This window comes from Calditerrivibrio sp., assembly GCA_026415135.1.
Taxonomy (GTDB): Bacteria; Chrysiogenota; Deferribacteres; order Deferribacterales; family Calditerrivibrionaceae; genus Calditerrivibrio.
In genome coordinates this window covers 1-57,671 of the sequence record JAOAHS010000028.1, presented here as the reverse complement: position 1 = coordinate 57,671, position 57,671 = coordinate 1, and the positions used below count along the sequence as shown (strand labels likewise).

60 protein-coding genes (1 of these 60 running past the window's edge) are annotated in these 57,671 nt (G+C 37.3%); 57 read left to right on the top strand and 3 right to left on the bottom strand.

Going from position 1 to position 57,671, the window contains the following annotated elements; translation table 11 throughout:
* From cysS to N3C60_05190, 19 genes are all read left to right on the top strand, one after another.
* On the top strand, positions 1-979 hold the 3' portion of the coding sequence (gene cysS / locus N3C60_05280) for a cysteine--tRNA ligase (protein ID MCX8084317.1). 455 nt of this gene lie to the left of the window's left edge; 979 of the gene's 1,434 nt are visible here — the last part of the coding sequence; the start codon falls outside the window, past its left edge; it ends in the stop codon at positions 977-979.
* A gap of 3 nt (positions 980-982) precedes the next feature.
* A complete protein-coding gene (locus N3C60_05275) occupies positions 983-1,954 on the top strand; it encodes a GDP-mannose 4,6-dehydratase (protein ID MCX8084316.1) in 972 nt (323 codons plus the stop codon).
* 3 nt (positions 1,955-1,957) lie between these two features.
* Positions 1,958-3,334 (top strand): bifunctional UDP-N-acetylglucosamine diphosphorylase/glucosamine-1-phosphate N-acetyltransferase GlmU, encoded by a 1,377-nt coding sequence (gene glmU / locus N3C60_05270; GenBank protein ID MCX8084315.1) that lies wholly within the window; start codon positions 1,958-1,960, stop codon positions 3,332-3,334.
* Positions 3,335-3,337: 3 nt separating this feature from the next.
* Entirely contained in the window at positions 3,338-5,161 is a 1,824-nt protein-coding gene (gene glmS / locus N3C60_05265) for a glutamine--fructose-6-phosphate transaminase (isomerizing) (GenBank protein MCX8084314.1), read from the top strand.
* 15 nt (positions 5,162-5,176) lie between these two features.
* Positions 5,177-5,485, top strand: a complete 309-nt coding sequence (locus N3C60_05260; protein ID MCX8084313.1) for a succinate dehydrogenase assembly factor 2 — start codon at positions 5,177-5,179, stop codon at positions 5,483-5,485.
* A 99-nt stretch (positions 5,486-5,584) separates the two neighbouring features.
* Positions 5,585-6,913 carry a UDP-glucose/GDP-mannose dehydrogenase family protein gene (locus N3C60_05255; GenBank protein MCX8084312.1) on the top strand — a complete coding sequence of 443 codons (1,329 nt, stop codon included), beginning with the start codon at positions 5,585-5,587 and terminating at the stop codon, positions 6,911-6,913.
* Positions 6,906-8,708, top strand: coding sequence for a translation elongation factor 4 (lepA, locus tag N3C60_05250; protein MCX8084311.1), 1,803 nt, complete (start codon positions 6,906-6,908; stop codon positions 8,706-8,708). Before N3C60_05255 ends, lepA begins: the two co-directional genes overlap by 8 nt.
* A 19-nt stretch (positions 8,709-8,727) precedes the next feature.
* The gene (gene lepB / locus N3C60_05245; protein MCX8084310.1) at positions 8,728-9,339 is read left to right on the top strand and encodes a signal peptidase I; all 612 of its coding nucleotides are present in this window, start codon (positions 8,728-8,730) and stop codon (positions 9,337-9,339) included.
* Between the two features lie 17 nt (positions 9,340-9,356).
* Positions 9,357-9,701: a hypothetical protein gene (locus N3C60_05240; protein MCX8084309.1), complete on the top strand. Its 345-nt coding sequence runs from the start codon at positions 9,357-9,359 to the stop codon at positions 9,699-9,701.
* 5 nt (positions 9,702-9,706) lie between these two features.
* Complete coding sequence (gene pyrH, locus N3C60_05235) at positions 9,707-10,420, top strand: UMP kinase (protein ID MCX8084308.1); 714 nt, start codon at positions 9,707-9,709, stop codon at positions 10,418-10,420.
* Positions 10,421-10,422: 2 nt separating this feature from the next.
* Positions 10,423-10,977, top strand: a complete 555-nt coding sequence (gene frr, locus N3C60_05230; protein MCX8084307.1) for a ribosome recycling factor — start codon at positions 10,423-10,425, stop codon at positions 10,975-10,977.
* Complete coding sequence (locus N3C60_05225) at positions 10,977-11,708, top strand: isoprenyl transferase (GenBank protein MCX8084306.1); 732 nt, start codon at positions 10,977-10,979, stop codon at positions 11,706-11,708. The genes frr and N3C60_05225 overlap by 1 nt, the downstream gene beginning before the upstream one ends.
* Positions 11,686-12,498 carry a phosphatidate cytidylyltransferase gene (locus tag N3C60_05220; protein ID MCX8084305.1) on the top strand — a complete coding sequence of 271 codons (813 nt, stop codon included), beginning with the start codon at positions 11,686-11,688 and terminating at the stop codon, positions 12,496-12,498. The genes N3C60_05225 and N3C60_05220 overlap by 23 nt, the downstream gene beginning before the upstream one ends.
* A complete protein-coding gene (gene dxr, locus N3C60_05215; GenBank protein ID MCX8084304.1) occupies positions 12,495-13,634 on the top strand; it encodes a 1-deoxy-D-xylulose-5-phosphate reductoisomerase in 1,140 nt (379 codons plus the stop codon). Before N3C60_05220 ends, dxr begins: the two co-directional genes overlap by 4 nt.
* Positions 13,635-13,646: 12 nt before the next feature.
* Entirely contained in the window at positions 13,647-14,705 is a 1,059-nt protein-coding gene (gene rseP / locus N3C60_05210) for an RIP metalloprotease RseP (protein MCX8084303.1), read from the top strand.
* 1 nt (position 14,706) lies between these two features.
* A complete protein-coding gene (gene hypA / locus N3C60_05205; GenBank protein ID MCX8084302.1) occupies positions 14,707-15,048 on the top strand; it encodes a hydrogenase maturation nickel metallochaperone HypA in 342 nt (113 codons plus the stop codon).
* Between the two features lie 22 nt (positions 15,049-15,070).
* The gene (gene hypB, locus N3C60_05200) at positions 15,071-15,742 is read left to right on the top strand and encodes a hydrogenase nickel incorporation protein HypB (GenBank protein ID MCX8084301.1); all 672 of its coding nucleotides are present in this window, start codon (positions 15,071-15,073) and stop codon (positions 15,740-15,742) included.
* A complete protein-coding gene (locus N3C60_05195) occupies positions 15,697-16,290 on the top strand; it encodes a ribonuclease HII (protein ID MCX8084300.1) in 594 nt (197 codons plus the stop codon). The genes hypB and N3C60_05195 overlap by 46 nt, the downstream gene beginning before the upstream one ends.
* Positions 16,287-16,628 carry a YraN family protein gene (locus tag N3C60_05190; protein MCX8084299.1) on the top strand — a complete coding sequence of 114 codons (342 nt, stop codon included), beginning with the start codon at positions 16,287-16,289 and terminating at the stop codon, positions 16,626-16,628. The genes N3C60_05195 and N3C60_05190 overlap by 4 nt, the downstream gene beginning before the upstream one ends.
* 44 nt (positions 16,629-16,672) lie before the next feature.
* Here the strand turns inward: N3C60_05190 and N3C60_05185 are convergent, their stop codons facing one another.
* Complete coding sequence (locus N3C60_05185; GenBank protein MCX8084298.1) at positions 16,673-19,120, bottom strand: methyl-accepting chemotaxis protein; 2,448 nt, start codon at positions 19,118-19,120, stop codon at positions 16,673-16,675.
* 166 nt (positions 19,121-19,286) lie between these two features.
* Here N3C60_05185 and guaB point away from each other — a divergent pair, with 166 nt between their 5' ends.
* The 20 genes from guaB (at position 19,287) to N3C60_05085 (ending at position 38,970) form a co-directional block, all read left to right on the top strand.
* On the top strand, positions 19,287-20,753 hold the full coding sequence (guaB, locus tag N3C60_05180; GenBank protein ID MCX8084297.1) for an IMP dehydrogenase: 1,467 nt from the start codon (positions 19,287-19,289) through the stop codon (positions 20,751-20,753).
* Positions 20,754-20,763: 10 nt separating this feature from the next.
* Positions 20,764-22,314, top strand: a complete 1,551-nt coding sequence (gene guaA / locus N3C60_05175; GenBank protein MCX8084296.1) for a glutamine-hydrolyzing GMP synthase — start codon at positions 20,764-20,766, stop codon at positions 22,312-22,314.
* 9 nt (positions 22,315-22,323) lie between these two features.
* Positions 22,324-23,553: a lipoprotein-releasing ABC transporter permease subunit gene (locus N3C60_05170; protein ID MCX8084295.1), complete on the top strand. Its 1,230-nt coding sequence runs from the start codon at positions 22,324-22,326 to the stop codon at positions 23,551-23,553.
* Positions 23,553-24,206 carry an ABC transporter ATP-binding protein gene (locus N3C60_05165; GenBank protein ID MCX8084294.1) on the top strand — a complete coding sequence of 218 codons (654 nt, stop codon included), beginning with the start codon at positions 23,553-23,555 and terminating at the stop codon, positions 24,204-24,206. The genes N3C60_05170 and N3C60_05165 overlap by 1 nt, the downstream gene beginning before the upstream one ends.
* Positions 24,203-24,808, top strand: a complete 606-nt coding sequence (locus tag N3C60_05160) for a trimeric intracellular cation channel family protein (protein ID MCX8084293.1) — start codon at positions 24,203-24,205, stop codon at positions 24,806-24,808. The genes N3C60_05165 and N3C60_05160 overlap by 4 nt, the downstream gene beginning before the upstream one ends.
* Positions 24,809-24,821: 13 nt before the next feature.
* Positions 24,822-25,604, top strand: a complete 783-nt coding sequence (locus N3C60_05155) for an S-methyl-5'-thioinosine phosphorylase (protein ID MCX8084292.1) — start codon at positions 24,822-24,824, stop codon at positions 25,602-25,604.
* The gene (murB, locus tag N3C60_05150; protein ID MCX8084291.1) at positions 25,588-26,454 is read left to right on the top strand and encodes a UDP-N-acetylmuramate dehydrogenase; all 867 of its coding nucleotides are present in this window, start codon (positions 25,588-25,590) and stop codon (positions 26,452-26,454) included. The genes N3C60_05155 and murB overlap by 17 nt, the downstream gene beginning before the upstream one ends.
* A complete protein-coding gene (locus N3C60_05145) occupies positions 26,444-27,061 on the top strand; it encodes a sugar transferase (GenBank protein MCX8084290.1) in 618 nt (205 codons plus the stop codon). The genes murB and N3C60_05145 overlap by 11 nt, the downstream gene beginning before the upstream one ends.
* A 44-nt stretch (positions 27,062-27,105) precedes the next feature.
* The gene (locus tag N3C60_05140; GenBank protein ID MCX8084289.1) at positions 27,106-29,043 is read left to right on the top strand and encodes a hypothetical protein; all 1,938 of its coding nucleotides are present in this window, start codon (positions 27,106-27,108) and stop codon (positions 29,041-29,043) included.
* Between the two features lie 11 nt (positions 29,044-29,054).
* Positions 29,055-31,067 carry a dolichyl-diphosphooligosaccharide--protein glycosyltransferase subunit STT3 gene (locus tag N3C60_05135; GenBank protein MCX8084288.1) on the top strand — a complete coding sequence of 671 codons (2,013 nt, stop codon included), beginning with the start codon at positions 29,055-29,057 and terminating at the stop codon, positions 31,065-31,067.
* A 6-nt stretch (positions 31,068-31,073) separates the two neighbouring features.
* Positions 31,074-32,891, top strand: coding sequence for a polysaccharide biosynthesis protein (locus N3C60_05130; protein ID MCX8084287.1), 1,818 nt, complete (start codon positions 31,074-31,076; stop codon positions 32,889-32,891).
* Between the two features lie 8 nt (positions 32,892-32,899).
* Positions 32,900-33,697 carry a hypothetical protein gene (locus tag N3C60_05125; protein MCX8084286.1) on the top strand — a complete coding sequence of 266 codons (798 nt, stop codon included), beginning with the start codon at positions 32,900-32,902 and terminating at the stop codon, positions 33,695-33,697.
* A gap of 113 nt (positions 33,698-33,810) precedes the next feature.
* Positions 33,811-34,416: an ABC transporter permease subunit gene (locus N3C60_05120; GenBank protein ID MCX8084285.1), complete on the top strand. Its 606-nt coding sequence runs from the start codon at positions 33,811-33,813 to the stop codon at positions 34,414-34,416.
* Positions 34,407-35,099 carry an ATP-binding cassette domain-containing protein gene (locus N3C60_05115; GenBank protein MCX8084284.1) on the top strand — a complete coding sequence of 231 codons (693 nt, stop codon included), beginning with the start codon at positions 34,407-34,409 and terminating at the stop codon, positions 35,097-35,099. The genes N3C60_05120 and N3C60_05115 overlap by 10 nt, the downstream gene beginning before the upstream one ends.
* A 3-nt stretch (positions 35,100-35,102) precedes the next feature.
* Positions 35,103-35,525: a rhodanese-like domain-containing protein gene (locus tag N3C60_05110; GenBank protein MCX8084283.1), complete on the top strand. Its 423-nt coding sequence runs from the start codon at positions 35,103-35,105 to the stop codon at positions 35,523-35,525.
* Positions 35,488-35,988: a C-GCAxxG-C-C family protein gene (locus N3C60_05105; GenBank protein MCX8084282.1), complete on the top strand. Its 501-nt coding sequence runs from the start codon at positions 35,488-35,490 to the stop codon at positions 35,986-35,988. The genes N3C60_05110 and N3C60_05105 overlap by 38 nt, the downstream gene beginning before the upstream one ends.
* Positions 35,978-36,985, top strand: a complete 1,008-nt coding sequence (locus N3C60_05100) for a radical SAM protein (GenBank protein ID MCX8084281.1) — start codon at positions 35,978-35,980, stop codon at positions 36,983-36,985. Before N3C60_05105 ends, N3C60_05100 begins: the two co-directional genes overlap by 11 nt.
* Complete coding sequence (locus N3C60_05095) at positions 36,982-37,635, top strand: TIGR04282 family arsenosugar biosynthesis glycosyltransferase (protein ID MCX8084280.1); 654 nt, start codon at positions 36,982-36,984, stop codon at positions 37,633-37,635. Before N3C60_05100 ends, N3C60_05095 begins: the two co-directional genes overlap by 4 nt.
* Entirely contained in the window at positions 37,619-38,296 is a 678-nt protein-coding gene (locus tag N3C60_05090) for a TVP38/TMEM64 family protein (protein ID MCX8084279.1), read from the top strand. Before N3C60_05095 ends, N3C60_05090 begins: the two co-directional genes overlap by 17 nt.
* A complete protein-coding gene (locus N3C60_05085; protein MCX8084278.1) occupies positions 38,293-38,970 on the top strand; it encodes a TIGR04283 family arsenosugar biosynthesis glycosyltransferase in 678 nt (225 codons plus the stop codon). Before N3C60_05090 ends, N3C60_05085 begins: the two co-directional genes overlap by 4 nt.
* 19 nt (positions 38,971-38,989) lie before the next feature.
* Here N3C60_05085 and N3C60_05080 read toward each other — a convergent pair whose 3' ends face one another.
* On the bottom strand, positions 38,990-39,826 hold the full coding sequence (locus N3C60_05080; protein MCX8084277.1) for a DUF4384 domain-containing protein: 837 nt from the start codon (positions 39,824-39,826) through the stop codon (positions 38,990-38,992).
* A 138-nt stretch (positions 39,827-39,964) separates the two neighbouring features.
* On the opposite strand from N3C60_05080, the gene N3C60_05075 reads away from it, so the two are divergent.
* From N3C60_05075 to N3C60_05045, 7 genes are read left to right on the top strand one after another with little or no spacing between them, the layout of a single operon-like run.
* A complete protein-coding gene (locus tag N3C60_05075; GenBank protein ID MCX8084276.1) occupies positions 39,965-41,194 on the top strand; it encodes an LL-diaminopimelate aminotransferase in 1,230 nt (409 codons plus the stop codon).
* Positions 41,195-41,210: 16 nt separating this feature from the next.
* A complete protein-coding gene (gene fmt, locus N3C60_05070; protein ID MCX8084275.1) occupies positions 41,211-42,131 on the top strand; it encodes a methionyl-tRNA formyltransferase in 921 nt (306 codons plus the stop codon).
* On the top strand, positions 42,124-42,897 hold the full coding sequence (locus N3C60_05065) for a DUF116 domain-containing protein (GenBank protein MCX8084274.1): 774 nt from the start codon (positions 42,124-42,126) through the stop codon (positions 42,895-42,897). Before fmt ends, N3C60_05065 begins: the two co-directional genes overlap by 8 nt.
* Positions 42,894-43,754: a zinc metalloprotease HtpX gene (htpX, locus tag N3C60_05060; protein MCX8084273.1), complete on the top strand. Its 861-nt coding sequence runs from the start codon at positions 42,894-42,896 to the stop codon at positions 43,752-43,754. The genes N3C60_05065 and htpX overlap by 4 nt, the downstream gene beginning before the upstream one ends.
* Positions 43,755-43,807: 53 nt before the next feature.
* Complete coding sequence (gene thiF, locus N3C60_05055) at positions 43,808-44,611, top strand: sulfur carrier protein ThiS adenylyltransferase ThiF (GenBank protein ID MCX8084272.1); 804 nt, start codon at positions 43,808-43,810, stop codon at positions 44,609-44,611.
* A complete protein-coding gene (gene thiS, locus N3C60_05050; protein MCX8084271.1) occupies positions 44,608-44,808 on the top strand; it encodes a sulfur carrier protein ThiS in 201 nt (66 codons plus the stop codon). Before thiF ends, thiS begins: the two co-directional genes overlap by 4 nt.
* A gap of 11 nt (positions 44,809-44,819) precedes the next feature.
* Positions 44,820-45,254, top strand: coding sequence for a TlpA family protein disulfide reductase (locus N3C60_05045; protein MCX8084270.1), 435 nt, complete (start codon positions 44,820-44,822; stop codon positions 45,252-45,254).
* On the opposite strand, the gene N3C60_05040 is transcribed toward N3C60_05045, so the two are convergent.
* Positions 45,251-45,733, bottom strand: coding sequence for a cyclic nucleotide-binding domain-containing protein (locus N3C60_05040; GenBank protein MCX8084269.1), 483 nt, complete (start codon positions 45,731-45,733; stop codon positions 45,251-45,253). The two genes, N3C60_05045 and N3C60_05040, sit on opposite strands and share 4 nt — an antisense overlap.
* A 58-nt stretch (positions 45,734-45,791) precedes the next feature.
* On the opposite strand from N3C60_05040, the gene N3C60_05035 reads away from it, so the two are divergent.
* The 11 genes from N3C60_05035 (at position 45,792) to N3C60_04985 (ending at position 57,540) form a co-directional block, all read left to right on the top strand.
* Entirely contained in the window at positions 45,792-47,168 is a 1,377-nt protein-coding gene (locus N3C60_05035; protein ID MCX8084268.1) for a class II fumarate hydratase, read from the top strand.
* Positions 47,165-47,902 carry a 5-oxoprolinase subunit PxpB gene (gene pxpB, locus N3C60_05030; GenBank protein ID MCX8084267.1) on the top strand — a complete coding sequence of 246 codons (738 nt, stop codon included), beginning with the start codon at positions 47,165-47,167 and terminating at the stop codon, positions 47,900-47,902. Before N3C60_05035 ends, pxpB begins: the two co-directional genes overlap by 4 nt.
* Positions 47,886-48,830 (top strand): biotin-dependent carboxyltransferase family protein, encoded by a 945-nt coding sequence (locus N3C60_05025; protein MCX8084266.1) that lies wholly within the window; start codon positions 47,886-47,888, stop codon positions 48,828-48,830. Before pxpB ends, N3C60_05025 begins: the two co-directional genes overlap by 17 nt.
* On the top strand, positions 48,811-49,551 hold the full coding sequence (locus N3C60_05020) for a LamB/YcsF family protein (GenBank protein ID MCX8084265.1): 741 nt from the start codon (positions 48,811-48,813) through the stop codon (positions 49,549-49,551). The genes N3C60_05025 and N3C60_05020 overlap by 20 nt, the downstream gene beginning before the upstream one ends.
* Before the next feature lie 9 nt (positions 49,552-49,560).
* Positions 49,561-50,520: a TRAP transporter substrate-binding protein gene (locus N3C60_05015; GenBank protein ID MCX8084264.1), complete on the top strand. Its 960-nt coding sequence runs from the start codon at positions 49,561-49,563 to the stop codon at positions 50,518-50,520.
* A gap of 2 nt (positions 50,521-50,522) precedes the next feature.
* Positions 50,523-50,993 carry a TRAP transporter small permease gene (locus N3C60_05010; protein MCX8084263.1) on the top strand — a complete coding sequence of 157 codons (471 nt, stop codon included), beginning with the start codon at positions 50,523-50,525 and terminating at the stop codon, positions 50,991-50,993.
* Positions 50,986-52,281: a TRAP transporter large permease subunit gene (locus N3C60_05005; protein ID MCX8084262.1), complete on the top strand. Its 1,296-nt coding sequence runs from the start codon at positions 50,986-50,988 to the stop codon at positions 52,279-52,281. Before N3C60_05010 ends, N3C60_05005 begins: the two co-directional genes overlap by 8 nt.
* A 6-nt stretch (positions 52,282-52,287) precedes the next feature.
* Positions 52,288-53,955, top strand: a complete 1,668-nt coding sequence (locus N3C60_05000; protein ID MCX8084261.1) for a response regulator — start codon at positions 52,288-52,290, stop codon at positions 53,953-53,955.
* A gap of 94 nt (positions 53,956-54,049) precedes the next feature.
* Complete coding sequence (locus tag N3C60_04995; GenBank protein ID MCX8084260.1) at positions 54,050-55,054, top strand: TAXI family TRAP transporter solute-binding subunit; 1,005 nt, start codon at positions 54,050-54,052, stop codon at positions 55,052-55,054.
* 57 nt (positions 55,055-55,111) lie between these two features.
* A complete protein-coding gene (locus N3C60_04990; protein ID MCX8084259.1) occupies positions 55,112-57,142 on the top strand; it encodes a TRAP transporter permease in 2,031 nt (676 codons plus the stop codon).
* 206 nt (positions 57,143-57,348) lie between these two features.
* Complete coding sequence (locus N3C60_04985; protein ID MCX8084258.1) at positions 57,349-57,540, top strand: AAA family ATPase; 192 nt, start codon at positions 57,349-57,351, stop codon at positions 57,538-57,540.
* Positions 57,541-57,671: the final 131 nt, after the last annotated feature.

Here is a 57,671-nt window from a genome sequence, read left to right as displayed (position 1 = left end):
GAAGCTGTCCAAAAGGGACCTTGATGATCTTCTTGCAGGAGCAAGGGTTGAGGTCAATGAGGTAAAAGAGGATCCTTTGGATTTTGCCCTTTGGAAAAGAAGCAAAGAGCATGAACCAGCGTGGGATTCCCCTTGGGGGAAAGGTAGACCGGGATGGCATATCGAGTGCAGTGCAATGAGTTCGAAGATATTGGGGATACCTTTTGATATACATGGAGGGGGTAAAGATCTTGTGTTTCCCCATCATGAAAATGAGATAGCCCAGTCAGAAGCTGCGGAAGGTAAGGAGTTTGCCCGATATTGGGTACACAACGGTTTTGTGAATATAAATAAAGAAAAGATGTCCAAGTCACTGGGGAACTTTTTTACGATAAGGGATGTCTTAAAAGAGATAGATCCAGAGGTGTTAAGGTTTTTTTTATTGACTACCCACTACAGATCCCCGCTGGATTTCTCTTTTGAAAACCTTTTGGAGGCTGAGAATGCCATCGATAGAATCTACACCGCCCTTGATGAGCTTGAAAATAGCAACTATAACGATAGGAGACCACCACAAAAAGGGGAAATAGATAGGCTTATAGCAGGTTTTAAACAGGATTTTGAAGCATCGATGGATGACGATTTTAATACTGCTGCAGCGATTTCAAATGTTTTTGAGTTTGTTAAAGGGCTTAATTTGATCCTTGCTGGTAAATTAAACAGGGCTGATCTGGATTATCTAAAAGGCCAGGTGGCCGACTTAGTTGGTATGATAAATAGTATATTGGGTATAATTACTAAAAAGCCCTCCGACTGGTTTAGGGTGAACCTTTCTATACCAGAAGAGCAACTGTTGGCCATGATAGAAGAAAGGAATATGGCAAGGAAAAATAAAGACTTTGAAAAGGCAGATTCCATCCGACATTCACTTAAGGAAAAGGGGGTGGAACTCCTGGATACACCTACTGGAACGAGGTTTAGAGCTAAAAGGGTGAGGTAAATTATGAATATACTTTTAACAGGGGCAGCAGGGTTTATAGGTGCTTGGACAGCTAAGAAGCTGTTGGGTCTTGGTTATAAAGTTATAGGTGTGGACAATCTAAACGATTACTATGATATAAGGCTCAAACATTACAGGCTTGATCTGCTAAACGAGAACAAAGCATTTACATTCCATAAAGTGGATATTGCTAATTATGGGGCGTTGGATGTGTTGTTTGATGTGTATAGATTTGATGCCGTTATCAATCTTGCAGCACGGGCTGGGGTACGTTACAGCATAGAAAACCCTTTTGTGTATTTTGAGACGAATACCAATGGTACCATAAACTTATTAGAGCTTTGTAAAAAGCATAACGTAAGCAAATTTGTATTGGCTTCAACATCAAGTCTGTATGCTGGTCAGCAGATGCCTTTTTCTGAAGATAAGCCAGTGAATACACCCATTTCCCCTTATGCTGCATCGAAAAAAGGTGCAGAGGTTAGTTGTTATACGTATCATTATCTATTTGGTATCGATGTTACTGTTGTGAGGTATTTTACCGTATATGGACCTGCTGGTAGACCTGATATGAGCATATTTAGATTTATAAAGCAGATAGACAGTGGTGAGCCTATCGTGGTATACGGTGATGGATCCCAGAGTAGAGATTTTACCTATGTGGATGATATTGCAGAGGGGACTGTTAGAGCTCTGAAAAAGGTAGGTTATGAGATAATAAACTTAGGGAATAACAACCCCAGCAGGTTATCTGATGCAATAAGCTATATCGAGCAATGTTTAGGCAAGAAGGCTGTTTATGACTTTAGGCCTTTTCATAAAGCTGATATGTTAGCTACATGGGCAAATATAGAAAAAGCTCAACATTTACTTGATTGGAGGCCTAAAGTTAATCTGGAAGAGGGTATAAAAAGAACAATCCAGTGGTATAAAGATAACCACAGTTTTGCATCAAAAATAAACCTTACGGAGTAAACAATGAGACTAAAGGTAATCATTTTAGCTGCTGGAAAAGGAACCAGAATGAAATCGGAGCTTCCAAAGGTGCTTTTTAAAGTGGCTGGGAAGCCTATGATAGATTATGTTTTAGAGTCGGCAAAGTCGTTGGCACCTGAGGAGATCATTGTGGTGATCGGTTCTGGTGCAGACCTGTTAAAAGAGCACCTTAGGGATGAAAAGGTTACGTTTGTTTTGCAGGAGGAGCAGTTGGGGACTGGTCATGCTGTTTTGCAGGCTGAGGAACATTTTAGGAACTTTGATGGGTATGTTTTAATTCTGTGCGGAGATATGCCCCTTGTGAAAAAAGAGACTTTAAAAAAGTTTATCGAAACAGCCTCCGAAAAGGAGCTTTCCTTCATAAGTGTAAAAGTGGATAACCCTAAGGGGTATGGGCGTGTTGTTAGATCAGCAAGTGGTTCAATCCTTGAGATAGTTGAGGAGAAAGATGCAGATGAAGAGATAAAAAGAATAAAAGAGATAAACACCGGGATCTATTTAGTAAGAGGTGATGTGTTAGTAAAGAGGTTGCGACATATAACTAATGACAATGCCCAGAAGGAATACTACCTAACGGATATTATTAAGGATGGGTCTAATGCTTATACAGCTGATGATGAGCAGGAGTTTTTAGGGATAAATGATAGAAGAGCACTTGCTGAGGCATCTAGATATATTTACAAAAAGATAAATGATCAACATATGTTAAATGGCGTAACGATTATTGCGCCAGATATGACGTTTATCGATGTAGATGTTTCTATAGAAAAGGATGTTATCATATACCCAAATACCTATCTGGAGGGTAAAACAGAGATAAAAAGTGGTAGTGTCATATATCCTGGTGTAAGGATTGTAAATTCGGTTATAGAAGAGGATTGTACTATAAAGGATAATACCCTAATTGAATCTTCCTTTGTGGGCAGAGGATCTTCTGTAGGGCCAATGGCCCACCTTAGACCGGAATCGAGGTTACTGGGTGATAATAAGATAGGTAACTTTGTGGAAACAAAAAAAATTGTGTTTGGTAAAGGCTCTAAAGCAAGTCATTTGACATACTTGGGGGATGCTGACATTGGAAGCAATGTAAATGTTGGCTGTGGAACGATAACCTGCAACTACGATGGGATATCCAAACACAAAACGATAATAGGGGACAATGTTTTTGTGGGTAGTGATGTACAGTTTGTAGCTCCTGTAAGGGTGGGTGATGGTGCGTTGATTGCCGCAGGTTCAACCATAACAAAGGACGTTCCTCCTGATGCTTTGGCCATTACGAGGGCAGAGCAAAAAAATCTGGAGAACTATGTTCCAAAATGGAGAGAAAAGAAACTCAAAGAAAAGAACAAAGGAGAATAAGAGATGTGTGGGATTGTGGGCTATATTGGGAGTAAAAACGCTACAGACATTTTGTTGGAGGGGTTAACCAGGCTGGAATATAGAGGTTACGATTCTGCTGGAATAGCCATGATCATTGATGGAGATATTTTTATAGAACGCAGTGTAGGAAAATTATCAAATCTGAAGTTAAAGCTTTCTGAGAAACATCTATTTGCCAATATCGGAATTGGACATACCCGCTGGGCGACTCATGGTAAACCCTCGGATGAGAATGCTCATCCCCATAGGTCTGAAAATATAGCGTTGGTTCATAACGGTATCATAGAGAACTATCTTGAGCTTAAGAAAGAACTGATAGAAAAGGGGTATATATTCACATCAGAAACAGATACTGAGGTTATTGCCCATCTTATCCATTCTTTGTGGGAAAAAGATATTTATACAACGGTTAGGAAAGCCATCAAGAGGTTAAAGGGAGCTTATGCCCTTGCAATAATCTCAAAAGATGAGCCTGATAAAATTCTTTTAGCGCGAAAAGAGGCTCCATTAGTAATTGGGATAGGTGATGGTGAACATTTTGCAGCAAGTGATATACCTGCAGTGTTGCATCATACAAGGCAGTTTATTTTCTTGGAGGATAACGATATAGCTATATTAAAAGCAGATGGTGTTGAGATCTTTGATCAGGGGGGTGTTCCTGTAAAAAGGGAGCAAAAGACGATCAGTTGGAACCCTGTGATGGCAGAGAAATCTGGCTATAAGCATTTTATGCAAAAGGAGATATATGAGCAGCCCCGGGCTATTACCGATACCATAAGGGGTAAGTATTCCCTTGAAAGGGGCGAGGTGGCACTCCACGAACTGGAGGAGTTAAAAGATTCTTTAAAGGGTATTGAAAGGATTCATATAGTTGCCTGTGGCACGAGCTGGCATGCAGGGCTTGTGGGTAAGTTTTTGATAGAAAAGTTTTCTCGAATACCTGTTGAAGTGGATATAGCATCCGAGTATAGATATAGAACTCCGGTTATAGATGACAGGATTCTTTTTATACCTATCTCCCAATCTGGTGAAACAGCTGATACTTTGGCAGCCTTGAAAATGGCAAAACAGTTGGGAGCTAAGGTGGTTGCCATCTGTAATGTCATAGGATCCTCAATTACAAGGGAGGCACATGGTACGATATATACCCACGCTGGGCCAGAGATCGGTGTGGCTTCTACAAAAGCTTTTACTACCCAGCTTGCAACTCTTTATCTGTTGGGATTATATCTGTCGCAAGTTAGAGGAACATTAGGTGCCGAAGAAAGACTTAGGTATTTGCAGGCACTCATTGAGGTCCCTGAGATAGTATCTGCTGTACTATCCCAAGATACCTATATAGAAAGTTTATCTAAGATCTATAAAAATGCTAAAAATTTTTTATATTTGGGGAGGAATATAAACTATCCCATAGCGTTGGAAGGGGCGTTGAAACTAAAGGAGATATCCTATATCCATGCAGAGGGTTACCCCGCAGGTGAGATGAAACATGGACCCATAGCTCTGATCGATAAAAATATGCCTGTTTTTTTTATCGCTACAGATTCAAATATCTATGAAAAGACCCTTTCCAACATAGAAGAGGTAAAGGCAAGGGATGGGATGGTCATAGCAATTGCTACAGAGGGGGATGAAGAGATCAGAAGAAAAGCTGATCATGTTATCTTTGTGCCAAAAACAATAGAAGAGACATCTGTTTTCCCTAATGCAGTTGTTACTCAGTTTTTTGCGTATCATTGTGCTACATTATTGGGTCTTGATGTGGATCAACCGAGAAATCTTGCAAAGAGTGTTACTGTAGAATGAGTTGTAGGAGGTAAAATGCTTCAGGATCCTCGATATAAAAAAACCGTTTTTTTATGTGCCAGAAGGGCTATGTTGGAAAATGAGATTGTTTTGCAAAGGTTTGCCAAGGAGTATGTGCCAAGACACTATACTGTGGATGAGCTGGATAGCCTTAACTTTTTTTTGGAGAATATATACGACAATGATTTGTATGAAGTTATTATGGGATTAAAGCCCGCTGAAAAGTTTCAGGATCAATATGAGTTTAAGTATTTGAAAGATATAGAAAATTTTGCAAAGCTTTTCAGAGAAGAGCAAAAGAAGCAGAAGAAACATTCATCTTAATCTCATAGCAATTTAGTAAACGTGGAAAAAGAGCCAAAAAATCTTGCATAATTATGAAATTAAATGTAATAATAAAAAGTTTGTTCATGAGGTGAAAAAATGAGGATAGCAGTCATAGGGACAGGTTATGTTGGGCTTGTGACGGGGGCATGTCTTGCAGAATTTGGGATGTTTGTCACATGTGTTGATATAGATGAGAAAAAGATAGAAAGGTTAAAGCAGGGGCAGATCCCCATATATGAGCCCGGTCTGGATGATATCGTAGCAAAAAACATAAAAGAGGGTAGGCTATTTTTTACCACCGATACAAAAGAGGCTGTTAGGAACAATCTTGTAATTTTTATAGCCGTAGGTACACCATCTAAAGAGGATGGAAGTGCCGATCTAAGCTATGTGGATCAGGCTGCTAAAGATATAGCCACTAATCTCAATGGATATAAAGTGATCGTAAACAAAAGCACAGTTCCTGTAGGAACTGGTCAAAGGGTTAAAAAGATTATTAAGTCGATAGCTGGTGAAAATACTCGATTCGATGTGGTGAGCAACCCAGAGTTCCTGAGGGAAGGGGCAGCGGTAAACGATTTTTTGAGACCTGACAGGATAGTGATCGGTGCTGAGAGTGAAGAAGCCATAGCTATTATGAAGGATGTCTACAGTGCCCATTATCTGAATGAGGCCCCCTTCGTGATAACAAACATAGAGACCGCAGAGATGATAAAATATGCCTCCAACGCCTTTTTAGCCCTTAAGGTTACCTTTATAAATGAAGTGGCAAATCTTTGCGAGTTGGTGGGTGCTGATGTTCACAAAGTTGCAAAAGCTATGGGTATGGATGGAAGAATTGGACCAAAATTTTTACATCCGGGTCCAGGCTATGGTGGTTCATGTTTTCCAAAGGATACGAGGGCCTTATCATATATTGCAAAAAGTGTGGGTTATAATTTTCAGATCGTGGATACTGTGGTAAAAGTAAATGAAGAACAAAAACTAAGGATGATAGACAAGATACTCAAACTTCTGGGCTTAGAAAAAAAAGACGATGTTCTAAAGGGGCTTACTTTTGGAATACTGGGGCTGTCTTTTAAGCCAAACACTGATGATATGAGGGAATCACCATCTATAACGATTATAAATGAGCTTTTAAAACTAGGGGCAAAGATAAAAGCTTTTGACCCTGAGGCTATGAAACATGCAAGAGGATATTTTGGCGATACAATAGAGTATTGTAATGGTGAATATGAGGCATGTGATGCAGTGGATTGTTTGGTTATCGTCACCGAATGGAATCAATTTAGAAAACTCGATATGGAGAAGATAAAATCGATGATGAAACAACCAAACCTTGCTGATCTAAGGAATATTTACGATCCAAAGAAGATGAAATCGTTGGGATTTAACTACACATCTGTGGGTAGGCTTGATGGATAAAAGATTCATAAGGAATTTTAGCATTATAGCTCATATAGATCACGGTAAATCAACTTTAGCTGATAGACTCATTGAGTATACTGGCGCCATCGATAAAAGGCTTATGAAGGATCAGTTGTTGGATTCGATGGAGATAGAAAGGGAAAGGGGGATAACGATAAAGGCCCAAACGGTGCGCCTTAATTATCAGGCGGATGATGGTCACCTATATCAGTTAAACCTTATAGATACTCCAGGGCATGTGGACTTTACCTATGAGGTATCCAGAAGTTTGGCTGCCTGCGAGGGTGCTCTTTTGGTTGTTGATGCTTCCCAGGGGGTAGAGGCCCAGACGATAGCAAATGTTTATTTGGCTATAGAACAAAATTTAGAACTTATCCCTGTTATAAATAAGATAGATCTGCCTAGTGCAGATGTGGAGAGGGTGAAGAAGGAGATAGAAGATGTTATAGGTATAGATGCTTCCCATGCAATACCGGCCAGCGCGAAAGAGGGTATAGGTATAAAAGAGATCCTCGAGTCTGTGGTGAAGCTTATACCCCATCCAAAAGGGGATATAGAAAAGCCCCTAAAGGCTATGGTTTTTGATTCCTGGTACGATTCCTACCAGGGTGTTATAATACTGGTGAGGATGATAGATGGTGAGCTAAAGGTGGGGGATACCTTCTGTTTTATGTCCAATGATAAAGAGTATCAGGTGGACAAGGTGGGGGTTTTTACACCTTTGGCAAAAAATGTGGAGTCACTTACAGCTGGGGAAGTGGGGTTTGTCATCGCTGGTATCAAGGAACTCAAAGATGTAAGGATCGGAGATACTCTTACAAATCCTAAAAATAGAACATCTGAGCCTTTCCCTGGTTTTAAGAATGTAAAACCGGTGGTGTTTTGTGGTTTTTATCCAGTGGATACGCAGGACTTTGATGATCTAAGAGATGCTTTAGAAAAGCTTTCTTTAAATGATAGCTCCTTTACATACGAACCGGAAAATTCTGCAGCTTTAGGGTTTGGATTTAGGTGTGGTTTTTTAGGTCTGCTACACATGGAGATTATACAGGAAAGATTAGAAAGGGAGTTTGATCTCAATCTTATTACCACAGCTCCGATGGTTATTTATAAGGTCTATAAGACGGATGGGACGGTTGTGGAGGTGGATAATCCGGTTAAGTTTCCATGCCCTAATGAGATAGATTATATTGAAGAGCCGATCATAAAAGCTACAATAATAGTTCCTAATGAGTATGTTGGCAATGTTATTCAGCTTTTGCAGGCAAGGCGTGGTTTTCAAAAAAATATGCACTATATGACATCCACAAGGGTTATATTGGAGTATGAAGTTCCTTTGTGTGAAATTGTTTTAGATTTTTACGATAAACTAAAATCGATAACAAAAGGTTATGCTTCGTTTGATTATGAACATGCTGGCTATAAACAAGCCGATATGGTTAAGATGGATATCCTTATAAATGGTGAACCTGTGGATGCTCTAAGTATCATTGTCCATAGGGATCAGGCCTACTATAAGGGTAGGGATCTTGTGGAGAAGATGAAAGAGGTGATACCAAGACAGATGTTTGAAGTGGCTATACAGGCAGCGTTGGGGAATAAGATCATTGCCCGTTCTACGGTTAAAGCTTTCAGAAAAAATGTTACCGCAAAATGTTATGGTGGAGATATCACTCGTAAAAAGAAACTTTTGGAAAGGCAAAAAGAGGGCAAAAAGAGGATGAAGATGGTGGGTAAAGTGGAGATCCCCCAGGAGGCTTTTTTGGCAGTACTTAAAATAAACGAAGACTAAATACCGGAGAGTGTGAAGGATGGAACAACAAGAACCAAAGATAGATACAGAGACAACACCCAAAAAAAATAAGCTAAAAGATACCATTGACTCCATTGTGGTGGCTTTTGTCGTTGCTATGATCATTAGGGCCTTTTTGCTTCAGGCCTACAAAATACCTTCTGGTTCTATGCTGGATACTCTTCTGATAGGGGACCATCTTTTGGTTAACAAGGCCGCTTATATATTTAGTAAACCTAAAAGAGGGGATATAATTGTTTTTGAGTACCCATTGGAGCCTGAAAAGGACTTTATTAAGAGAGTGATTGCTATTCCAGGTGATAGGATAAAAATGGTAAACAAAAGGGTATTTTTAAATGGTCAGCCGATCAGTGAACCTTATGTGAGATATGAATCCGATATGTTATTCCCATCTTACATGAACAATAGGGATAATTTTGATGAAATTACTGTACCTGATGGTTACTATTTTGTTATGGGTGATAACAGGGATGCAAGTTTTGATAGCAGATTTTGGGGTTTTGTTCCGGAGAAAGCTATAAAAGGTAAAGCCCTTATCATTTACTGGTCTTGGAGTTTTGGCGACAAATTCGAACTGAGATTAAATAGACTATTGAAAATAATTAGATAATAAGATAGATAAGTTATATGGGCTTGTTAAGAATAGCTTTAAAACTGTTTATCGGCGGATATTTGATTTACACTGTGATGGTCTTTTCTTTACCGTTTGTAAAGTTTAAGATCTACGAAGCAGCAGCGAAGAAGATTATAACAAATGATAAGGATTTCTCTTATGATAAAATAAAAGAACAGCTTATAAAAGAGGCGACCGATCTTTCCATAGATTTAACGATGGATAATATAACGATAGAGGATTTTGAAAAACATATAAAAGTAAGCCTAAAGTATAATTCTCAAGTATTTTTACCCCTGACACGGAAATCATGGACATTTGAACATAGATTGGAAGAGAACAGGCCTAAGAAGGAGTAGAAAAAATGATGCCTAAATACAAAAGAATTTTGCTAAAATTAAGTGGTGAGGCCCTAATGGGTAATCAGAATTATGGAATCGATGGAGATGTGGTAAAGTTTATTGCTTCTGAGATAAAAGAGGCTTATGATATGGGGGTAAGTATAGGCATTGTGGTGGGTGGTGGGAACATATTTAGGGGTGTTTCCGAATCAGCAAAGGATATGGACAGGGTTTCGGCTGATTATATGGGGATGTTGGCTACGGTGATAAACTCCCTTGCACTACAAAATGCATTGGAGAATATAGGTGTTCCTACAAGGGTTCAGACATCCATTGAGATGAGACAGATTGCAGAACCCTATATAAGACGAAGAGCTATGAGGCACCTGGAAAAGGGTAGAGTGGTAATCTTTGGTGCAGGTACAGGGAACCCATATTTTACCACAGATACTACTGCTACGTTGAGGGCTTCTGAAATAAACGCAGACGTGGTTTTAAAAGCTACAAAGGTGGATGGGGTGTACACTGCTGATCCTAAAAAAGATAGTAGTGCAAGGAAGTTTGACACCATATCCTATCTGGATGTGCTAAATAAAAATCTCAAGGTTATGGATTCTACTGCTATCTCGATGTGTATGGATAACAAAATTCCTATAATAGTTTTTGATCTATACGGTAAAGGTAATCTCAAAAGGATCCTTTTAGGTGAAAAAATAGGTACAATAGTGGAGGGATAGATATGATAAATGATGTGTATAGTAAAACTAAAGAAAAAATGGAGAAAACGCTGGAGCATTACAGAGCTGAGCTAAAATCTGTACGTACAGGTAGAGCTTCTGTTTCCCTTTTTGACAATGTTAAAGTTGATTATTATGGTACACCTACCCCTTTATCTCAAGTGGCAACCCTCAATGCAGAAGCAAGAATGATTACTATTCAACCTTGGGAACCCAATATGATTAAAAATATTGAAAAGGCGATCCTCTCTTCCAATTTGGGGCTTACTCCGTCAAATGACGGTAGAGTTATAAGGGTCCCTATTCCACCACTTACTGAGGAGCGGAGGAAAGAGTTGGTCAAGCTTGTTAAAAAGCTTGCCGAAGAGGCAAAGGTTGCCATTAGGAATGAGAGAAGGGATGCTATAGAGAAGTTGAAGAAGATGGAAAAAGATAAGCAGATCTCCGAGGATGACAATAAAAAAGGATCCGATCAGATCCAGAAACTGACAGATGACTATATAAAAAAAATCGATGAGGTTACCGAGAAGAAAGAGAGAGAGATTATGGAAATATAATGAAGACAACTCAAATAAAGATCCCCAACCATGTGGGGATTATAATGGATGGAAACGGTAGATGGGCAAAAAAGCGGCTTATGCCCAGGGTTATGGGGCACAGAGAAGGTGTAAAAACGGTAAAGAAAATAGTTGAATACGCAGCCAGAAGGGGTATTAAATATCTCAGTCTGTTTGCCTTTTCCACTGAAAACTGGCTTAGGCCCGAGGAAGAGGTTTCTACTTTGATGAACCTACTGGATGAGTATTTAGAGTCAGAGATGGTGACAATTTTAGAACAGGATATTGTTTTCAAAGTTTCGGGGGATATAAGTAGAATAAGGGAGAATACGAGGTTAAAGCTTTGTTACCTCATGGAAAGATCCGCCCTTAATAAGGGGATGGTACTAAACTTGGCCCTTAATTATGGTGGGAGGGATGAGATCATAAAAGCGGTAGTTAGCTTGGCTAAGGATATAAAAGATGGTCTTCTGGATGAAAAGGATATTCCGGAAAGATTCCATCAATATCTATATAACCCAGACATTCCCGATGTAGATCTTTTGATAAGAACAAGTGGTGAGATTAGGATAAGCAATTTTATGCTCTGGCGCATTGCCTACAGTGAACTGTATTTCACTAAGACATTATGGCCTGATTTTAATGAACAGGATTTTGAGTTGGCATTGTCAGAGTATAACAAAAGGATAAGGCGATTCGGTAAGACTGATGAGCAGCTTCCTAATCAGTGAAAAGATAAAAAGAATCATCACTGCATTAATTCTCATCCCTCCATTGGTGTTAGCTGTTGTTTATCTGAATCATTTTTGGTTTTTTGTTTTACTGTTGGTATTCGTATTTATTGCCACGTATGAATTTTCAAAGCTTATAGAAATTGCAGGGGGAAAGTATCTTAAAATCCCCACCTTCTTGGGGGCTTTTTTGATCCCTTTTGGGTTTTATTTGAATGATTTTAAGCTTTTTTTACTCACAGTGTTTATGGTGTCGTTTGCATCCTTGTGTATCAAACTGTTGGGTAATCAACCCCTTGAATCCACGTTTACTACAGTGGGAATAACATTTTTAAATATCTTTTATGTACCCTTTTTTTTCTCATTTATTATGTTACTTAGAAATATAAACTATCACTATATTTTTTATCTTTTCATCATCATATTTTCCAGTGATACCTTTGCTTATTTTTTTGGGATAAGGTTTGGTAAGAGAAGGCTTTATGAGCTTATAAGTCCTAAAAAAAGTTTAGAAGGGTTTGTAGCAGGTCTGATAGGGGGGGTAGCAGGTGGAGTTGTCTATTCGTATCTTTTTATGAATATAGATTTTTTACACGTTATTGTATCGACTGTGTTAGTGGTATTTTCTGGTGTTCTTGGGGATCTTACAGAATCTATGTTTAAGAGAAAAGCTGGGGTAAAGGATTCAGGGAATATCTTCCCTGGACATGGTGGAATGTTGGACAGGGTAGATGCTCTGCTGTTTGGGGCACCTGTGTTGTATTTTTATGTCAGTTCTTTAGGTCTATGAAAAAGATAGGTATAGTTGGCTCTACCGGTTCTATCGGCACTCAGGCGCTTGATGTCATAAGAAGGCATAGGAAGGGTTTCAAAGTTGTCTTTTTAACATGTAATTTTAATACAGACCTTCTAATGAAGCAGGTTGAGGAGTTTGAGCCCAATTATGCTATCTCAATGACCAACCCTGTATCTCATCCGTATGTGCAGTGCAGATTTTTATGTGGTGTAGATAACCTTATAAAGATCATAAAAGAAGAGGATTTAGATATAGTTTTGATAGCTACTACCGGTTTTTCCGGGGTATTACCAGCTCTGGAAGCTGTAAAAAGGGGGTTAAGGGTAGCACTTGCAAACAAGGAGTCGATTGTAGTTGCTGGAGATATTATTACAAGAACAGCTAAAGCTACAGGTTCGGAGATTATCCCTGTGGATAGCGAGCACTCAGCTATATTTCAATGTTTGATGGGGCAAGATAAAAGCAAGGTTGAGAAAGTTATACTTACAGCATCTGGAGGGCCTTTTAGGAATAGACCCTACGATTCAATAGAGTATGTACGTAAGGAGGAGGCCCTTAGGCATCCAAACTGGAGTATGGGGGCAAAGATCACCATCGATTCTGCTACTATGATGAACAAAGGGCTTGAATTAATTGAAGCAAAGTATCTATTTGATCTTTCGCCTCATCAACTGGATGTTATTATCCATCCACAAAGTATAATCCATTCTATGGTTATGTTTGTTGATGGATCATATTTAGCCCAAATGGGTAATCCAGATATGAGAACGCCAATATCTTTTGCCTTAGGGTATCCCCATAGAATAGAATCGGGAGTAAAAGGTATAGATTTTCAAAAATTTAGTAGTCTAACTTTTCTAAAGGTAGATTACAGAAAATATAGATGCTTAGAACTTGCTATAAACATTTTAAATATCAACAAAAACAGCCTTATGATAGTTATGAATGCAGCAAATGAAGTGGCTGTGGATGCTTTTTTGAAAGATAAAATCGGTTTTAGTAATATTTATGATGTTATTCATGAGACATTGTCCAGGTTTACAGAAAAAGATATTTTAGAGATTGACGAAATCTTTGAATTAGATATTTTATCAAGGGAAGCAGCTAAGGAAATTGTACACAAGCTATAAGTGGGAGAGTCGATGACAGCGATAATTGCAATAATAGCATTTGGAATACTTATATTTATACACGAATTGGGACATTTTATCTTTGCCAAACTTTTTGGTGTTTATGTGGAAAGATTTTCGATAGGTTTTGGGCCTAAGGTGTTTGGTAAAAAAATTGGTGAAACGGAATATCTTATTTCTGCTGTTCCTTTGGGTGGATACGTAAAAATGTATGGGGAACATTTGGATGAGGATATTAGACATGAGCTAAAAGAGAGGGCTTTTAGTAACAAGAAGCTGTATCAGAAAAGCCTTATTGTTTTTGCTGGACCATTTTTTAATTATTTGTTTGCTGTTTTGTTGTTTTTAATAGTTTATATGGTGGGTATCCCTTCGTTGAAACCTATCATCGGTGAGGTGCAGCCTGGTATGCCAGCTGCTGCAGTGGGGATAACAAAAGGTGATCAGATTATTAAGATCAACGATGTTACCATAACATCGTGGGATGAAATGGCTAAAATAATCAAAGAGAGTGCAGACAAGAGGTTGATTATTGAAATTAAAAGAGGCGATCAGATTCTTATTAAACAGGTCACTCCAGTCAATTCTAAGTCAAAGAATATTTTTGGTGAAGAGATAAATGTTGGTTTGTTGGGCATTCGTCCCTCTGGAGATACTTTCAAACAATCTTTTGGATTCTATGATGCTTTTGTTAAAGCCAATGAGAAATGTTATGAAATAGTATATCTTACGGTAGTTGGTATAATAAAGATGATTCAGAGGATTGTTCCCTCTGACAATATCGGTGGCCCTATTATGATCTTTCAGATGACAAAGGATGCTGCAAGTTTTGGGTTTGTGCCATTGATGACTTTTGTTGCTGTGATCAGTATAAATCTTGCTATTTTAAACCTTTTACCTGTTCCTGTATTGGATGGAGGGCATTTGATGATCTATACCATTGAGGCCATCATAAGGAGACCCCTAAGTGAAAAAGCTAAAGCACTGGCTATGCGGGTAGGGATGAGTTTACTCATAGCTCTGATGGTATTTGCTTTTTATAATGATATTATGAGGCTTATCAGAGGCTGATATGCATGAGGCAAGTATTGCCCAAAGCATTCTTGATATTGTTGTGGATACCGCTTTGAAAAACAATGCAAAAAAGGTTACAGCAGTGAACGTCTTGATTGGAAAACTTGCGTCGATAGAGAAAGAATCGTTAATAACTGCTTTTGATGTTTTAAAACAAGACACCATTGCAAATGATGCTACTCTAAATGTGCAAGTGGTAGCGATTAAGGGGAGGTGTCTTGACTGTGGTGATGAAGGTGAGTATGAGGAGTACTATTTTGTTTGTAAAAAGTGTAATTCTATAAATGTTGAAATAATAAGTGGAGAAGAGCTTGCCATAGCTGATATTGAAGTAGACTGACTATTTATCAGGAGTTTAAATTATGTCTAATAAGATTGATATCAAAGAAGGGATACTATCTAAAAATGCAAAAATAGCTGAACAACTTAAGGCGCTTTTTAAGGAAAAAGGGGTGTTTGTTATCAATATTGTTTCTTCCCCCGGTAGTGGTAAGACTTCTATACTTGAAAAGATACTTCCAGTTCTTAAGGAGAAGCTTAACATCTTTGTTATTGAAGGGGATTTGCAGACTGAAAATGATGCCCAGAGGATCAGAAAAACAGGGGTTCCAGCCCATCAGATAACCACGAATGGGGCGTGCCATCTCGAAGCGGCATGGATAGAAGAGGTTGTTAATAAATTGGATCTTGAAAAGTTAGACCTTTTGATTATTGAAAATGTTGGTAACTTGGTGTGCCCCTCATCTTTTTACCTTGGGGAAGATATAAAGATAGTAATAGTTGCCGCAACGGAAGGGGAAGATAAGCCTATCAAGTATCCAAGCATGATGAGGGTTTCGGATGTTTTTGTTTTGAATAAAATCGATTTGGTACCTTATCTAAACTTTGATGTGGATAGATGTATCAACTTTGCCAAAGGTGTTAATAACAACCTCATATTTTTTAGAACTTCCTGCTATACTGGGGAAGGTCTATCTGAGCTAAGTGATTGGATCTTGAGCAAAACTATAGAAAAGAAAGGTTTGAATATTTGAGATACGTTGGCATTGATGAGGTTGGCAGAGGATGTTTAGCTGGCCCTGTGGTGGCAGCAGCTGTCGTTTTGAAGGGGTCTTTTTACGATAGACGGATCATCGATTCCAAAAAATTAAAGGAGAAAGAAAGGGACCTTATCTATCAGCTAATATCCGAAAATGCCCTTTCGATTGGTATAGGTGTCGTTTGCTCCAGTATGGTGGATACGCTAAATATATTAAACGCTACCAAACAGGCGATGCACATTGCTCTTTCTAAGATTAATGTCTCCTATGACAAAATAGTTATAGATGCTGTGAAATTAAAAAATATCGAGGCCCCTTTAGAAGTACATTTAAAGGCTGAGGATAAGTTTATAGAAGTGGCTGCAGCCTCTATAATAGCAAAGGTGACAAGAGACAGAATGATGAAGAGGATGCATTATCTTTTCCCAGCATACGGTTGGTATGATAACAAAGGTTATGGCACTAAATACCATGTGGAGTCCATTAAAAGATACGGTATAACGCCTCTACATAGGAAGTCTTTCTTAAAAGGGATTTTATGAGACAAAAGACCATCGGGCAAGAGGGTGAGGATACTGCATGTACCTATCTTGAGGATAAGGGGTTTAAAATATTGCATCGAAATTTTAGGTGTAGGTTTGGTGAAATCGATATTATTGCCCAAAAAGGCAATATTATTGTGTTTGTTGAGGTAAAAAAAAGGGGATCTTATAGATTTGGCAAAGGGTATGAAGCTGTTTCTCAGAAAAAGATTGAAAAGATCATTAAAACTGCCGAGTATTTCATGATGGCTCAAAAAGGTGAGTATCTTTGTAGATTTGATGTAATATCCATAGATAGTGACCAAATTGAACATATCGAAAATGCTTTTACAACTTAGTTTGATAAAATTGGGGTGGAGCTTGATACCCCACCCGATCATGATTACATATACCTGTTGATTAGGTTGTCTAAATGTTTCTTTAAGGTTTGTAAAGGTTGCTCCATCTCCTTCATCGTTTCAAAAGCAAGGTCAAACCGACCTGTCTTTATACATTCCATAGCTTTTCTACCGAGTTCATGAACTTTGATATGGTATGGTTCTATCGCTTTAAAATCGTAGTCATGGCCAAATTCCTTAATACCATCGGAGTAGTAAAACATACCAAAATTACAATGTCTATGATCAACTACTTCGTAAGTTTTTCTAAATACAATAGCATCATAAAGCCTATTCATAAATTCGATATGGGCTAATTTTGCCTTTATAAATGCAACCCCTTTTGCACTGTATTTGTAAGAATTTAACATGGAGACGACATTGGAGGCTTCAGAAAGTAGTGTTTGGATCTTTCCAGTTAGATCGGACATAATAGTTTTAGTGTGGGATGATGATTCGGAGATTGTGGTCATACTTTGGGCTATTTCTGATGTGGCTTTGGTTTGTTCCTCTAATGCTTTTGAGATGGATATTATGGTGTGATTAAGTTCTTCAATAGATGACAATATTACGTTGAAACCATCCTGGGTTTTTTGGGCGATTTCGTACTGTTTTTGTACTGAGGCAGATGAGTTTTCCACATCTTTACCTACATTCTTGACCTTAAACTGCATCTCCCGGATCATGTGTTCTATCTCTTTGGTGGATTTTTGTGTTTTTTCGGCAAGTTTTCTCACCTCATCTGCAACAACAGCAAAACCTCTACCATGCTCACCTGCTCTTGCTGCTTCAATAGCTGCATTTAGTGCCAATAGGTTGGTTTGTTCGGATATATCATTTATGACCCCTACCACGGCACCTATCTTATTGGCGTTATTAATCAACTCTTTTATGTTATCCTTTAACTTTGTAATGGCATTTTGTACTTCATCTGAGTACGTAGTGGATTCAGCTACCAGGCTGCTACCCTCAAGGGCGAGGTTTTGGGTTTTGTTGGATTTATTGGTCATTTCATCAACACCGTTTGATATCTCATGTATGGTGCTGGACATCTCTTCTCCAGCGGTGGCGGTTTGTATTGCCATTTCGGTGTTTTTATCATTTGCCTCTGTCACTCTATAAACAGATTGCCACATTATAGGTGCGGACTCAACAACCCCAGTTATTTTTTTCATAATATTAAGAAAACTTCTTTCTGTTGTTTCTAAAAAGATATTAAACCAGGTAGTCATTTGGCAGACTTCGTCTGAACAATGGGCGTTAAACATCCTACAATCTTCACAGCAAGATACTTTGCCATCTTTGAGCAATGGGCAGATCCTTTCGACAGCAAAATCTCCTATACTGACCCAGCAAGGTTTATTTGATAACTTGTTTAAAATATTTTCATCTTTTATACCTGTTACTTTAGTAAAGTCGGCATATTTTTGGGGGATTCTTTTTGAGAAATCTCCTTCACCTTGAGCTAATTCTCTTGCAATTTCGTGGAAATTTTTTATGGTTTTTATTATTGTATGTACCGATATAAGCAATGCAACTATAATCAAAATCCCCAAAAGGATCATGATGGTAATTGAGGTGTAAAATTGAGCTAAAGCTTCATTTATATATTGGGTATAATTTTTAGCAACAAGAATATGGCCTATATCTTCACCGGAAAAGTCTTTAAGGGCAATCTTGGCTATATAAAACTTTGATCCTTTTATGGTATAAAAATTGTCTGAAACGTAGGCGTTTAATATATCTTTGATTAGTTCACCTCTGTATGTGTAATAAACTATACCGGACTTTTTGATATCCTTGTCGGAATCTTTGCGTTTTGCTTTTACAAAAGCATCTTCTTTAATCCCCACTGCATAGTCTATGGCGTAATGCTTTTGTATCTTTTCTAAGATGGAATCGATTTCACCCCCAAATTCTACGCTACCTACATGTTCACCGTTATAAAAAACAGGATACACAACTCGAAGACCTGGTCCCCCTACACCCACTTCCAAGCCTAAAACTGGTGCCTTTATATGGTTTGCTTTTACAACAGTTTTTCGAAATGAACTTAAATCGTCGCCAAAATGTTCAGGTTTATGGAATCTTAAAATAGTTTTGGCATCTTTTGTGTGAAATTGGAACTGTCTAATATCTTGTTTTATATTTTTGTAGTAATTACCTAAAACTTTTAAAAGGGCCTCCCTATTACCTTCTGCAGCATATTTTGCGTATTCCTGATTGGATGCTACGAGTTCAACTGCTTTTTTTAGCGCATTCAGGTTTTCATCTACCAGACCGTTAAAGGTTTTGTTTATTCCACTTATCTCAGTGTTTACATTCTTAATAAGGGTTTCGTTAAAACTTTTGAATCTGCTGTAAATGTTGATGGCTAAAAGAAGTATAATACCCGTTAAGACGGGAAAAAGGATTTTGAATTTAAGACCTATGTTGAATTTAAACCTACTCATAAAAAAATGCCTCCCATTTTTTTCGAATTATACCATTAGTAATAAAAATATCAAGTTGGAATAATTTTGTTTAATAAATGAATTTTTTTGTAGGGACACAAACTATTGCATTTATTTCTGAAATTTGATAATAGTATTAGATAGCCAAATACTATTTAGGAGTCTTTTGATGAGTAAAATTGTTAAAGAAGCTCTAACATTTGATGATGTGTTATTGATTCCAGCTAAGAGTAGTGTTTTACCCCACGAGGTTAGTACAAAGACATTGCTAACAAAAAAAATAACCCTAAATATCCCAATTGTTAGTGCTGCGATGGATACGGTTACTGAGGCGAAGATGGCAATTGCTATGGCCCAAGAGGGTGGTATAGGGTTTATCCATAAAAATATGAGTATAGAAGAACAGGCTGAAGAAGTGGATAAGGTAAAAAGATCTGAGAGTGGTATGATTGTGGATCCTATAACTATAGAGGCAGGTAGTACTGTTGAAGATGCTTTAAAACTTATGGCAAAATATAAAATATCTGGAATCCCTGTGACCAGGAATAACAGGTTGGTTGGTATTCTCACCAATAGAGACCTCAGGTTTGTGGATAAGTATAACGAACCCATAGATAATTATATGACCAAAGAAAATCTGGTAACAGTTCCTGTTGGTACCTGTTTGGAGGAGGCTAAAAAGCATTTGCAAAAACATCGTATTGAAAAACTCCTCGTTGTGGATGATAACTACAACCTAAAAGGGCTTATTACCATAAAGGATATCAATAAGAAGCTTAAATACCCCTATGCCACAAAAGACAAATTGGGTAGGCTTATGGTGGGTGCAGCCGTGGGTACCGGCCCTGACACAAAAGACAGGGTTGCTGCATTGGTGGAAAAGGGTGTGGATGTTATTGTTGTGGACACTGCCCATGGTCACTCTAAAAAGGTCATAGAAACGGTAGAGATGATAAGATCAAACTACCCAGAACTTCAGATAGTTGCAGGTAATGTGGCAACTGGGGAGGCTGTTATAGATCTTGCTAAAGCTGGTGCAGATTGTGTAAAGGTAGGTATAGGGCCAGGATCGATATGTACCACGAGGGTTGTGGCTGGTGTTGGGGTTCCACAGATTACTGCCATTATGGATTGTGCTGAAGCAGCAGAAAAAGTAGGGGTAACCATTATAGCAGATGGCGGTATTAAGTATTCTGGAGATATTGTAAAAGCTATTGCTGCTGGTGCTCATTCTGTTATGATAGGGTCATTATTGGCAGGTACCACCGAGTCCCCCGGAGAGATTGAGCTTTATCAGGGGAGAAGTTACAAGGTGTACAGGGGTATGGGTTCTGTGGGCGCCATGAAAAAGGGCAGCAAAGATAGATATTTTCAAGGTGAAACTGAAATGGAAAGTAAATTCGTCCCAGAAGGGATTGAGGGTCGTGTCCATTACAAAGGGGATTTGAGCCATACAATTTATCAGCTTGTAGGTGGTTTAAAATCTGGGATGGGTTATACAGGTTGCTCTACAATAGAAGAGCTTATGAAGAATGCAAAGTTTGTCAGGATCACCAATGCAGGGCTCAGGGAGAGCCATGTTCATGATGTGATTATTACCAAGGAAGCACCAAACTACTGGATTACTACATAGGTGGCTCTTTATGGATATACATGCTGAAAAGATACTTATACTTGACTTTGGTTCCCAATATACACAGTTGATAGCAAGAAGGGTAAGGGAGCAGAGGGTTTATTGTGAGATATACCCATGCAATGTTCCTTATGATAAAATAAAGGCTTTTTCCCCAAAAGGTATTATTCTTTCTGGTGGACCTTCTTCTGTCTATGATAAAGATGCACCTGTTTGTGATAATAGAGTTTTTGATATGGATGTACCTGTGCTTGGTATCTGTTACGGTATGCAACTTTTGTGTCATTTTTTTGGTGGGGTTGTAGCTCCTGCCAAGCACAGGGAGTATGGTAGAAGTGAGCTTTATGTAAAAAATGATCCTTTTTTCGAAAATTTAGAGCTACATGGAAACCGATTAACGGTTTGGATGAGTCATGGAGATAAGCTTGAGAAAATACCTGCTGAATTTGAGGTGATAGGGTGGACGGACAATGCTCCAATAGCTGCCATGAAACATAAAACAAAGCCGATTTATGCAATTCAGTTTCATCCTGAGGTGGTACATACCGATCAAGGAGATCAGCTGTTGAGAAATTTTGTTGTTGATATTTGTGGTTGTAAACAGATCTGGACGCCGGGTAATTTTATACATACCGAAATAGAAAAGGTAAAAAAATTGGTGGGGGATAAAAAAGTATTATGTGCCTTAAGTGGGGGAGTTGATTCTTCTGTGGCTGCGGTATTAATCCATGAGGCGGTGGGGGATAATCTTACCTGTGTTTTTGTCAATAATGGTTTATTGAGATATAGGGAAGCTGAGCAGGTGCAAAAGACTTTTAGGGATTACTTTAAGATAAATCTTGTTTATGTTGATGCTGAAAAAAGGTTTCTCGATGCTTTAAAGGGGGTAGAGGATCCGGAGAAAAAACGCAAGATAATAGGTAATCTTTTCATAAGAATATTCGAGGAGGAAGCTAAAAAGTTAGGTGATTTCGAATTCTTGGTACAAGGGACCCTTTACCCTGATGTTATAGAATCTGTGTCTTTTAAGGGTCCATCGGCAACCATTAAAACCCATCACAATGTTGGTGGATTACCTGAGGATATGCAATTTACATTGATAGAACCACTAAGGGAGCTTTTTAAGGATGAGGTAAGAAAGGTGGGGTTGGAACTTGGAATTCCGGAAGAGATAGTCCATAGACATCCATTCCCTGGCCCTGGGCTGGCTATAAGGGTTTTAGGGGAAGTGACTAAGGAAAAATTGGATCTACTTAGATTAGCGGATCATATCTTTATAGAAGAGATAAAAAAGGCCGGATTGTATAGAGATATCTGGCAGGCTTTTTCAGTCCTTCTACCTGTGAAGTCTGTGGGTGTCATGGGTGATGAAAGAACGTATGAACATGTGTTGGCACTTAGAGCTGTTACGAGTGTTGATGGTATGACAGCAGATTGGGCTAAGATCCCTTATGACGTTTTAGCAAAGATCTCAAATAGGATAATAAATGAAGTAAAAGGTATAAACAGGGTGGTCTATGATATAAGCTCAAAACCACCTGCAACTATAGAGTGGGAATAGTTATTTAAGATGAAATTAGAAAATTTTATTGCCTTAAGATATATAAAGTCAAAAAAGGAAACAAGAGCCATCTCCTTTATCTCTGCAATTGCAGTGATAGGCATAATGCTTGGGGTAGCTACGCTGATAGTAGTGACCAATGTTTTTACAGGATTTGAGAATAACTTAAAAGAGAAGATTCTTGGTGCAAACTCCCATATTATTGTCAATAGGGTGGATACAGGTGTTATTGCAGACTGGGAGAAGGTGGAAAAAAAGATAAGGGGTGCTAAGGGTGTTATAGGTGTTTCCCCTTTTGTATTCAGTCAGGTGCTCTTGACTGGTCCTACTAATGTCAGTGGTGTGATGTTAAGGGGGGTGATTCCCGAGAAAGAAGCAGAATCTATAAATATAAAACAGTTTATCACCGCTGGAGATTTTAACAAAATAACCTTTGAATATGATAACAAAACTGGTATTGTACTTGGCAAAGATCTTGCCATGACTTTGGGGGTGAGGTTGAACGATGAGGTGGTTATGGTTTCCCCTTTTGGGAAAAAAGGTCCTTTCGGCTTTACACCAAAGATGCAAAAGTTTTACGTTGTAGCGATTTTTGATTCTGGGATGTACGATTACAACAATGGCCTTGCGTTTATCGATATAAGATCAGCTCAAAAATTTTTCGAGTTAGGGGATACGGTTACAGGTTTTAGTGTTAAGGTGGATGATCTCAATAACGCATCAAAAATAGCAAAGGAGATTGCAGCAAAGCTCGGTTTCCCTTTTTGGGCAAGGGACTGGTTGAGTATGAATAAAAACCTTTTTTCTGCTCTCGAGCTGGAAAAGGCTGCTATGTTTGTTGTGTTGACTCTTATAGTTATTGTTGCTTCTTTTAATATTATAAGTTTGATAACGATGACTGTTAAAGATAAAAGACGGGACATAGCTATTTTAAGAGCAATGGGAGCTTCTGAGAAGTTTATTCAAAAGGTTTTTATCAAGCAGGGGCTCATTATCGGTGTGATCGGAACATTGCTTGGCGATATATTGGCGCTTATAATCTGTATTGTTTTAAAAAAGTATAAGATAATCTCTATACCTAAGGATGTCTATTTTATGGATAAGATACCCGTTGAGATAGTGCCAGAGGTATTTGCTTTAGTAACGGTAGCTGCTTTGATGATTACCTATCTATCTTCCCTTTACCCTTCAAAACAAGGGGCTAAGATGGATCCAATAGAAGCTTTGAGGAATGAATAATGGCATTGTTAGAGATAAATTATTTATCAAAAACTTATAGAAAATTGAATAACATCATAAATGTACTTTCTGGTTTTTCATTAAGTGTGGAAAAGGGGGAATCGATAGTGATCACTGGTCCATCAGGCTCAGGGAAATCAACTCTAATGCACATCATAGGTGGCCTTGATAGACCAGATAGTGGTACAGTTGTTTTTAAGGGTGATAATATTTTTGAAAAAGGTTATGATTTGGATAGCTATCGTAACAAAAAAGTGGGGTTTGTGTTTCAGTTTCATTATTTATTGAATGATTTTAATGCTATAGAAAATGTTGCCATGCCTTCTATGATATCTGGGGTTCCGATTGCAAAAGCCCTAAGGCATGCTGAGTTTCTTCTTGATAAAGTTGGGTTAAAAGATAGATATCATCATCATCCGGCAGAGCTCTCAGGTGGAGAACAACAGAGGGTTGCTATAGCAAGAGCTTTAATGAATGAGCCGGAAATACTCTTGGCAGATGAGCCTACGGGTAATTTGGATGGTGCAAATACATTGGAGATCATGAAGATATTTCATAAACTAAAAGAGGAAGGTGTGACGCTTATAATGGTTACCCACGATGAGAAACTGACGTCAAGTTTTGACAGGCGTATCACTTTAGAAAAGTTATGAATAACTTACTTTATATCTTAGATCTTGTTGGGACAGTAGCTTTTGCCATCAGTGGTGCCCTTGCAGGTGTAAGAAAAAAGATGGATCTGTATGGCATATTTGTATTGAGTTTGGTTACAGCAGTTGGTGGGGGAACGATAAGGGATGTACTTGTGGGTAGAATACCCCCTTTTATTTTCAGGGACTATAATTATATTTTTTTATCACTTTTATCTGCTGTGTTTGTTTTCTTTTTCTACAGAAAAGTTGAAAAAGGGTATAATACCCTTTTGATTATGGATGCATTAGGGCTTGGAGTATTTACGGTAATAGGGGTAAAGGTGGGTATAGATTATCAGATAGGGTTTATAGGTTCTGTTTTTATGGGGGTGATGACTGGGACTTTTGGTGGGATGATTAGGGATGTTTTACAGGGTGAAGTACCATTGGTGCTTAAAAGGGAGGTTTATGCTTCGGCTTCACTACTTGGTGGTATCGCTTTTCTTTTGATGCACAACTTAATAGGTGAAAACGCCATAGTATTATTTGTTTCTATACTTCTTGTATTTTTGCTGCGGTTATTGGCAATATGGAGAAATTGGAATCTTCCAAGACCTAAATAATCTGGAGGAAAGTATGAAGATAGGTATCATAACAGGTACAGGCTTGTTGGTGGAAGAAGGGTTTAGTTTTGTGGAGTCTATCCCCGTCATGACGAAATATGGTGCCCCTTCTGGTAGCTATAAAAGGTATCTATCCTCAGAGAATGAGATATATTCCATAGGTAGACATGGTGATAATCATCAATACCCCCCACACAAAATAAACTATAGAGCAAACATATATGGATTTTATGAACTTGGTGTGGATTTTATTCTGGCTTTTTCGGCGGTAGGGGGTATTAATACTGTTTTGGAACCGGGTGATCTTTTAATTCCGGATGGTTTGGTGGATTTTACATATGGTAGAGAGTCTACTTATTCTGACGTGGGTGATGTGTTCCATATTGATTTTACAGAGCCCTTCTGTTCATCGTTGAGGGGTGAACTGATAAGGATTATAGGGGAGGTTGGTTGTAGGTTTCATAGTAAAGGTACTTATGTATGTACGAATGGTCCAAGATTGGAAACTTCTTCTGAAATAAAGATGTTTAATAGGTTGGGATTTGATGTGGTGGGGATGACGTTATGCCCAGAAGCGGCACTTGCGAGGGAGCTTGGGATATGTTATGCTGCTGTGAACATCGTTTCGAACTATGCTGCAGGAATCAGTAGGGATATACTGACTACGGCAGAGGTTGTGGAAAATGTGAAAAAGAGTGAGAGGTATATAAGGGAGATAATAAAAAATATCTCTACTATCAAAAGTAAATCTCCTTGTGGTTGTGGGGAGTCTATAAAGCATGCTCGATTTAAATAGTCTGATAATAGCAAATGAACCATTGTCAAAACACAATAGCTATAGAACAGGTGGTAGAGCAAGGTTCTTTGCTGCACCCAAAAGCAGTGATGAGCTGCGTTTTGTGCTGGATTTTTCAGAAAAACAAGGTTTAAAAAAGATTATTATAGGTAGAGGAACAAACCTGCTTTTTGACGATGAAGGGTTTGATGGTATTGTTATCTCCACGAAAAACCTCAATAGATATACTGTACTTGATGGATGCACTGTTTTATGTGGTGCTGGTGTTCTTTTGGATGATCTGGTAGCTTTTACTGTGGCTTATGGCTTATCAGGTCTTGAAAACCTCTCCGGTATACCAGGAACTGTGGGGGGAGCAATCTTTATGAATGCTGGAGCTTTTGACTGTGAGGTTAAGGATACTGTTGCTTTTGTGGATGTTTTAAAAGGTGGTGTTATCGCAAGGCTGTACAGGGATGATATAGCTTTTGAGTACAGAAAAACCTCATTGAAAGATGAGATAGTGCTTTCGGTATCATTTTTATTGAATAAGAAAAAAGAACCTTTGGGTGAAATAAGAGAAGATATCTTGAAACGAAGATCGGAAAAACAGCCATTGGAATATCCTTCCTGTGGTTCTGTGTTTAAAAGACCGTTTGGTACCTATGCGGGTAAGCTCATAGAGGAGTGCGGTTTAAAGGGGTATACCATAGGTGGAGCACAGGTATCTGAAAAACATGCAAATTTTATCATAAATATGGGTAATGCCACCAGTAGCGATATAAAGAAACTTATATCTTTTGTAAAAGAAAAAGTCTTCGAAAAGTTTGGTGTAGTACTCGAGGAAGAGGTAAAAATAATTGGGAAATAGCTTTTATAAAAAGCATGGGAAGAGGCTTTTTGATATAATATTTTCGATGTTTGCTTTAGTGGTGCTATCCCCTTTATTTTTAGTTATAACCCTTTTGATCAAGATGGATTCAAAGGGGCCTGTGTTTTACAAGCAAGATAGGGTGGGTAAAGATTTTAAAAAGTTTAAACTTTTTAAATTTAGAACCATGATACAGGATGCTGATAAGGTTGGTCCATTAGTAACTGCAGAGCGGGATCCGAGAATAACTAAGGTAGGGGCTTTTTTGAGAAAGTGGAAGCTGGATGAGTTACCTCAGTTTTTTAACGTACTGATTGGCGATATGAGTATAGTGGGGCCGAGACCTGAGGTGGAAAAATATGTAACCCTTTTTATCGATGAGTATAAAGCCATACTTTCTATAAAACCTGGTATAACCGATTATGCGACACTTCAATATAGAAACGAAGAGGAGATAATGGCAAAATACGATGATGTGGAAAAAGGGTATATAGAAGAGGTGCTACCAAAAAAGATTGAACTTTACAGAGTATATATCGATGATTTCTCGTTCATAACAGATTTAAAAATAGTCTTTAAAACAATAAGTAGAATCTTGGGAGTATAATGAGGAAAAGGGGCTTATTTACGATACTCTTGATATTGGTGCTGATGGTTGTATCATCAGGTTTTAGGTACTATCAGCTACTAAAATGGCAAAAATCAAATCAACATTATTTTGTGGGGGATACAGTATCTTTGACAACATTAGATGGTTATTATTGGATAAGGCTTGCGAAATCTCTTGATAACATAATGGATGATAAGGAACCAGATCTATACAGGGGGTATCCGGATCATCCCTATAAACTAAAAGATGAGGCTAATACCCTGCTTGTTCACATGATAAATATCCTAAATAGGTATGTAAATAATGTTTACTACAGTGGTATATACCTTGTAATAATCTTATCCAGTTTTTTTATATTACCTGTTTTTCTGTACTTCCATAGTGTTGCTTCTACTGCTTCTGCTATTGCGGCTACTTTACTTACTACCTTTGGTTATTCCTATTTTTACAGAACATTTTTAGGTAGGGTGGATACGGATTGTTTAAACCTTTTTTTCCCTTTTATGATAAGTTACCTCATTTATCTGACACCTAAAACAGTAGGGTTTAGGAGATATATATCGGCAGTATTTCTTGGGGTGACAGGTTATCTTTATATGTGGTGGTATTATTATCCAGGTTTATTGTTGATTTTTGGTGTGGTATTCCTTGTCTACTTAATTCTAAAAAGGGTACCTTTATATCAGATTGTTTTGCTGCTTTCTTTATATGTGGTATTTGCAAACCCTGTTCACTTTTTGAAGAGTTTGGACAATATAATATATTTTGTTTACGGATCCAAATATCTTGCTGGTAAAGTGATGCATGATCTCATCCCATGGCCTAATATGGCTGATTTTATATCTGAGACACAAAAGCTGGATTGGGAAACTATACTTTTGTATTCAGCAGGTAATACTTATATTGGGCTTTTGGGGTTTGTAGGATTAGGGATATTGATCTTGAGGGCAAAGGTTGATATCATCCCATCTCTTCCAATTCTTTTACTTGGACTTTTATCCTTTAAATCTGGGAATAGATTTACTATGTATCTTTCACCTTTTATATATGCGGGGTTGGGCTATCTGTTTTTTACATTGATCAAACATATAACTTATAACATCTTAATGCTCTTTGATCACTATGCCATGATTTTTTCAAAGACTGTATCTGTAATTTTAATTTTGTTGTGTTCAGTAGTGATTATAAGCTTTTTTTCTGGAATAAAATATGAGCCGAAGCCCTCAATACCTGTGGATATTCAAAGGACGATGTTAGATCTTAAAGGCAGATTTGGGGAATTGCCGGTTGCTTGGACCTGGTGGGATTTTGGATATGCATATCAGGATCTCAGTGGTTTTGCTACAGTTCATGATGGTGGGATACAGGGAAAGGGTAGAGCTTATTTTACCGCTTGTGGGTTAGCCTCAAACAATCAAAAGGTTCTTAGGAATATCATTAGCTATTTCGACAATAAAGGGTTTATGTTCTTGGAGAAAGGTGGTTTAGATATCGATAGGGTAGTTATGGAAGCTAAATCGTATGATGCACCTTTAAAGAAGAAAAATGTATTGGTTGTCATGAGCTATGATATGGTATATAAGTATGATGGTATAGATTTTTTCGCAAAGTGGGATTTTCATAGAAGAAACAGTATATATTCAGACTATGAGCTTATTGATTGTTATTACTTCAATGATAGTATAAAGTGTAATCAAGAGAATGTAGATCTTAAAAACGGTTATTACGGTGATGAACAGATTAGTTCTATCTATATCTTAAATGAGAATGGTTTAGAGAAGTCCTACGAGTTTTCTAATGAAGGCAAAATCATCCAGATTGTAAGAAAAGGTAATACCACTTTTTACTCTTATATGTTACCCAAAGATGTTTTTGAAACAAATTTTAATCAGATGTTTTTCTTTGGAAAATATGATGACAAATATTTCGAAAAAGTGTATGATAACTTTCCAATAATGAGGATATATAGAGTTAAATGATAGGGGGAAGTATGAAAAAGATTTCCATATCACTTGTGATTCTTGTAGTCTTTACTGCTGTTACCTTTGGCATATCTACTTATAAAAGGTATTGGCAACTTTCCATCTGGAATCAACAAAAAGAGGTTACTTATGCAAAAGATGGTAGAATATCAATGACCACTTTGGATGCCTATTACTGGACAAGGCTTGCTAAGGAATATAGAAATGGTAAGTTTGGTGACAACGTTACAGATCCATTAAAATCATATCCAGATAACGAACCTTTCCCATCATTGCCAACGCTGTTAGTATTTCTTTTAGAAAAAGTATCCAAATGGTTTTTAAATGGAAATATATATATGGCGGGTATCTACATGATACCTATACTCTCAAGTATGTTTGTCATACCCCTTGCGATATATTTCTACAGGATAGGTCTTGGGCTTGCTGGAATAGCTGGTGGGCTATTTGGGACTTTTAGCTACGCCTATTACGTCAGATCCTGCAACGGGAGGGTGGATACTGATAGTTTGTTGCTGTTTTTCCCTATAGTTGTTGGGTTATTTTTTTTGATGGTTGCCCAAACTGAAGATAAAAAGAAACAGTATGTGTACACAGGGTTAGCTGGTATATCGATGCTTCTTTTGCACTGGTGGTATCAACATTATGGTTTTGCTGTGGTGTATGCAGGTGTGTTTGTTATATACCTCTTTGTAAATAGATTTAGAGTAAAGGATATTGTCATTCTCTTGGGGATATATATCCTTTTATCAAACCCTTGGTATTTTCTTCTTGGTCTTGGTAATCTTTTTGATTTTGTTTTTAAGACCGGATACTTTCACAAAACTGAGCTTACCCTTGCAAACATCTCTTGGCCAAACATCATGGAGACCATATCTGAATCCAACAAGAGGAGTTATGGGGAGATTTTAAATATGATTCTCGGCAATCCAAAAGTAGCAGCTGTTGGCATTATAGGCGTATTGGTAGCTTTCATACACAGATTTAAGCAGATGATACCCCTTTGGCCATTGTTGGCACTTGGTATGTTAGCATTCTTTTCTGGTAATAGGTTTTCCATGTTTTTTGCACCCCTTGCAGGGGCCGGATTGGGGTATATTGTTTTTATGGCTATATATCATTTGGTGAAATATTTAAAAGCAAACGAAAGAATTGTAGATATTTCAGTGCCGGTATTCATATATATTATCTTTTTCATCTCTGCAAATAACCTTACGGCATTTAATTTAGTACTACCACCATCTATACCTATACCGATTCAGAATAGCTTTTTAGATATTAAAGAAAAACTTCCAAAGGGCTCTCCAGTATTTACCTGGTGGGATTTCGGGTATGCCCTTATGGATATAGGTGAGTTTGCAGTGTATCACGATGGTGGGGCACACGGTGCTGATAGGAGCTACTTTTCTGCAAAAGCTTTTGTGGAGACTGATCAGAAAAAGATGTATGCAATTATTAGTGCCATCGATAATCTTAAGTTTAAAGGTATAAACAAGATTCTGGATGACAATAAATCGGCTAATGCTGTTGTAGAAGATCTGATGAATTATACCGGTAAACCTAAAAATAGCAACATATTTGTTCTCTATACGTATGATATGGTAGGAAAATTTGGGGCTCTTGCGTTTTTTGGAAACTGGGATTTTGAAAAAAAAGTTACAAAATCGGAGGGTTATCAGGAGTTAAACTGTAGTAGATTTGATGGTAAGATATTGCAATGTCAAAATGCAATATTAGATCTTGACACTGGACTGATCAACAAACAGGTGCCTATAAAAAGGTTTATTATTTCTAAGAATGGTCAGGTAGCCCATTTAAAGGAGTACCCTCATATGTCGGATATAAATGTTCAGTTGATAGCGCTAAATAACAACATAATAGGATCATACGTAATCTCAGATAAGGTGTTTAGGTCTAATTTTAATCAGATGTACCTGCTGGGTAATTATGATAAAAACCTTTTTGAAGAGATCTATAACAATTTCCCCCATGCAAGGGCGTTTAGGGTGAAAGTAGATTAAGGTTTGATGAATACAAAAAAAATAATAGCGGTAGTAGTTTTTGCTTTTTTGACGGGATGTTCGATATTTTTATCCTATTTGTTAAGATTTGAGTTCAGCATTCCGTCTGATTTTTACAAAGAACTCATCAAACATCTACCTTTTATAATCTTTACCAAAATGGCTGTGTTTTGGTATTTTAATTTTTTCAGGGGTTGGTGGAGATATGTTTCAATCTATGATGCTATAAATATAATAAAGGCAAGTATCTTTTCGACAATTATTATAGTTTTATATTTTTATGTTGTCTATCGATTTTATAAAATGCCCAGATCAGCTTTTATTATAGACTTCTTTCTTTTTACAATGTTTATCTTTTTACTCAGGATATCTCCCCGAATCTTCAAAGAAAGCTATGAAAAGTTCTTAGGGAAGAACCTAACTAAGAAAAGGGTTTTGATTGTTGGTGCTGGTAGTGCTGGACAGATGATAGCAAGGGAAATACGGGAAAATGAAAGATTACAAGCAGAGGTTGTAGGGTTTGTGGATGATGATGCTACAAAACTGAAAACGTATATACAGGGTATCCAGGTGATCGGTAGGATAGAAGATATTCCGGTAGTCGTTAAGGATGATGAGATAGATGAGGTGATCATTGCGATCCCATCTGCTACATCTGATCAGATGCAAAAGATCTTGGAAAAATGTAGGGAGTCGGAGGCAAGGTATAAAATAATTCCAGGATTTGGAGAACTCTTAGAGGGGAAGCTTTCGGTAAGCCGGGTTAGAGAAGTGCAAATAGAGGATCTTTTGGGCAGAGCTCCAATCAGACTTAAGTTGTCTGAGATAGAAGAATATATAAAAGAAAAGACTATTCTGGTTACAGGTGCTGGTGGGAGTATTGGTAGTGAAATAACAAGGCAGGTATCTAAATATTCACCGAAGAATCTTATAATATTAGACTGTGCAGAAACGCCACTTTTTTATATTGAAAATAGTCTAAAAGCCAATCCTTTGAATTACAATCTCAGTTCAATTGTGGCAGATATCAGAAATGTGAGTAAGATGGAGGGTATCTTCAATAAGCATAGACCAGATATTGTTATCCATGCTGCAGCCTACAAGCATGTTCCTATGATGGAAGAAAATTATGATGAAGCTATAAGTAACAATATCTTTGGTACAAAAGTAGTGGCAGATCTCGCAAATAGATTTGACGTAGAGAAGTTTATCTTAATATCTACAGATAAAGCAGTAAATCCATCAAATATAATGGGAGCTACAAAAAGGTTAGCAGAACTTTACATACAGACACTACAAAAGTCATCTAAAACCCAATTTATTACTGTAAGATTTGGGAATGTGCTTGGTAGTAATGGATCGGTTATCCCCATTTTTAGGGAACAGATAAGAAATGGAGGTCCAGTTACAGTGACCCATCCAGAAGTGACAAGGTTTTTTATGACGATACCAGAAGCTGTCCAATTGGTTTTGCAGGCAGGTGGGATGGGTAAAGGTGGGGAGATATTCCTGCTTGATATGGGTGAACCAGTGAAAATATTGAAATTGGCTGAAGAAATGATCAGATTATCCAATTTAGAGCCTTATAAAGATATCCAGATAGTGTTTACAGGTTTGAGGCCAGGGGAGAAACTGTACGAAGAGCTGTTGTTAGAAGAAGAGGGAGCCACTAAGACATCCTCAGAAAAAATCTGGGTAGCAAAACAGATGAATATAGATTGCGAATGTGTGCTAAATGTAATAGATCTTCTTGTTAATGATAAGAGTTTGACAAAAGAGCAAATTAAGGCTATAATGAAAAAAGTTATTCCAGGATTATCTTAGGTGGTTGTATGAAAAAAATAGTTATTTTTGTGATTCTTTTTCTTTTTATCTCTTTTCTACCATCAGCTTATTCTATGAAGATAGCATCTTTAGCTAATCCAAATATAATTCCTATTTTTGTAATGCTGGAAAAGGGCTATCTTACTGGTGAGTTTGTGCCCGTTACGGGGGATGTGTCTGCACTTATTGGAGTCCTCAGGGCTTCTAAAGCTGATGCTATAGCAGTAAATTATGAAGCTGCCCAGAGAATTGCTAAAGATACAGGTTTTTTATACGCAGGTTCCACTATAAGTAGAGCGATACACATAATTACTGTAGAGCCTATCAAGGATAAAAACGACCTTGAATCAAAAAAGATAGTAGCTTCTTTTAGAGGTGGCTCTCCTGATATACTCTTTAAAAAACTAAATCTCAAAAACGAACCAACTTACACAGATCTACAGATCGCTGTACAACTTTTTTTAAAGGGTGACTTTAATGCTATTTTGCTACCTGAGCCCCATATAAGTAATGTGGTCTTGAAGCTTAAAGGGATGAATAAAGCTTTTTATGTATACGATGTATTAAGTCTTTATGATAAATCATACAGGTACCCTATAAATGCTTACCTTAGCAAAGATGAAACCACAAACAAAGCATTGAAAGAAGCACTTAAAAAATCTGTTCAATTCATAAACAGCAATCCAGATGAGACTGTAAAGATATTTAATGCTAATTTTAAGAAGTACTTTAATATAGATTTTCCGTATGCAGCCCTTGAAGAAGCATTAAAAAGTGGTAGGCTTAAATTTGAATACGATGAATGAAAATAAAGATATTTCTATTAGCATTTTTTTTAATTTTGTGGCAGGTGTGTAGTTATTTTACTCCTGAGTATTTGATACCTACCCCTTTAAAAACCTTTTATACGACCATTAAAATGTTGAATATAGAACTGGTAAAGACTATAGCCTATTCTTTTTATAGGTTAATCTTAGCTTATATCTTATCATTATTCCTATCTCTTGTGATGGCCCTTCTGTCGGAAAAGTGGGGAAACATATCTGAAGGTCTATTAGTAGTATTTTCCACGATGTTGAAAGTGCCGAATATAGCCTTTCTTACTTTTTTTATGCTTTTTATTGGGATAGGGACACCCACAGTTATGATGACAATTATAGTATCTTTGGTGCCGACAATGGGTTTAGCTTTTATGTCAGTGTTAAAACAGGCAGATAAACATGTCATAGAGATCTCTGATATATTTCGTGTACCTTTTATAAGGAGAGTTTTTTATTTTTATTTGCCTAGTTTGGTAGAAAGCTTTCCACCGATATTCAATATGTCCTTTTCCCTTGCATTTAAGGTTATGGTGATGGCTGAGTTTGTTGCTGGCATGAATGGATTGGGGTATAAATTGGTGGAAAAAAAGGTTAGTTTTAATATGGATGAGGTGATTGGCTATATTATATTGATAGTTTTGACTGGTGTTTTTTTCCAGAGTATACTGGAGAAAATTGTTATCAGGTTTAAAAAATGGATATAGCACATTTAAATAACATTTCTTTTAGTTATGATAAAAAAAACAATATTATAGATGGTTTGACCCTGGCTTTTCATAAGGGGAAGTTTGAGGGTATTTTGGGCGAAAGTGGTTGCGGTAAAACTACAATACTGAATATCATATTGGGAAAAATATCCCCTGATGCTGGTGATGTTATAAGAAATTTTGTTAAGGTGGGGGTCGTTTTACAATCGGATTCATTGATAGAAAATCTATCTGCACTTAAAAATGTTCAATATGTTTGTAGGGATGAGGTAAGATCGTTAGAATGTTTGGAGATGGTGGGTTTGAAGGAATATGCCTATAAGAAAACAAAATTTCTAAGCAAAGGTATGAAAAAGAGAGTAGAAATAGCGAGGGCTTTAGCTGTGGTTCCCGATCTGATTATTATGGATGAACCATTTGGTAATCTTGATTATCTAACAAAGATCAATTTGGTGTCTATAATTAAGCACTTTATTAAAGGGATAAATTCTTCGTTTATTTATATTACCCACGATATAGATGAGGCGTTAATAGTGTGCGATAATATAACGATTTTCCCATCTAAACCTTTAAGGAATAATTACGAACGGATTGAGGGTATTCAGGGAATAGATAGAAAAGAGTTGAAAAATAGAATTAAGAGAATTATAAATGGTAAAAAAGAATTTAGTTGGGAGTAACTCATGAAAAAAAATTTGGTGGCATGTTTTGTGGTTCTTTTTTGTATACAAGTAAATGGAGGTATATTTTCAAATTATAATTATGTTAAACCCGAGGAACTATACAACTGGTTAAAAAGCAAAAAAAATCTCTTTTTGTTGGATATTCAACCTAAGAAAGAATTTGATGAGGAGCATATAGTTGGCGCTGTACCAACGTATGCTTTCCCTGTAAAGAGCGATGTCGATAAGAAGAAACTGGATTCGGTTATAGATAGGCTTAAAAGTACCGATATACCAGTGATTATTATATGCCCAAAAGGTAAAGCTGGTGCAGAAAATGCCTATAACTATATAAAGTCAAAAGGTATAGATGAAAAGAGGTTATTTATCCTTAAAGGTGGTATGGGTGACTGGAAGTATGATGAATTCTCAGAACCTAAATAAAATTGAAGAACTGGTAAAAGAGTATTTTGAGAGTGGCTACTATTGTTCTGAGGCTATTATTAAGGCTTTTGAAGATGTAACAAGTTTTAAATTTTCTGATGACTTCAAACTCTCTATGACTATCTTAGGGGAAGGTATTGGTGAAACTGGTTGCATTTGTGGAGCTTTATCAGCTATGATCATCATCTCAGGTTTTTTGGCAAATAGGGACAATTTAAAAAACGGGGTGCCTTTAAATGGTAAGGTGGCAAAAATAAAGGTTATGGGTATTGGTAATACACTTATGGATAAATTTAAGTCTAAATTTCAGACAACTTGCTGTAAAACAATCAAAAAAAGAGCAGAGATAGCTTTTGGTATAGGACAGTATCGCCATTGTGCTGAAATTACCGCATTCTGTGCAAGAACACTTTTACAGATGGCTTATGATGAAAAATGGCTGGAGAATGAGAATGAACGATAGGATATCAGATATTATAAAAAAAGCGTTTAACAACGAGAGGTTGACACATGAAGAGATCGTATATCTGCTTAAGATAGACCCTGTATCTGAAGAGGGCTATGCAATTATTACAGCTGGAGGTATATTGTCCAGAAAAATATCCAAAAATGTTGCAGAAGTTCATGGACAATTTGCTCTAAATCTGGCTCCATGCCCTGTTGATTGTAAATTTTGTTCGTTTGCTCCTATCAATGGTATCTTCAGTGAAGCTAAAGAGTTGTCGATTGATGAGGCTTTAAAATATGCTTCCGAATTTGAACGAAATAGGGAATGTGCCGCCATTTATGTGATGACAACGGCTAATTATGATTTTGGTAAATTTATAGAATATTCTACAGAGATAAGGAAACATTTGAAACCGACAACAATTCTCATTGCCAATATTGGTGATCAAAACCTTAGCAATGCTTTTAAATTGAAACAGGCTGGTTTTACAGGTGTCTATCATGCTGTTAGGATGGGGGAAGGTAAAGATAATAAGATATCTAAAAATAAGCGTTTAGAGACGATAAATAATTTCAAAGAGGCTGGTTTATTGGTTGGGACATGTGTAGAGCCGATCGGCTCAGAACACAGTTTTGAAGAGATCGCTGAAAAGATTATAATTGCATCTGAGATAAACCCTGTTTTTAGCGGTGCCATGAGGAGGATAAACATCCCAGGTGGTCAGTTGAGCATATATCCAACGGTCCCAGAAATAAAGATGGCCCAGATCGTGGCCATAACTCGTCTTGCTACTCAGCATGAGGTTGTTGGGAATTGTACCCATGAGCCGAATTCATTGGGTATTTATGCTGGTGCGAATATCATTTGGGCTGAAAGTGGTGCAAACCCAAGGGATACAGAGGAGAAAACAGAAAAAAGTAGGGGTTTTTCGGTTTCAAATTGCTCCCTATTATTAAAGGATGCTGGTTGGCAGGTACACAGCAGGCCTTCTTATATTTTTAATATGGGATGAAAAAAGTTTTAGCGGTTTTTTGCAAATATCCAACTCCCGGAAGGGTAAAAACAAGACTTGCAAAGGATACCTCAGATATTTTTGCTGCAGAGGTTTATTCAATGCTGTTGGTTAATGTATTAACAGGTGTTTATGAACTACAGAAAATACTTTCTTGCTTTGATTTAATGCTATATATAGATAATAGTAGTGATATTCACAGATTTGAAGAGCTTTTAAATCGTACACATATACGCGTTTATGCTATGAGGATTCAGGCTCAGGGTGATATGGGGTATAGGATAGGTTGTTGCTTTAGGGAGCTTTTTCACGATGGTTATGATAAGGTTGTGATAATAGGTAGTGACTTAGTAGGTGATTTAAGTGTTGAGATCAAAAAAGCTTATGACATATTAGAAACAAATCAGATGGTGTTCGGGCCTTCTTTTGACGGTGGTTTTTATCTGATAGGGGCTAAAGACTTTTTTGATAGTTGTGTTTTAAGTGGGTTAAGATGGAGTAGTTCTGAAGTTTTTAAGAACCTGTTGGGCAATGTAAAAGATATAGGCTATAAATACGGTTTATTGAATCCTCTTCTGGATATCGATACGATGGAGGATCTATTGAGAGCAAAGAGGGAAGGGTTGTTCATTTATGAAAGGGATTTCTAAAAAGGGGATTTTACTTTTTCTCATAATTATTATCATAGCAACTATACATCTATCAGGGGTTGTTGAGATTATCTCTCTTGAAAACCTTAAGGTCTATGGGGATAAACTTAAGTTGTTTGTCCAAAATAACTTTGCATATGCGAGTATCATATATATTTTGAGTTACATATTGTTAGTGGCTTTTTCAGTTCCTGTAGCTTCTATTATGAGTCTTGCTGGTGGGTATCTATTCGGATTTTTTTATGGGTTGATATATGTTAATCTTTCGGCTACTATTGGTGCTTTGATAATGTACTTGATATCGAAATATTTTTTGGGAGAGTATATCCAAAATAAGTATGCAGAGAAGATAAAAACGATCAATGAAGAGATAAAAAAAGATGGATATCTATATCTTATAACTTTACGACTTATCCCTATATTCCCGTTTTTTTTGGTAAACCTCATAGCATCATTTACACATGTCAAAACTTGGACATTTGTCTGGACAACCAGTGTTGGGATCTTTCCTGCATCGATACTCTTTGTATTAGCTGGTAAATCGATAGAGCAAGTAAACTCAGTGGGTGACATTTTTTCCTTAGAAGTGGCTTCTTTATTTATGCTTTTAGGATTGTTTGTACAGCTACCAAATATTGTAAAAAGACTTAAAAGAGTATGAGGATATCTGTTATAATACCTGTTTTAAAGGAATATGATAGAGTAGGTTACTTTGAAGCCCTTGAAAAGGAGCTTGTTGAACATGATGTGGAGATTATCGTAGTAGATTGTGAAGATGGGGATAATACAATATCCTTGATTAAATCCGATAAAGTTATAAAAATATTATCCCCAAAAGGCAGAGGAGAACAGATAAACAAAGGTGCTGAGGTGGCAAAAGGTGAGATTTTAGTTTTTTTGCACGCGGACAGTTTTATAAGTAAGGGACATATCTTAGAAATAATAAATAATGCAGATAGATATGATTATGGAGCATTTAGATTAAAGATAGATCACAATAAGGCGATTTTTAGAGTTATAGAGACCATGGCAAATATTAGGACAAAGCTTTTCAGGCTACCCTATGGTGATCAGACTATTTTCATCAAAAAAGAGACTTTAGCAAAAATAGGTGGTGTAAGCTCAATAAAGCTCTTTGAGGATGTTGATCTTGTCTTAAGATGCAGGAAACAAGGGCTTAGGTTCTATTTTTCTAATTGCTATTCCTATACATCAGCGAGGAGATGGCTTAAAAAGGGCATAATCAAAACTTCGGTGAAAAATCTCTTCTTCCTCACCCTTTTCCTTTTTGGTAAGAATCCAAACAAGCTTTACTATAGGTACTACGGTAAGTAACGGTAAGTAGCTGAAGGAACTACTTTCCCGTTTTTATGCTAAGTGTGGTTTCATAAAACTCAGCTACCTTATTTTTTGAACCTTCAGTAATTTTTACTCCTCTGGTTTTATCGTTTATCTCTTTTGATGTTGAAAGGACTTTATAAACAGATTCCGCAGGCTTAAGCTGGATTTCCCCTAATGGGTTAGTACTTGCGTAGACTGTGATACTTTCCTCACCGAATGGGGGAGCAACTTCCAGATCAAACTTATCACTGCCTGAGGGGATCTCGTAAACTATCCCCCCTTGAAAGTAGTTATCCTTTCGGTGGAGATTTGGTAAAATCTGAACAATACTACCATCGCTTTGGGTATAAAGTATTCTGGAATAAAATGGTTTGTTCCCTTTGATGTATATCTTTATCTTATCACCAGTGATATATTCTTTTTTATCGGTCCATACCTGGATTTTTAATGGTGCAGATGGGTCGTCAAGATTTTCTAAAGATTTTTTTGTTAATTTCTCGTCTGGGATTACATCTGCTTTTATCCATACTCTATAACAATCCCCAATTTTTGGTGGGTTATTGTCCCATCTACCCTGTAACTGTAGGATATTTATTTGGGCTTTTGAATAAGCGGTAATAAGATCTTTTTTCAGTTGAAAGTTTTTTATCTCAGTCTCTGATTGAATATATGTTGCAACATGTTCAATGGCGTTCCTTTTGGCTTCATTTAAAGCAATCTCTTCAACTTGCTTTTTTGTTCTGTCTTCATTTAAGCAGGCATAACCCTCTGCCTCGGTGATCTTTGATTGGGATCCAATGGCATAGGTAAATGCTAACAATAGGATTAAAAAGATTCTTAGAGCAAACATATCTGCCTCCTGATTTTTAATCTTATATTAAATGAAATAGCTGTCAATATCTTATTTTTTGAGTAAATTTGAAATATTAAATTTCTTGAAAAATGCTTTCAAACATGTATAATACGACAAAAAAGATTTGGAGGAAAGATGAGCGAATTTATGCAAAACATAATTGCTGAGAGACTTGGTGGTAAAATGTTTGGTAAGGATACCAAAATCTACAAGTTTGAAAAGATAAAAAGAGCTAAAAGAGCTGCATTAGAAGCTAATCCTGAGGCGGAGCTTATCGATATGGGGGTTGGGGAGCCGGATGATATGGCGGATATCTCAATTGTTGAGACATTATGCACTGAAGCGAGAAAAAAGGAGAATAGGTTTTATTCTGATAATGGTATCCAGGAGTTTAAAGATGCTGCAGCAGAGTACATGAAAAAGAGATTCGGGGTAGACATCAACCCTATCACCGAAGTTAATCATAGTATAGGTTCAAAGCCTGCTCTTGCAATGATCCCTTTTTGCCTTATTAATCCTGGAGACTATGCACTGATGACGGTACCAGGTTACCCTGTGACTGGGACCATCACAAAGTATATCGGTGGTGAAGTATATAATATGCCTTTATTAAAGGAAAACAACTTTCTTCCTGACTTGGATACTGTACCTGAGGATATTGCTAAAAAGGCTAAGATACTGTATATAAACTATCCAAACAATCCCACTGGGGCTATTGCACCAGTGAGTTTTTTTGAAAAGGTAGTAGCTTTTGCTAAAAAGTATGACATCGCGGTAATTCATGATGCTGCATATATAGAGCTAACCTATGGTGAGAAACAGGAATCCTTTTTGTCTGTGCCTGGAGCAAAGGAAGTGGGGATAGAGATCCACTCTTTATCCAAATCTTTTAATATGACTGGGTGGAGAATGGCTTTTGTTTGCGGTAATGAGGTTTTGGTAAAAGCATTTGCTACGGTAAAAGATAACAACGATTCTGGCCAATTTATCCCTATACAAAAAGCTGCGGCTTATGCATTAAGAAACCCACAGATCATCTCTGGGATTACTGATAAGTATAAAAGAAGACTTAAAAGGGTTGCAGAGATACTTAGGAAAAATGGTTTTTTTGTAAACGAGCCAAAGGGGACTTTTTATCTCTATTTTGAAATTCCAAAAGGGACGAAAAGTGGTAGAAAGTTTAATAATGCTGAGGAGTTTTGCGATTTTCTCATAAGGGAAAAGTTGATATCGTCGGTGCCCTGGGATGATGCAGGTAACTTTTTAAGGTTCACAGTTACCTTTGAAGCAAAGGATCTTCAAGATGAAGAGCGTATTTTAAATGAGATCGAAAAAAGGATATCCAGCGAAGAGTATGTATTTTAGTTGTATTGGAGGATAGATGAAAATAGTGTTCATGGGGACTCCTGAGATGGCTGTCCCCACTCTTGATAGACTGGTGGGAAATGGATATGATATACCTCTTGTTGTTTGTCAACCAGACAAGCCTAAGGGTAGAGGTAACAAACTACAACCACCACCTGTGAAGGAGTATGCATTGGCAAAGGGATTAGAAGTCTTCCAACCAGAAAAGTTGAGGAACAATCTGGAGGCTATCCAAAAGATTGCTGATGTTACCCCTGACTTTTTGGTTGTTGTTGCTTATGGTAAGATTTTGCCAAAAGAGGTCCTGGATATCCCCAGATATGCCCCGATAAATGTCCATTTCTCGCTGCTACCAAAGTATAGGGGAGCTGCCCCTGTAAATTGGGCTATTATAAATGGTGAACAAGAGACTGGTGTGACAACAATGAAGATGGATGAGGGGCTTGATACTGGTGATATACTTCTTATGAGGAGTTTACCGATATCCCTTGATGATACAGCGATAACCCTTTCGGAAAAATTATCAGTTTTGGGTGCTGAGCTTTTGATTGAGACATTGAAAAGATACGATAATATAACACCTATACCACAGGATCATACCAAACATACATACGCTCCCATCATAAAAAAAGAGGATGGGAAGATCGATTTTTCAAGACCTGCAGAAGAGATAGAAAGAATGATTAGGGGTTTTCAACCTTGGCCAACAGCGTATGCCTTTTATAAAGGGAAGATGGTGAAATTTTTTAAGGGGGAGGTCATAGATATCAAAGGAGATCCTGGAAAGGTATTGGAGGTAACAAAGAATGACTTTACGATAGGTTGTGGTAACAGGGCACTAAAGGTGTTGGAACTACAGTTGGAAGGGAAAAATAGAATGAATACGAAGAGCTTTTTAGCTGGGAACAACATCGATATTGGAGATTTATTTGAATAACGCTCTAACTCCAGAGAGAAAAAGGATCTTCATCTTTTTCCTTTTTTGTACATCCCTTGTTGTTATCCTTTTTATAGGGGTTATATGGTATGTATCCTTCAAAGGTTTAGGGGAGATTTCATCTTTTTTGGGTATGTTGTTTACTGCTGTTGTAGCTTTTATTGGATTTTTTCTGTTTTTTTCCACGCTCATTTTGGTTTTTGCAATGGTATCTGGAAAGCAATCCAAGTTAAGTATAAAGCTAAGGGGTATAGTTACGAAGCTATTGTTTCCTATAGTCTTAAAATTAGCCAAATTTTTTAGAATTGACAAGGACAAAGTCATAAGATCCTTCATCGCTGTGAATAATGAACTTGTCTTAGAATCCATCAAGTCTAAAAAAATAAATAACCTTCTTATACTTTTACCCCACTGTATACAGTTGGAAAACTGTGAATTAAAAGTTTCACACAATATATTAAATTGTAAAAAATGTGGCAAATGTGACATAGGTGATCTTGCAAAATTATCTGAAAAGTATAATTTAAATATCAAAGTTGCCACTGGTGGTACAATAGCAAGACGAATAGTAAAAGATACAAGGCCTGAGTTGATCATAGCTGTAGCTTGCGAAAGGGACATGTTAAGTGGTATTCAGGATACATATCCACTACCGGTAATCGGATTGATAAATGATAGACCATTTGGTCCATGTATCAATACAAAAGTGAGTGTTGCAATGATAGAGAAAACACTGATGGAGATAAATTATAAGGAGGTAACATGAACACTTTAAAAACAGCCCTACTGATGACACTTTTGACAATCCTTTTCCTTTTGATAGGTAAAATGTTAGGTGGACAGCAAGGTATGATCATGGCACTTGTAATTGCTTTAGCCATGAACTTCTTTTCATATTGGTTTAGTGATAAGATAGTGCTCAAAATGTATGGAGCAAGGGAAGTGACAGAAGCTGAAGCTCCAAATCTTTATAACATGGTAAGGAGAATTGCCTCAAAAGCCCAAATCCCTATGCCAAAGGTGTATATAATGGAAACACCAACACCAAATGCCTTTGCAACAGGTAGAAACCCTGAAAATGCTGCTGTAGCGGTAACTACTGGGATATTACATCTTTTGGAGCCTGAAGAGCTTGAAGGGGTTATAGCCCATGAGATAGCCCACATAAATAATAGAGATATTCTAATAGGTACTATTGCTGCTACCTTTGCTGCAGCGATAATGTTTTTGGCAGACATGGCAAGATGGGCTATGATATTTGGCGGATCAAAGAGTGATGAAGAGGAAGGTGGTAATCCACTTTCTGCAGTTGGAGCAATACTGGCGATGATTATTGCTCCTTTGGCTGCTACCCTTATTCAGATGGCTATTTCTAGATCAAGGGAATACTTAGCTGATGAGACTGGGGCAAGATATTGTGGTAATCCAAGAGCTCTTGCTTCGGCACTAAAAAAGATTGCTTATGGTAATGAAGCGTTGCCGATGGATGCAAAGCCTGCCACTGCACATATGTTTATTATGAGTCCTCTAAGTGGTAGCAGTATCCTACATCTTTTTTCCACACATCCACCTATTGAAAAGAGGATAGAACGTTTGGAAGCCATGGCAATGGGAAGGATATAATAGCGGGTAGTATTACCCGCTATTTTCTAAATAACTAAATGGGGAAGGCTTGATTGATAAACATTTCACTAAACGGCAATATAATAGAGATAGAAGATGATTCTACAGCATTTAGTATAAGGGAAAGGTATAAACCTGATGCGGATATAATAATACTAAACGGGTTTCCAATCACAACAGATGCCCCATTGAAAAGGGGTGATATACTTTTTCTTATCAAAAGAGGGGATCAACCAACACCTTCAGAGATCGAATATCTTTTGGTATCCAGACATACTCCAGGTATTTATGAAAAGCTGAAAAAAAGCTCTGTTGTAATAGCAGGAGTAGGTGGTCTTGGTTCCAACGTGGCGGTTTCCCTTGCAAGAATGGGGGTTGGGCGGTTGAGATTTGTGGATTTTGATGTGGTGGAACCATCTAACCTTAATAGACAATATTACTTTATAGATCAGATAGGGCAGAAAAAGGTCTATGCCCTATCTGAAACCCTTAAAAGAATAAATCCATATCTAACCTATGAGCCTATTGATATCCGTATAGATTTGTGTAATATGCACACACTATTTTATGATTTTGACCTTGTAATTGAAGCCTTTGATAGAGCTGAAGAGAAGGCTAAACTCACCTCTTTCATGCTAAAGGAGCTACCTGATAAATATTATATAGCTGCTTCAGGGGTTGCGGGATATGGAAATACTGATACAATCAAGGTGAGAAGGATAAAGGAAAGGTTTTTTTTGGTGGGTGACTTTGAAACGGAAGCCAGACCTGGTATGGGGCTTATGGCACCGAGGGTCGGTGTTGCAGCTAATATTCAAGCAAATCTTGCTGTAAGGATATTATTGGGGGATATATGACTGTAAAGGTAAATGGAAATTATATTGAAATAAGCTCCCAAAAAAATCTTGCTGAGCTACTGGATGAGCTAAATCTATCAAAGAAAAATGTAGTGGTGGAGTTAAATCGGGAAATAATAGAAGTATCTAATTACAATAGCACCTATTTAAAAGAAGGGGATGTATTGGAGATCATTCATTTTGTAGGTGGAGGATAAAAGTTACCTGAATGAAGAAGATATTTCTTACCGTTTTGCTTCTTATTTCGGTAGGTCTTCGTGCAGAGGTAAGGGAGATAGATGGGCATAATTTCTCTGGTTTATTATTGCAGGGGTATAATAAGACTGTTGTAGTTTTTTGGGCTGTGTATTGCCCCTATTGCAAAGCACTTTTAAAGACACTAAATGAGAATTATGAATATTTTAGAACACAGAAAATAAATATAATTGCAATATCGACGGATAAAAACCCCCAGCTTGTGGACGATTTCGTTAGAAAAAATGGATTCCATTTTAATGTTTATATTGACAAGGGGGATTTGAAAAAGAAATACAACGCTTATTATATCCCTATGACAGTTATATTCGATAAAAAAGGTGAGTTGGAGGATACTTTCCCAGGTAACAAGAGTTTTGACCAACTCAAGGAATATCTCAACGATTAGGTTATTGCACTGATGACTGAAGCCTTTATGATATTTTTGATCCTTTCCTCTACTTTGTAAAGTCTATCTGCTAAAGTTTTTGCTAAAATATAGGAAAACTTTCCAAAGGCAAGGGGGTAATCATTTTTAAATCTGATCAGACTGTCCCTTGTCATGGATAGTAAAGTGACATCTGTTTTGGCAAAGGCATTGGCAGATCGTGGATATTCGGTTATTATAGCCATTTCTCCAAAAAAATCACCCTTTCTAAGGGATGATATGAAGAAGATGATTTCATCAGATATGGACTTGGATATACCTATTTCCCCTTCAATGATAAAATAAAACTTGTTTCCAAATTCACCTTCCTTTATAATAGTGGAGACCTTTGGGAAAACTTCGAGCTGGCAATAGCTTATAAGAGCAGTGAGCTCATCATTTGTAAGGTCTAAAAATTTAGGTTCCGTCCTTAATATTGAAAATATTTTTTCATTTGTCATTTTCAACTCCTGTGTTATAATTTTAATATAAAAAAATTAAATCTTCAAGGGGTAATATATGGAATATAGAATAGAAAAGGACAGTATGGGAGAAATGAAAATACCAGAAAATGCTTATTGGGGGGCTCAAACAGCAAGAGCTAATGAAAACTTTGTTATCTCTGGAGAAAGGCTGCCAAAGGAGTTTATAAAAGCTGTGGCCATTATTAAAATGGCAGCAGCAACCGCAAATCTGCAATTGGGTCTTTTAGATGCTAAAAAAGTTGATGCCATAATAAAAGCCTCCATTGAGGTAATAGAGGGTAAATTTGATGATCAATTTCCCCTCGATATATTCCAGACAGGTTCTGCAACCTCCACAAACATGAATGTTAACGAAGTCATAGCAAATAGAGCATGTGAGCTTTTAGGTGGTAAGAAAGGGGATAAAAAGTTATGTCATCCAAATGATGATGTAAACAGATGTCAATCCAGTAACGACGTCATCCCCAGTGCTATTCATATATCGTTTATCATGGAGAGTAAAAAATTAGTGGATGCTTTAAGTAGTTTGGAAAAGGTACTAACCCAGAAGGTGGAAGAGTTTGCAGATATAATAAAGATAGGTAGAACCCATCTTATGGACGCTGTTCCGATGACGTTGGGGCAGGAGTTTTCTGGATACCTTTATCAGATCAAGAATTCTAAAAAGCGTCTTATCGATGCGGAAAAATACCTCCTTGAGTTACCGTTAGGGGGAACGGCATTGGGGACAGGCCTAAATGCTGATCCATATTTTGCAAAATTAGCTATTAAGGAGATATCTGGCTATACTGGTATTGAGTTTAGGCAAGCCGAGAATCTTTTTGAAGGGATAGCCACAAAGGATGCTACAGTCTTCTTTGCTGGAGCTATGAACACCCTATCTGTATCCCTCATGAAGATAGCCAACGATCTTAGACTTTTGAGCTCTGGGCCCAGATGTGGGATTGGTGAAATAGAATTACCATCTCTCCAGCCCGGTAGTTCGATAATGCCGGGTAAGGTTAACCCAGTAATACCCGAGGCCACTATACAGGTGGCAGCTGAGGTGATGGGTAACGTTCATACGATATCGATAGCTGGTGCAAGTGGTTTATTGGAGCTAAATGTCATGATGCCTTTGATAGCTTATAAAGGTTTATGGTCGTTGAAGCTTTTGACAAATGTAGTGGATGCCCTTTCTACTAAATGTATAAATGGGATAACAGCCAATAGGGATAGATGTGAGGAGCTTGTGGATTGGTCTATGGCAATTGTTACTCCTTTAGCTTTAAAATTGGGGTATGATGAGGCTGCTCAAATAGCTTATGAAGCATTTAAGGAGAAGAAGACTGTTAAGCAGGTTGTGCTTGAAAAGGGTTTGATGGGGGAAGAGGAAGCAAAAGAGTTTTTTGATCCTAAGAAGATGATATGAAAGACTACATGGTTGAACAGTTAACAGACAGTAAGATAAAAATCTTTCTGGGAAACAGTATAGATTTAATGGTCAATGTTGCTGTTAATAGTCTTGTAGAGGTTATTAAAGCAAATATGGGGGTGCTTAATATAATTACCAGCTATAGCTCTTTGTATATTCATTTTAAAGAACCTGTAGATATGATTTATCTGAAAAAAATTATAGAGAATTGTGGAAGTACAAAGAGAGAAGATGTTATGGAAAAAGAGATCTTGGTAACAGAGATCCCTGTATGTTATGACGACGAATTTGCTTTGGATAAAAAGGAGGCTGAGTTAATTACAGGTTTGGATTTTCTTGAAATTGTAAACCTACACGTTAGTAGGGTTTATTATATATACTTTTTAGGGTTTTTACCTGGTTTTCCATACTTGGGTGGTCTAGATAAAAGGATCCATATGCCCCGAAAGAGTCAACCGAGACAGCTGGTAAAAGCTGGTTCTGTAGGGATTGGTGGCACCCAAACTGGGATTTATCCCCTTGATAGTCCTGGTGGATGGCAAATAATAGGTAGAACACCATTAAAGCTTTTTGATAAAAATAGAGGAGAGCCCTTTTTATTTGCTTCAGGTCAGGGTGTTATGTTTGTTTCCATTGACAAAAAGGGATACGAAACGATAAAAAAAGGTGAATTTACTCCCAAGAGATACCCTGTAAAGATAAAGGATATCGATTATGATAGAAGTACTTGATCCTGGGTTTTTCACCACTGTTCAGGATAGAGGTAGATTTGGTTTTGGTCAATATGGTGTTCCCCAATCTGGAGTTATGGATGACTATTCCTATGAGCTTGGGAACATACTTGTTGGGAATAGTGCTGGTGAGGCTGCGTTGGAGTTTACTCAAAGGTGTGGTGCCTACAGGTTTGGAGAGGATGCTATAATCTGTCTAACAGGTGCTGATTGTGGCTTTAGCATCAACGATACAAAAATTAGGACTTTTAAAACATATCAGGTTAGAAAAGGTGATCTCTTAAAGGGGGAAACTGCTGTTTCTGGTTTTAGGTCATATCTTTGTATAAAAGGTGGAATTGATGTTGAGCCAGAACTTTCCAGTAGATCAACTTTTACAAGAGGTGCCATCGGTGGGCTTGGTGGGAGACCCTTAAGAAAAGGTGATTTGCTACCGGTGAAGCCTCTGTTGAGTAATAACAAGGTAGGATTTTCACTTTCTTTTGAACTTTTACCAGTATTCAATGCCGAAATGATAAGATTTGTCCCTTCTCAAAGAAACAAAGATATTGAAAAATTTTGCAGAGTTAAATATTATATCTCTATGGAATCTGACAGAATGGGTATAAGGTTAAAATATTGTGAACCATGTGACATGGGAGGTACCTATGATACTATTACAGAACCCACTGTGCCCGGAACAATCCAGATTACCAATTCGGGTGAGCCTATTGTTTTGATGAAAGATTGTCAGACAACCGGCGGGTATAAAGTACTTGGTTATGTTATAGAAAACGACTTGAGTAGGTTAGCCCAGATGAGACCCCATCATAGATTTTATTTGGTGCCTGTTTCCTATGAAGAGTCGCTCAAACATTTTTATAGACGAAGGAAGCTGTATAAAAAGCTCAGTGTCATTATGGAGATATATTATGCCAGTAGATCTTAATTGTGATTTAGGTGAAAGTTTTGGTGCCTATAAAATGGGCAATGATGAAGAAGTGATCAAGTATGTGGACAGGGTGAATGTTGCGTGTGGTTTTCATGCTGGTGATCCACAGGTTATGGATGTCACTGTAGCTTTGGCAAAAGAATACGGTGTGAAGGTCGGCGCCCATCCTTCGTATAGAGATCTTGTTGGTTTTGGTAGAAGGTTTTTAGACGCTACTCCGAAGGAGGTGGAAGCAGATATCCTATATCAAATATCAGCGTTGGCTGGTTTTTGTGCAAAACATGGAGTTAAGATGGATCACGTAAAACCCCATGGAGCTTTATATAACCATGCTGCTATAGATTATGGCACAGCTCTTGCAATTGCAAAAGGGGTAAAATCTTTTGATCCTTCTTTGAAGATGGTTGTTTTGTTTAATTCTGAGATGGTTAGAGCGTGTGAAGATGTGGGGCTTGGATATTTACAGGAAGCATTTGCTGATAGACAATATGACATTAACGGTAGACTTGTGAGTAGAAAAGTACCAAATGCTGTTATAGAAGATGTGGAGGTGATCAAGAGAAGGGTTGAGATGATGATTAAAGAGCATGTAGTTGAGACCATTGACCACAAAATAATTCAGATCAATCCAGATACTATATGTGTACATGGGGATAATGAGAATGCTATAACCATAACAAAGGAGTTGAAGATATTGATCAAACAAATATGTAAATAGGAGGTAAGAATGAAAAGAATTTTGGTTGTTACGTTTTTGCTTCTTTTTGGTTGTTTTGCTTTTGCTTCGGAGAAATGGGATATGCCCACACCATATCCTGTAGCTAACTTTCACACAGTAAATATTCAGAAGTTTACTGAGGATGTGGATAAGCTGACGGGTGGTAAAATCAAGATAACAGTACACCCCAATGCATCCTTATTTAAGATGACAGAGATCAAAAGAGCTGTGCAGACTGGTCAAGTTCAGATTGGAGAGGTTATCTTTTCTTCCCTTGAAAATGAAGACCCAATTATGGGTATCGACTCAATACCTTTTTTAGCTACAGGTTATGACAAAGCTGAGAAGTTATGGCAGGTTAGTCGTCCTACAATAGAGAAGAGGTTTGAAGCACAAGGTTTGAAGATACTTTTCTCGGTTCCATGGCCACCACAGGGGCTTTATACTAAAAAAGATGTAAACGGGGTTGAGGATCTCAAAGGTCTAAAACTTAGATCGTATAATCCCACAATCTCAAGGATAGCTGAACTGGTGGGTGCTCAGCCTGTGACAATTCAGGCAGCTGAGCTTGCACAGGCTCTTGCAACAGGAGTTGTAAATGCTTTTATATCCTCATCTGCCACAGGAGTGGATACCAAAGCTTGGGAGACCATGACCCATTTTTATGACATAAAGGCTTGGCTCCCTAAAAATGTAGTTTTTATGAACAAAAAGATATTTGATGCCCTTCCAAAGGATCAAAAAGATGCTCTTTTGAAGGCGGCTGCAGATGCTGAAAAAAGAGGTTGGGCTATGAGTCAGGAAAACTATAATACTACAAAGAAAACCCTCTCAGAAAAGATGAAGGTGTTGGAGCCTTCTGCAAAATTACAGGCTGATCTGGCTAAAATAGGTAAAACTCTCACTGATGACTGGCTTAAGAAAGCAGGAAAAGATGGGGAACTCCTGATACAGGCATTCCAAAAATGATCATGGATAAAATCTATAGATATGCCCTTTGGGTAGCTGCTGTAGCTAATGCGGCTACCCTCCTAACGATAGTTTTAAGTATAGTTGTTAGACTGTTTGGTACATCTATACCCGGTTTGGATGCCTATGCAGGTTACTTTTTAGCAACCACATTCTTTTTAGCCTTAGCTGAAACTTTCCACAGAAACGAACATATAAGGGTTTCGATAATTTTAAACGCCCTAACACCATCTAAAAAAAGGTACCTTGAAATATTTGCAACCTTTGCAGCTCTTTTTATAGTGGGTTATATCCTTTTTTATGCTGGTAAGATGGTCTATTTCTCTTTTATTTTTAAAGATATATCCCAGCTTCCGGATGCTACCCCGCTTTGGATACCCCAAATTGCATTTGTTTTGGGGATGGGAGTATTTATGATGAGTGTTCTGGAAAGGCTTTTTAGACTAATTTTTAAGAAGGATGGCTATGAATGAGGTAACGGTTTCGGTATATTTGATCATTATTTTGTTGTTCTGGCTTGCTTCAGGTCTTTGGATCGGGCTTGCTCTGGCATTAGTGGGTTATCTAGGGATGCTCCTTTTTACCAGCAGACCTATTGGTGATAGTATGGTGATGACTATTTGGGGATCCATGTCGAGTTGGACTTTGACTGCTTTACCGATGTTTGTATGGATGGGTGAAATTCTGTTTAGAACAAAGTTGAGTGAGGATATCTTTAAGGGTGTATCGCCATGGGTTGAAAGGATTCCTGGCAAACTTCTGCATGTCAATATCCTTGCATGTACTATCTTTGCCGCTGTTTCTGGCTCTTCTGCAGCCACTACAGCTACAATTGGTAAAATAACAATACCAGAGCTTTCAAAGCGTAAATACCCCGAAGAAAAGATTATAGGCACTTTAGCTGGAGCTGGCACATTGGGTTTTCTCATACCACCATCGATCATCATGATTGTGTATGGGGTAGCGGCAAATGTATCCATTGCTAAGCTCTTTATAGCTGGAGTAGTGCCAGGTCTTACCCTTGCCGCGATTTTCATGATTTATATAATCGTTTGGTCTTTTTTCAATAAGGATAAGATCCCTTCAGAAATAACGGGGCTAAGTTTATTAGATAAAATTAAATCCTCTAAAAATCTCATATTGCCGGTGTTACTCATCATAGCTGTATTGGGATCCATATACTCAGGTATAGCAACAGCTACTGAAGCCTCAGCAGTGGGTGTAGTAGGGGCGCTTATAATAGCATATTTTCAAGGAACACTGACGTTCCAGACGTTTAAAGAGAGTCTTTTATCAGCTACAAGGCTTTACTGTATGATTGCACTAATTCTTGCTGGTTCTTCATTTTTGAGTCTCTCCATGGGTTTTATTGGACTACCAAGACACATGGCTGAGGCTATATCTGCTCTTAATCTGCCACCGTATGGTTTGATTATTGTTTTAACAATATTTTATATTATCTTAGGTATGTTTATAGATGGTATCTCTATGGTTGTTTTAACAATCTCTGTTTTATTGCCAGCCATAGAGCAATCTGGGATCGACCTTATCTGGTTTGGAATATTTCTCGTAATTGTTGTTGAGATGGCACAGATTACACCACCTGTAGGCTTCAATCTTTTTGTCATTCAAGGGTTAACTGGTAAGGATATGGCTTATATCGCAAAACAGGCTTTACCTGCTTTTTTTATGATGTGTTTTTTGGTATTGATAATTTTTATTTTTCCAGATATAGTTCTTTATCTACCAAAAAAGATGTAGATAGGGATGAGCGAACTTAAAAGTTTTTTAAAAAATCTAAACCTTCTTATTGTTGACGATGATAAAGTCTCTGCTTTGGTTATAAAACGCTATTTAGAAAGTATCTTTAATACCGTTCACATTGCTGAAAATGGGAAGATAGGTCTGCTTGCGTTTTTACAAAATAAGTTTGATATTATTGTGGCCGATGTTTATATGCCGGAGATGGACGGTATTGAGATGATCAAACAGATCAGAAAAGTGGATTTAGAAGTACCTATTGTTGTTATAACATCCTCCGACAGTATAAACGATATGAAAGAGTTGTTAAACCTGGGGATTGGTAGGTTTATTCAAAAGCCGATCACTAAAAGTATGTTGATTTCGGCTCTTCTTGATGCCTCAAGTAGGGTACTTTTAAAACAAAGATTGATTAAAGAAAAGGAGATGGAAATTGAGCTACTGCGCTATAGGGAAAAGTATCACACTAATCAACAAAACATGGCTTATAAAAAGGAGCTGAGCTTACTTTTAAATGACATAGAAAAGAAAAAAATCATGATTGGTGATGATTACTATCTGTTTAACTCTTTTTATAGACCTATGGAGATTTTATGTGGGGATGCTTTTACTTATAGATATTTAGGGGATGGTATTATTTTTGGCGTCATTCTTGATACAATGGGAAAAGGGTTGTCTGCTTCTGTTACTTCTGTTTTATCGATAGCGTTTTTAAACCACTCGGTAGATAAAGGGCTTGAAAACAACGATTTTAATTTTGCAAAAACGTTGGAAAGCTTTTTGGACTACGTAAAAAAGATATTGTTGCCTGAAGAGATGCTTTCAGCTTCTTTTTTCTTACTTGATCTAAATAAAGGTTTGTGTGCCTATACCCACTGCGGGATGCCTTCTATGCTGATTAAGGATGCTGGTGGAAAAGTTACAGAGATTCAGAGTAATAATCCACCTTTGACTAAGTATTCACAAACAATGAATATCTCTTCACTTAGTCTTAAAGATTTTGATTCTATGGCTATATGTTCCGATGGTCTTGTGGAAAGCTATGTGAATGGTCAAGGTGTATATTTGAATGAAGTGAACAATGATTTTAAGGCAAGTCTCTTTTATAATAATTTTGAGCAGAGGTTTTCAGAGAAGATTTTGACATTTAATGATGATGTCACAATATTTTATATCAAAAAATCAAATTTCAAAAAAGTGTGGGAGATTAAGACAGAGCTAAATACATGCATGGATGAGATAAACGTATTTCTAAAAGAGATGGAGGAGTTTTTATCTTCAAAAAAATTAAAAGAAGAGGTTTTGGCGAAGATAAGAGTATCTTTATATGAGTTTCTGATGAATGCCTATGAACATGGAAATCTTGGCATTGATGTAGACCAGAAACATAAACTGATCAAAAATAACCTCTTAGAAAAGTATTGTTTGGAAAAAGAAAAGATGTGTTGCAAAAAAATATTTGTCAAATACGGTGTCTATGAGCATAACAATAACTATATCTTTTCTTCAACCATTACCGATGAAGGGGATGGTTTTTCACTGAATATGACTAACAGAGCATTAGAAAATCCTGATTTCTATTGTGGTAGGGGGATAGTATTGTCAAATACCTTTGTTGATGGTCTGTATTACAATCTAAAAGGGAACGAGGTTACCTTCTTAGTTAAGCTATAATTAAAAATGTTTGTGGTTTAATGAGGTGCATTTTGATTTAGAGTAGTATGTTTTTTTATGGTATAATAGTGTTAAGAAGACAAAGGAGGTAAAAATGAAAAAGTTTGTTGTTGCTTTACTGTCTATGTTTGTTTTTCTAATGAATGGGGTATTATTTGCTGATGACAAAAATCTTATAATTGCCACAGCTACCCCAGGTGGGACATATTATCCTGTAGGTGTTGCTATTGGTACGCTTATTAGTATTAAGCTAAAAGCATCTCACGGTATTCAGGCAACAGCAATAAACTCGGCAGGTTCTGGTGAAAATATTTCTATGATGAAAAAGAAAGAAGCAGATCTCGCACTTTTACAATCCCTTTTTGCGTTAGAGGCGTATGCGGGTGAAGGGTTATATGCCGGAAAACCTGAGAGGGATTTTAGGGCAATTACTATGCTCTGGCAGAATGTGGAGCATTTTCCAATCCTAAAAGAGTATGTTACCACTGGGACTATTATGGATCTCAGAAATTTAAAAGGTAAGCCTTTCTCAATAGGTAAAAGAGGAAGTGGTACTGAAGGATCTGGCAGAACAATCTTAAAAGCTTTGGGTATCGATGTGGACAAAGAGTTTAAGCTGGAATATTTAGACTACAATCAATCTATTCAAGCTATGATGGATAAAAGGGTAGGAGCTGCTAATATTCCAGCTGGTGTTCCTGCAGCTGCGATTACACAGCTATATGCTCAGTTGGGTGAAAAGGGTGCTATAGTTCTGGACTTTACTGATGATCAGCTAAAGAAGATAAGGGCAAGCTACCCAATCTGGACGAGGTATGTTATTAAAGCTGGTACATATCCAGGACAGTCAAAGGATATCAAAACGATAGGACAGCCAAATATCCTCGTTGCAAGAAAGGATTTGTCAGAGGAGACTGTTTATTTGGTAACAAAAACAATTTTTGAAAACCTTCAGTTCCTTACAAATATCCATCCAGCGACAAAAGAACTAAGTCTAAATGAGGCCTTAGACGGATTGCCTGTACCACTTCATCCCGGTGCATATAAATATTACAAGGAAAAAGGCCTTACTATACCAAAAGAGCTCATGCCTCAGTAAAGTAAAAGGTGGGTATAACCCACCTACCCTTGTAAATCAATATCTTTAGGAGATATTATGAGTGAAAATAAAGAAGGTGTAATTCAGGATAGATCAGGTGAAAGTGTTACAAATAAAAGGGAACTTACAGGCTTTACAGATAAATTTGTGTACTGGTTTGCTGTGGCAACTTCTGTACTACATCTTTGGTATAATAGTTTTGGTATCCTTCCAGAATTAAAGCTTAATGCTATACACTATGGGATGATGCTTTTTATGGGTTTTCTTATCTTTCCATTGAGTAGTAAGAAGCCTAAAGAAACGTTCAAAATAGATCTCATCCTTGCTATCCTATCTGCCATGGCTGCTCTTTATTTGCTTATTTTTGAAGAAGCCCTGAACCTGAGAAATCAGGAAGTTAACACCTATGATCTTATAGCAGCATCAATAGCCATAATTTTACTTCTTGAAATAACAAGAAGGACCACAGGCTGGACGATACCTATCATCTCATTACTTTTTATTGCTTATGCACTTTTTCTTGGGAAGTATCTTGGAGGACTATGGAATTTTCCTGGTGTTAGTTTGTCGAGATTCCTCTATAGAATGTATTTTGCTCCTGATGGTATTTTTGGTTCTGTAACGACAATTTCATCAACATTTGTTTTCTTGTTTGTGCTTTTTAGTTCATTTATGGTTAAATCTGGTGCTGGTGACTTTATCTTAAAACTGGCAATTTCTTTGTTTGGGCATACGACTGGCGGACCTGCAAAGATGGCAATTTTTGCCAGTGCTCTCATGGGGACAGTGTCTGGTAGTGCTGTGGCAAATGCAGTTGGGACAGGTTCGATAACTATACCTTTGATGAAAAGTATGGGTTACAAACCCAAATTTGCTGCAGGTGTAGAAACCGCTGCAAGTACAGGGGGGCAGATAATGCCACCTATAATGGGTGCCGGCGCCTTTATAATGGCCCAATGGACACAGGTACCTTACACAAAGATCGTTATGGTCTCAATCATACCTGCGATAATGTATTTTTTGAGTGTAGGATTTTTTGTCCATCTGGAAGCCAAGAAATATAACCTAAAAAAGATTCCAAAGGAGGAGTTGCCTGATTTTAAAGAGGTTTTTAAAGAAGGATGGCAGTTTTTTATACCGTTGGTAGTTTTGATCACCTTATTGATGATGAATTTTACACCTACCTTTGCTGCATCTATAGGTATTATATCTGTGGTTTTTAGTAGCTGGTTAAACAGAAAAACTGCGATGAAACTAAAGGATATTTTAGATGCTCTGGCATTAGGTGGGAAAAATATGATTAATACAGCAATAGTACTAATGTGTTCTGGTATAATTGTGGGTATTGTATTACTAGTTGGTATGGGGATAAAGTTTTCCATTTTGATAGCTGATTGGGCTGGTGGTAGTCTATTTCTTGCAATCATTTTTGTGGCACTTGTGTCACTTATTCTTGGAATGGGCTTGCCTGTAACAGCTTCATATATAGTCTTGGCTGTTTTAGCTGCTCCTCTTTTAGAGTCCCTAATGCTGAAAGATTACTTTATAAATGTATTGAAAATGCCAGCAGAAGTTCTAAAGGATCCAAATGTCATCGCTGGGTTGAAGGCAATGGTTCCTCCAGACATGGCTGTAGGAGCACTTTTGTCAGCACATCTATTGATTTTTTGGTATTCTCAGGATGCAAATGTCACTCCACCTGTAGCTCTGGTGGCTTATGCTGCTGCAGGTATTGCTGGTAGTAAGCCATTTGAAACGGCTATGGAGTCTTGGAAATTAGCTAAGGGGCTTTATCTTATACCACTTATGTTTATCTACGATCCAGCAATACTGTTTTTTGGACCTTTGGACAGAACGATAGAAAATATTATTACAGGAACGCTGGGGTTACTAATCCTAGCAATATTCTTTGAAGGTTATTTTATGAGATTTTTAAACTGGGCTGAAAGGATTATTTATGCAATTATGGGTGTACTAATGATATGGCCAGAGAGGATTAGTAACTATATTGGTATCTTAGGTTTTGTAATATTGACGGTGATAATATATCTGTCAGTAAAAAAAGAGAAAAGGCTAATTGGTGCTTAGACCAAAACAAGAAGACATGGATAAAACTGTGTCTTCTTGTTAGAAATAGTAAGGTATCAGAATATCGTATAGAAGATAAATTATTGAAATACTACACTACAGATGCTGAATTAATTATATGAAAAAGAAACTTCCCATAGATCAGTCCAGTTTTGAGCAGATTATAAAAAATAACAACCTCTATGTTGATAAAACTAAATATGTCTATGGATTTAATCACATCCATCCAGTTTAATTTACTTTCTCGCCCTCACCGGTTTGGAAAATCTTTGTTGGTATCCACGCTGGAGCAGGTCTTTAAAGGGAACAAAGATCTTTTTAAGGGGCTATGGATATATGAGTCAGATTATGATTGGGGATTTTATCCAGTTTTAAAAATAGACTTTAGTCAGATTTAAGAGTTTTTCTTAGGATGAGTATAATGTTTATAAGAAGATATATGACAAGTTATCAGTAGGTGATGTGGCTGGATTTATTTCTGTTGTAAGTTCGATATTTGCATCTATCCCTTATGAGGAAGGTATTAGGT

Excerpts from the sequence above, each read along its gene's own strand:
- N3C60_05275 (MCX8084316.1), top strand. The coding sequence starts at position 983 with ATGAATATACTTTTAACAGGGGCAGCAGGGTTTATAGGTGCTTGGACA.
- glmU (MCX8084315.1), top strand. The coding sequence starts at position 1,958 with ATGAGACTAAAGGTAATCATTTTAGCTGCTGGAAAAGGAACCAGAATG.
- glmS (MCX8084314.1), top strand. The coding sequence starts at position 3,338 with ATGTGTGGGATTGTGGGCTATATTGGGAGTAAAAACGCTACAGACATT.
- N3C60_05260 (MCX8084313.1), top strand. The coding sequence starts at position 5,177 with ATGCTTCAGGATCCTCGATATAAAAAAACCGTTTTTTTATGTGCCAGA.
- N3C60_05255 (MCX8084312.1), top strand. The coding sequence starts at position 5,585 with ATGAGGATAGCAGTCATAGGGACAGGTTATGTTGGGCTTGTGACGGGG.
- lepA (MCX8084311.1), top strand. The coding sequence starts at position 6,906 with ATGGATAAAAGATTCATAAGGAATTTTAGCATTATAGCTCATATAGAT.
- lepB (MCX8084310.1), top strand. The coding sequence starts at position 8,728 with ATGGAACAACAAGAACCAAAGATAGATACAGAGACAACACCCAAAAAA.
- N3C60_05240 (MCX8084309.1), top strand. The coding sequence starts at position 9,357 with ATGGGCTTGTTAAGAATAGCTTTAAAACTGTTTATCGGCGGATATTTG.
- pyrH (MCX8084308.1), top strand. The coding sequence starts at position 9,707 with ATGATGCCTAAATACAAAAGAATTTTGCTAAAATTAAGTGGTGAGGCC.
- frr (MCX8084307.1), top strand. The coding sequence starts at position 10,423 with ATGATAAATGATGTGTATAGTAAAACTAAAGAAAAAATGGAGAAAACG.
- N3C60_05225 (MCX8084306.1), top strand. The coding sequence starts at position 10,977 with ATGAAGACAACTCAAATAAAGATCCCCAACCATGTGGGGATTATAATG.
- N3C60_05220 (MCX8084305.1), top strand. The coding sequence starts at position 11,686 with ATGAGCAGCTTCCTAATCAGTGAAAAGATAAAAAGAATCATCACTGCA.
- dxr (MCX8084304.1), top strand. The coding sequence starts at position 12,495 with ATGAAAAAGATAGGTATAGTTGGCTCTACCGGTTCTATCGGCACTCAG.
- rseP (MCX8084303.1), top strand. The coding sequence starts at position 13,647 with ATGACAGCGATAATTGCAATAATAGCATTTGGAATACTTATATTTATA.
- hypA (MCX8084302.1), top strand. The coding sequence starts at position 14,707 with ATGCATGAGGCAAGTATTGCCCAAAGCATTCTTGATATTGTTGTGGAT.
- hypB (MCX8084301.1), top strand. The coding sequence starts at position 15,071 with ATGTCTAATAAGATTGATATCAAAGAAGGGATACTATCTAAAAATGCA.
- N3C60_05190 (MCX8084299.1), top strand. The coding sequence starts at position 16,287 with ATGAGACAAAAGACCATCGGGCAAGAGGGTGAGGATACTGCATGTACC.
- N3C60_05185 (MCX8084298.1), bottom strand. The coding sequence starts at position 19,120 with ATGAGTAGGTTTAAATTCAACATAGGTCTTAAATTCAAAATCCTTTTT.
- guaA (MCX8084296.1), top strand. The coding sequence starts at position 20,764 with ATGGATATACATGCTGAAAAGATACTTATACTTGACTTTGGTTCCCAA.
- N3C60_05170 (MCX8084295.1), top strand. The coding sequence starts at position 22,324 with ATGAAATTAGAAAATTTTATTGCCTTAAGATATATAAAGTCAAAAAAG.
- N3C60_05165 (MCX8084294.1), top strand. The coding sequence starts at position 23,553 with ATGGCATTGTTAGAGATAAATTATTTATCAAAAACTTATAGAAAATTG.
- N3C60_05160 (MCX8084293.1), top strand. The coding sequence starts at position 24,203 with ATGAATAACTTACTTTATATCTTAGATCTTGTTGGGACAGTAGCTTTT.
- N3C60_05155 (MCX8084292.1), top strand. The coding sequence starts at position 24,822 with ATGAAGATAGGTATCATAACAGGTACAGGCTTGTTGGTGGAAGAAGGG.
- murB (MCX8084291.1), top strand. The coding sequence starts at position 25,588 with ATGCTCGATTTAAATAGTCTGATAATAGCAAATGAACCATTGTCAAAA.
- N3C60_05140 (MCX8084289.1), top strand. The coding sequence starts at position 27,106 with ATGGTTGTATCATCAGGTTTTAGGTACTATCAGCTACTAAAATGGCAA.
- N3C60_05135 (MCX8084288.1), top strand. The coding sequence starts at position 29,055 with ATGAAAAAGATTTCCATATCACTTGTGATTCTTGTAGTCTTTACTGCT.
- N3C60_05130 (MCX8084287.1), top strand. The coding sequence starts at position 31,074 with ATGAATACAAAAAAAATAATAGCGGTAGTAGTTTTTGCTTTTTTGACG.
- N3C60_05125 (MCX8084286.1), top strand. The coding sequence starts at position 32,900 with ATGAAAAAAATAGTTATTTTTGTGATTCTTTTTCTTTTTATCTCTTTT.
- N3C60_05120 (MCX8084285.1), top strand. The coding sequence starts at position 33,811 with ATGTTGAATATAGAACTGGTAAAGACTATAGCCTATTCTTTTTATAGG.
- N3C60_05115 (MCX8084284.1), top strand. The coding sequence starts at position 34,407 with ATGGATATAGCACATTTAAATAACATTTCTTTTAGTTATGATAAAAAA.
- N3C60_05110 (MCX8084283.1), top strand. The coding sequence starts at position 35,103 with ATGAAAAAAAATTTGGTGGCATGTTTTGTGGTTCTTTTTTGTATACAA.
- N3C60_05100 (MCX8084281.1), top strand. The coding sequence starts at position 35,978 with ATGAACGATAGGATATCAGATATTATAAAAAAAGCGTTTAACAACGAG.
- N3C60_05095 (MCX8084280.1), top strand. The coding sequence starts at position 36,982 with ATGAAAAAAGTTTTAGCGGTTTTTTGCAAATATCCAACTCCCGGAAGG.
- N3C60_05090 (MCX8084279.1), top strand. The coding sequence starts at position 37,619 with ATGAAAGGGATTTCTAAAAAGGGGATTTTACTTTTTCTCATAATTATT.
- N3C60_05085 (MCX8084278.1), top strand. The coding sequence starts at position 38,293 with ATGAGGATATCTGTTATAATACCTGTTTTAAAGGAATATGATAGAGTA.
- N3C60_05080 (MCX8084277.1), bottom strand. The coding sequence starts at position 39,826 with ATGTTTGCTCTAAGAATCTTTTTAATCCTATTGTTAGCATTTACCTAT.
- N3C60_05075 (MCX8084276.1), top strand. The coding sequence starts at position 39,965 with ATGAGCGAATTTATGCAAAACATAATTGCTGAGAGACTTGGTGGTAAA.
- fmt (MCX8084275.1), top strand. The coding sequence starts at position 41,211 with ATGAAAATAGTGTTCATGGGGACTCCTGAGATGGCTGTCCCCACTCTT.
- htpX (MCX8084273.1), top strand. The coding sequence starts at position 42,894 with ATGAACACTTTAAAAACAGCCCTACTGATGACACTTTTGACAATCCTT.
- thiS (MCX8084271.1), top strand. The coding sequence starts at position 44,608 with ATGACTGTAAAGGTAAATGGAAATTATATTGAAATAAGCTCCCAAAAA.
- N3C60_05045 (MCX8084270.1), top strand. The coding sequence starts at position 44,820 with ATGAAGAAGATATTTCTTACCGTTTTGCTTCTTATTTCGGTAGGTCTT.
- N3C60_05040 (MCX8084269.1), bottom strand. The coding sequence starts at position 45,733 with ATGACAAATGAAAAAATATTTTCAATATTAAGGACGGAACCTAAATTT.
- N3C60_05035 (MCX8084268.1), top strand. The coding sequence starts at position 45,792 with ATGGAATATAGAATAGAAAAGGACAGTATGGGAGAAATGAAAATACCA.
- pxpB (MCX8084267.1), top strand. The coding sequence starts at position 47,165 with ATGAAAGACTACATGGTTGAACAGTTAACAGACAGTAAGATAAAAATC.
- N3C60_05025 (MCX8084266.1), top strand. The coding sequence starts at position 47,886 with ATGATAGAAGTACTTGATCCTGGGTTTTTCACCACTGTTCAGGATAGA.
- N3C60_05015 (MCX8084264.1), top strand. The coding sequence starts at position 49,561 with ATGAAAAGAATTTTGGTTGTTACGTTTTTGCTTCTTTTTGGTTGTTTT.
- N3C60_05010 (MCX8084263.1), top strand. The coding sequence starts at position 50,523 with ATGGATAAAATCTATAGATATGCCCTTTGGGTAGCTGCTGTAGCTAAT.
- N3C60_05005 (MCX8084262.1), top strand. The coding sequence starts at position 50,986 with ATGAATGAGGTAACGGTTTCGGTATATTTGATCATTATTTTGTTGTTC.
- N3C60_05000 (MCX8084261.1), top strand. The coding sequence starts at position 52,288 with ATGAGCGAACTTAAAAGTTTTTTAAAAAATCTAAACCTTCTTATTGTT.
- N3C60_04995 (MCX8084260.1), top strand. The coding sequence starts at position 54,050 with ATGAAAAAGTTTGTTGTTGCTTTACTGTCTATGTTTGTTTTTCTAATG.
- N3C60_04990 (MCX8084259.1), top strand. The coding sequence starts at position 55,112 with ATGAGTGAAAATAAAGAAGGTGTAATTCAGGATAGATCAGGTGAAAGT.
- N3C60_04985 (MCX8084258.1), top strand. The coding sequence starts at position 57,349 with ATGGATTTAATCACATCCATCCAGTTTAATTTACTTTCTCGCCCTCAC.